Source organism: uncultured Granulicatella sp., assembly GCF_963515095.1.
Classification (GTDB): domain Bacteria; phylum Bacillota; class Bacilli; order Lactobacillales; family Aerococcaceae; genus Granulicatella.
Genome location: NZ_CAUPXD010000014.1, coordinates 1 through 40,794, shown reverse-complemented (window position 1 = coordinate 40,794; position 40,794 = coordinate 1). Strand labels below are relative to the sequence as shown.

The 40,794-nt window shown below is 32.9% G+C and carries 31 protein-coding genes; 1 reads left to right on the top strand and 30 read right to left on the bottom strand.

Annotated elements, in window-relative coordinates:
- Positions 1-89: 89 nt before the first annotated feature.
- From RWL86_RS04710 to RWL86_RS04595, 24 genes are all read right to left on the bottom strand, one after another.
- Complete coding sequence (locus RWL86_RS04710; RefSeq protein WP_314077413.1) at positions 90-2,711, bottom strand: helicase C-terminal domain-containing protein; 2,622 nt, start codon at positions 2,709-2,711, stop codon at positions 90-92.
- 111 nt (positions 2,712-2,822) lie between these two features.
- Positions 2,823-4,130 (bottom strand): HAMP domain-containing sensor histidine kinase, encoded by a 1,308-nt coding sequence (locus RWL86_RS04705; RefSeq protein ID WP_314077412.1) that lies wholly within the window; start codon positions 4,128-4,130, stop codon positions 2,823-2,825.
- Complete coding sequence (locus RWL86_RS04700; protein WP_314077411.1) at positions 4,127-4,783, bottom strand: response regulator transcription factor; 657 nt, start codon at positions 4,781-4,783, stop codon at positions 4,127-4,129. Before RWL86_RS04700 ends, RWL86_RS04705 begins: the two co-directional genes overlap by 4 nt.
- A 168-nt stretch (positions 4,784-4,951) precedes the next feature.
- Positions 4,952-6,325: an FtsX-like permease family protein gene (locus RWL86_RS04695; protein ID WP_314077410.1), complete on the bottom strand. Its 1,374-nt coding sequence runs from the start codon at positions 6,323-6,325 to the stop codon at positions 4,952-4,954.
- A 20-nt stretch (positions 6,326-6,345) separates the two neighbouring features.
- Positions 6,346-6,981 carry an ABC transporter ATP-binding protein gene (locus RWL86_RS04690; RefSeq protein ID WP_314077409.1) on the bottom strand — a complete coding sequence of 212 codons (636 nt, stop codon included), beginning with the start codon at positions 6,979-6,981 and terminating at the stop codon, positions 6,346-6,348.
- 10 nt (positions 6,982-6,991) lie between these two features.
- Positions 6,992-8,263, bottom strand: a complete 1,272-nt coding sequence (locus RWL86_RS04685; protein WP_314077408.1) for an ABC transporter permease — start codon at positions 8,261-8,263, stop codon at positions 6,992-6,994.
- A gap of 112 nt (positions 8,264-8,375) precedes the next feature.
- Positions 8,376-9,410, bottom strand: a complete 1,035-nt coding sequence (locus RWL86_RS04680; protein WP_314077407.1) for a prephenate dehydratase — start codon at positions 9,408-9,410, stop codon at positions 8,376-8,378.
- Positions 9,403-10,878, bottom strand: a complete 1,476-nt coding sequence (locus tag RWL86_RS04675) for an O-antigen polysaccharide polymerase Wzy family protein (RefSeq protein ID WP_314077406.1) — start codon at positions 10,876-10,878, stop codon at positions 9,403-9,405. Before RWL86_RS04675 ends, RWL86_RS04680 begins: the two co-directional genes overlap by 8 nt.
- Positions 10,879-10,882: 4 nt before the next feature.
- A complete protein-coding gene (locus RWL86_RS04670; RefSeq protein ID WP_314077405.1) occupies positions 10,883-12,007 on the bottom strand; it encodes a glycosyltransferase in 1,125 nt (374 codons plus the stop codon).
- Complete coding sequence (locus RWL86_RS04665; protein ID WP_314077404.1) at positions 11,997-12,830, bottom strand: phosphorylcholine transferase LicD; 834 nt, start codon at positions 12,828-12,830, stop codon at positions 11,997-11,999. The genes RWL86_RS04670 and RWL86_RS04665 overlap by 11 nt, the downstream gene beginning before the upstream one ends.
- Positions 12,831-12,845: 15 nt before the next feature.
- Positions 12,846-13,874 carry an alcohol dehydrogenase catalytic domain-containing protein gene (locus RWL86_RS04660; protein WP_314077403.1) on the bottom strand — a complete coding sequence of 343 codons (1,029 nt, stop codon included), beginning with the start codon at positions 13,872-13,874 and terminating at the stop codon, positions 12,846-12,848.
- Complete coding sequence (locus RWL86_RS04655; RefSeq protein ID WP_314077402.1) at positions 13,875-14,582, bottom strand: 2-C-methyl-D-erythritol 4-phosphate cytidylyltransferase; 708 nt, start codon at positions 14,580-14,582, stop codon at positions 13,875-13,877.
- A gap of 15 nt (positions 14,583-14,597) precedes the next feature.
- Positions 14,598-15,638: an LCP family protein gene (locus RWL86_RS04650; protein WP_314077401.1), complete on the bottom strand. Its 1,041-nt coding sequence runs from the start codon at positions 15,636-15,638 to the stop codon at positions 14,598-14,600.
- A 32-nt stretch (positions 15,639-15,670) separates the two neighbouring features.
- Positions 15,671-17,017: an LCP family protein gene (locus RWL86_RS04645; RefSeq protein ID WP_314077400.1), complete on the bottom strand. Its 1,347-nt coding sequence runs from the start codon at positions 17,015-17,017 to the stop codon at positions 15,671-15,673.
- A gap of 89 nt (positions 17,018-17,106) precedes the next feature.
- A complete protein-coding gene (locus RWL86_RS04640; protein ID WP_314077399.1) occupies positions 17,107-18,120 on the bottom strand; it encodes a glycosyltransferase family 2 protein in 1,014 nt (337 codons plus the stop codon).
- 61 nt (positions 18,121-18,181) lie between these two features.
- Entirely contained in the window at positions 18,182-19,987 is a 1,806-nt protein-coding gene (locus RWL86_RS04635; RefSeq protein WP_314077398.1) for a nucleoside-diphosphate sugar epimerase/dehydratase, read from the bottom strand.
- Between the two features lie 20 nt (positions 19,988-20,007).
- Positions 20,008-21,222, bottom strand: coding sequence for a DegT/DnrJ/EryC1/StrS family aminotransferase (locus RWL86_RS04630; RefSeq protein ID WP_314077397.1), 1,215 nt, complete (start codon positions 21,220-21,222; stop codon positions 20,008-20,010).
- A gap of 27 nt (positions 21,223-21,249) precedes the next feature.
- Complete coding sequence (locus tag RWL86_RS04625) at positions 21,250-21,942, bottom strand: sugar transferase (protein ID WP_314077396.1); 693 nt, start codon at positions 21,940-21,942, stop codon at positions 21,250-21,252.
- A gap of 226 nt (positions 21,943-22,168) precedes the next feature.
- Entirely contained in the window at positions 22,169-23,377 is a 1,209-nt protein-coding gene (gene coaBC / locus RWL86_RS04620; RefSeq protein ID WP_314077395.1) for a bifunctional phosphopantothenoylcysteine decarboxylase/phosphopantothenate--cysteine ligase CoaBC, read from the bottom strand.
- Positions 23,370-23,969 (bottom strand): ECF transporter S component, encoded by a 600-nt coding sequence (locus RWL86_RS04615; RefSeq protein WP_314077394.1) that lies wholly within the window; start codon positions 23,967-23,969, stop codon positions 23,370-23,372. Before RWL86_RS04615 ends, coaBC begins: the two co-directional genes overlap by 8 nt.
- 137 nt (positions 23,970-24,106) lie before the next feature.
- Positions 24,107-25,150 carry an LLM class flavin-dependent oxidoreductase gene (locus RWL86_RS04610; protein ID WP_314077393.1) on the bottom strand — a complete coding sequence of 348 codons (1,044 nt, stop codon included), beginning with the start codon at positions 25,148-25,150 and terminating at the stop codon, positions 24,107-24,109.
- Between the two features lie 219 nt (positions 25,151-25,369).
- Positions 25,370-32,206, bottom strand: coding sequence for a mucin-binding protein (locus tag RWL86_RS04605; protein WP_314077392.1), 6,837 nt, complete (start codon positions 32,204-32,206; stop codon positions 25,370-25,372).
- Between the two features lie 225 nt (positions 32,207-32,431).
- Positions 32,432-34,159: a phosphoenolpyruvate--protein phosphotransferase gene (ptsP, locus tag RWL86_RS04600; protein ID WP_314077391.1), complete on the bottom strand. Its 1,728-nt coding sequence runs from the start codon at positions 34,157-34,159 to the stop codon at positions 32,432-32,434.
- Between the two features lies 1 nt (position 34,160).
- The gene (locus RWL86_RS04595; RefSeq protein WP_314077390.1) at positions 34,161-34,427 is read right to left on the bottom strand and encodes a phosphocarrier protein HPr; all 267 of its coding nucleotides are present in this window, start codon (positions 34,425-34,427) and stop codon (positions 34,161-34,163) included.
- Positions 34,428-34,700: 273 nt separating this feature from the next.
- Between RWL86_RS04595 and RWL86_RS04590 the strand changes: the two genes are divergently transcribed.
- Positions 34,701-35,000, top strand: a complete 300-nt coding sequence (locus RWL86_RS04590; RefSeq protein WP_314077389.1) for a DUF1827 family protein — start codon at positions 34,701-34,703, stop codon at positions 34,998-35,000.
- 80 nt (positions 35,001-35,080) lie between these two features.
- Here RWL86_RS04590 and pyrE read toward each other — a convergent pair whose 3' ends face one another.
- From pyrE to RWL86_RS04560, 6 genes are read right to left on the bottom strand one after another with little or no spacing between them, the layout of a single operon-like run.
- A complete protein-coding gene (gene pyrE, locus RWL86_RS04585) occupies positions 35,081-35,698 on the bottom strand; it encodes an orotate phosphoribosyltransferase (RefSeq protein ID WP_314077388.1) in 618 nt (205 codons plus the stop codon).
- Positions 35,699-35,709: 11 nt separating this feature from the next.
- Positions 35,710-36,408: an orotidine-5'-phosphate decarboxylase gene (gene pyrF, locus RWL86_RS04580; protein ID WP_314077387.1), complete on the bottom strand. Its 699-nt coding sequence runs from the start codon at positions 36,406-36,408 to the stop codon at positions 35,710-35,712.
- A gap of 11 nt (positions 36,409-36,419) precedes the next feature.
- Positions 36,420-37,334: a dihydroorotate dehydrogenase gene (locus RWL86_RS04575; RefSeq protein WP_314077386.1), complete on the bottom strand. Its 915-nt coding sequence runs from the start codon at positions 37,332-37,334 to the stop codon at positions 36,420-36,422.
- A gap of 9 nt (positions 37,335-37,343) precedes the next feature.
- Positions 37,344-38,135, bottom strand: coding sequence for a dihydroorotate dehydrogenase electron transfer subunit (locus tag RWL86_RS04570; protein ID WP_314077414.1), 792 nt, complete (start codon positions 38,133-38,135; stop codon positions 37,344-37,346).
- Positions 38,136-38,165: 30 nt separating this feature from the next.
- Positions 38,166-39,449, bottom strand: a complete 1,284-nt coding sequence (locus RWL86_RS04565; RefSeq protein ID WP_314077385.1) for a dihydroorotase — start codon at positions 39,447-39,449, stop codon at positions 38,166-38,168.
- Between the two features lie 14 nt (positions 39,450-39,463).
- The gene (locus RWL86_RS04560; protein WP_314077384.1) at positions 39,464-40,345 is read right to left on the bottom strand and encodes an aspartate carbamoyltransferase catalytic subunit; all 882 of its coding nucleotides are present in this window, start codon (positions 40,343-40,345) and stop codon (positions 39,464-39,466) included.
- Positions 40,346-40,794 lie beyond the last annotated feature (449 nt).

The following is a 40,794-nucleotide window of genomic DNA, read 5'->3' as shown; positions in this document are numbered from 1 at the left end:
GTTTATTTGTCACGCACCTACGGAGCGTGACGGACTGAAAGTCACATAATAAAAACGACAGTCCTCACGACTGCCGTTTTTTGATTTTTCTATTCTTTCATTGTTTTTTGAATTAATTTTCTAAAAGTTTGAGAATAAATATTTGCTCGATTTGGAATACATTGCATCACTCGATTCGCATAAGGAGAATTGATAGAACGTGTATCTAAAATCCATATTTCTGCTTTTTCTTGATGCGGACGATTCATTCTTCCTAATCCTTGATAAAATTGTTGTAACATTTTTTCCAAAGCATAATCTTGGAAATAATGACGATTTTGTAATTTCATTTCCTCAGCAATGACTCTTTGCTGTAATTGTGTTGGATTTGGGAAAGGTAATTTTGGAATAATTAATTGATCAATGGATACCTCTCCACTATCAAAGCCCTCCCAAAAACTATACACGCCTAATAATAAGACAGATTCTTGTTGTTGAAATTTCCTCTGAACCTTTCTGCTCGACTGATTCGTTCGTTGGACTAATAACGGAATATCTGGATGTTCTAATAACACTTGCTCCAATTCCTCTAGCATTTCGATGGAATGAACCAATACTAGACATCTTCCTTGTTTTCTTTGATAAATATCTAGTAATTGTCTCGCTAATAATTCCACTCTTTCAGGTGTCACAATGATGGAAGGAGTCGGTAAATCTGTCGGTATAAATACCGAGTGTTCGAAATTTTGATACGTTTTTGGTAAAAATAATCCATCTTCTTGTTTTACGATTAAATGAAATAGTGGCGTGAAAATTGGAATAGTTGCAGAAATACCTATAAATTGATGGATATATCCATATATTTCTCTCCACATTTTTAATGCAGATTTCATACTTTCTAGTTGTAAACTATATTGCCCTTTTTTCAACACATAAGAAACGGCTACATATCCCTCTTCTTGTTTTAATAAAAGAACTATTTCTTGTACAATTTTTTGTAAACAAGCATGAGTTTTTTGAACCAGTTCATCATTGCCTTTAAAATCAAATGTTAGTTTTAATAGCTCAATACATGCTGCTTTTACCGCTGCTAATGTTTGATGATGGATACTCTTCTCCCATTCTTCTGCAGATAGCAATATCACTGAAGTAGGATAACTTTCTTTTCGAATCATTTGCATCCATTCTTCATATAAGTCACAAATCTCAAGCAATCGACGATTGATTTGTCTGGATTGATGTTCTTGTGTACTCGACATTTCTAAATAACTTTCTAAATGATATTCGTTCCACTCCATTTGTAGTTGCCATAATGCATCAAATTCCAATAATTTTTGTTCTTGGCTTTCTAAAACTTGCTCCAATTGTTGTACTTCATCCATGATCACAATTGGTTTATCAAAATGGTCTCTTTGAGGAGCCTGTTTTAAATATTGGACTAAAAATGCTTGGTTAGTAATTACCATTTTAGCCTTTCTCGCATGTCGTATCGCTCTACGATAGAAATCCATTTTAGAGAATTGTCTTTCTTTTCTAGTAATTTTCTCCCATATTTCACGATGGTAAAATAACGAATTACATTCGGATAAATCTCCTGAAGTTGTATGTGCTAGCCATTTTAATAATCCAATGACTGTTAAAGCACTTTTCTGATTTTGATATTGTTCATATTTTTCTAACACTTCAGCTAGTCCTGACAATGAAAGATAATGCTCTTGACCTTTGACAGTTGCGATTGGAAGTGAGATTCCTAATAGTTCTTCCAACGGTTTGATTTCCTGCTCTACTAATTGCTGTTGTAGTAAAATCGTCGAAGTGGCAATCCATATTGGATGATTTTGTGACTGTACTTGTAAAGAGACTAGTAAATACGCCAACGTTTTTCCAAGTCCAGGTTCCGCTTCTACCCAATTAATAGAATGACCAAAATTCAATCTTTCTAACATAAATTCAATTAATTGAACTTGTAAGGGTTGATATTCAATGACCTTTTTCTTCACTAATTGATGATAAAGTTCCAATGCATTCCATTTTTGTGTCTGTTCATTATCTTCATCTTTTTCAACAATAGGATTCAATGCAAATCCCTCTATAAAAATAAATTCTTTTTCTTTTTGAGATACTGAAGTGTTTTGATAACAGTCATGAATCACTTGACCTGTTTCAGCCATTAAACTATCCGCAAATAATGACATTTGCTGTAAAGTAGGAACGGGTAATTGTTCTAATTCCTCTAAACAGTTCAAAAATAATTGAGCAGTTGCATACGCATCGCTTCCTGCTGAATGAATTTGTTGATGTGGAATCTCTAATAATTGCGTTAAATCTTGCAGTCGATAACTCTCAATGGTTGGATAACAAATTTGCGCTAATTGAACAGTATCCACACAGGGAGCACTCCATTCAATTCCTGCTAATTCTCTAAAACTTTCTACTAAGTAGGAATAATCAAAACTAATATTATGAGCTACAAATGTTTTTCCTTCTAATAATTGAAAAATAGTTGAGGCAATTTCATCAAAATACGGTGCTTGCTTCACTTCTTTCTTATCAACTCCTGTTAATTGTTGAATCTCATAAGGAATCGTTGTCTCTGGATTTATATACAAATCTACTTGAGTAACAATTTCTCCTTGTTCAATAATCGTACAGCCAAATTGAAAAATTCTTCCACCTTCTTCAAATTTAGGACCCGTTGTTTCTAAATCCACTACTGCATAACTCATTTTCATTCTCTCACCTACTTTTCTCATAAAATTAGTTTACTAACTCTTTTAGGGAAACGCAACTATTCTCATAAAAAAGAAGTACACTCCCTGATATTTGAAAATGTACTTCTATTTCTATTTTTCATTTTGGGGGAACTCTATTGTTACCGTAACAAGTTTTGTATCCTTTTCTATATGATACGTAAACCCATAATGCTCTAATAAATTTTGAACGACTAATAAACCAATCCCTGTTTTCTTTTGATTTTCTTCTAATAGATCATTCATTTCTTCTATGGCATCATTCACTTCATTTTGAATCATGAAACAATTTTCATCCGAAACGATTCGAATGACAGAACCTTTTTTAGCATATTGATACGCATTACTAAAAATATTGGAGAGTACCATTTTAAAAGCTTCCTGTCCGATTAATAATTGCTTTGAAACAATATGACTATGAATGGTTAAATTTCTCTTCATCGCAATCCAATGATGATCCTGAGTAACTTTTTGAATTTCTTCTTCTAGTGAAATCCATTTTGCTTTTTCTCCTAGAGCTTCCTTAGATTCTCTTAATAATTCAACTACTTTAACGGTCAGTCCATCGACAATTTGAATACATTCATCGATATAATAATCACGATTTTTATATTTTCCAACATGATATTTCATATTTTCTAAAATAATTTTTAAACTTGCTAAAGGTGTTTTTAAATCATGAGAACGTCCACGGAAAAATTCGTATTTGATTTTTTCTAATTGAAGAATCATTTCATTCTTTTCTTCTACATTATCAATCACTTGTAATAAATTAATATACAATTGATTAATTTGTGATTTTAATTCACCAATCTCATCGGTCGACTGAACTTCTAACAAAGCATGACGATCCAATTCCTTCATTCTTCTCATTGTCTTTTTCATCTGTTGGACTTGTTTCGTTATAATTCTCGCATAAATCCAAGCTATCATCAGTGACATTACGAAGGATACTAACAAAGTATATGGTAAAAATTTCCAACTTAAGGAAATAGCTTCCTTTTGTAAATCAGTCGTTGTAATAAATTGTAAGTTTAAATTTTCTCCAGTTTTTGTTTGAATTTGTCGTTCTTCAATGACTAAAGAATTGGTATAACTTGAAAAATCAGCTGGTATCCCTTGACTAATTTCAAATTCATTAGCGCCTGTTTCAGCTCCTGCCATCAAGGTAATATCATTTCCTTTCGAATACAGGTTCACAAAATCCATAATTTGACTTTCTTCTTTTAAGTTTAAATTGGACGAAATTTGGTCTGCTTTTATACTTAGTTCCTGTTGTTTCGTTTCAAGATAAGTCTTAGGAAAAATAAAATAAATCGAAATATGAATGCCAATAACTAACATACTTAAAATAAAAAAAGTCGTCGCTAAAATTTTTGGAAATATTTTTAATGATTTCATAGTCTCTCCAATTTATATCCCACATTACGAATTGTAATAATACAATCCAATGCTAATTTTTTACGTAATTCCTTCATATAGACATCAATCACTCGATCAAAAGGAATTTCGTCTGTTTCTTTCCAAACTTGATCAATAATTTGTTGTCTACTTAATGCTTGCCCTTCATGATCGACTAAACATTTTAAAATTTCAATTTCTTTAGCATTCATATCTACTTTTTCACCAGAAAGAGTTGCTGTATAACTAGAGAAATTCACACTCGTATTTTGATAAGTAAACACTTCTGTGTCCGGATAATATCGTTTCATTAAAGCATCGATTCTTGCTTTTAAAACAGGTAAGGAAAATGGCTTTTCAATATAGCCATCTGCTAATTGACTAAAAGCTTTTAATTGGTATTCTTCATCGCTAAAAGCGGTTAGCATTAATGCAGGGATTGAACTTTTTCTGCGTATATACTCTAGCACTTCTAATCCATTCTTTTTCGGCAATTGAATATCTAATAGCACTAAATGCACTTCATTTAAATCAAATAATTCCATCGCTTCTTGTCCATCACTTGCAGCAATCATTTCATAATTACATTCACTTAAATAATCACAGACTCCTTCACGAATCGGTGCTTCATCTTCGACCATTAAAATTCTCACAGCTTCATCCCCTCTCATTCTTATTATAAATGATTTTCTTATTTCTGTCCTTGTCATTTCATAAAAAATGAGCAGACTTAGAATCTTGTTGTGTTCTTTGTCTGCCCACTTTATCCATCTATTTCATTTTTTCTAGAGGTTTATTATCTTCTCCCAAAATTTGACCCCTTATTCAACATCCATTAATAATTCTTTGGGATTTTTACTAAATGTTTTCACACTGGCAATCGTTAATGCAATCCCTAATACCACAATCATAAATCCAACTACATATAGTACATTTGTTGGTTGAATCACCATTTCTAACGAAGTTAATGTCTTATTAAAGCCATCTACTTCAGCTCCGCCACCTAAACCCGTTGAGGCTGCTTGTTTGCCCATTTGTTTTGCAATACTTGAAGTAACACTTGCAAGTAATTGATTTCCAACTGTTTTTCCTGTCAAAATAGCAACTCCTGTTGCACCGATAAAGGCTGGTAAACTAATGAACAATAACTCCCATACAAATTGTCCAAATATTTCCATTTTCGATAAGCCAATCGATAATAGAACCCCAATTTCTCTTTGACGAGCATTCATCCATAAGAAAAGTAATAATGCTACTGTAATTCCTGCAAATGCAATAGATCCAATAAATAATTTATTTGCGATAGCATACATCCCAGAAATTGATTGTTGTAGGGCTGGGAAGTTAGAAGAACTTTTTACTAAATTATAAGATTTCCAATTAATCGCTAATTTCCCTAAATCTTTAATGACTGTATCAAGATTTTTATTTCCTTTTACAAAGAATGTCGCATCTTGATACACTGCTGTATCTTCTGTATTTCCATATACTTTAGCAGCTGTATGAATATCGGTTACTAAAGTATTTTCATATAATTCTTGTGCTGCTGTAACTCTCGTTTTATTATGACCATCAAACAGACCTTTAATTTCTACTTCTACCGTTTCATTAGCACCTTTTTCATTATCAGCATCATAAATATTTGATTTTAATGTAATTTTATCGCCTACTTTTAAGTGATTTTTTTCAGCTAAATCTTTATGCATTAAAATTTTATGTTTATCTGATTCTACTAATGGACTTCCTTCTACCAATTGATAGGCGCCAGAAACAAATTTATTTTCCTTCGCAGAATCATTAACCCCTGTTAACATAACAGCACGTTTAAATTTCTTAATACGATCGGGTGTTAACACTCCTTGAGTTTCTTTTGTTTCAATAATATCGTAATCTGCTAAATCAGCTACACTATTAATACGTTTAACAGTTCCTTCGATATTTGAAGATTCAGAGATTTTTTTAATATCTTCTCCTTTAATGTTTCCTCCACCACGAGGTGTTCCTTGATTCACACGACGATTAATTTCCATTGAAAAACTATTTGTAATATTTTTAAATACTTCTTTTGAAGCTTGATTCGTTGCATCTTTCATGGACAATCCAATCATACTTAATGTCGCCATAGATAGTACAACGGCAAATAATACGAATGATTTAAAGATTTTTCTTGAAATATAAGCAAATGCATTTTTCATCCTATTCTATCTCCCTTTACTTATTTCACTTCGTGAAGTTTTGTTTCACGCAATTCTAATATCGTATCTGCAGCATTTGCTACTTCTTTACTATGTGTTACAACAATGACACATTTTTGTCTTTCTTTCGCTAATGCTTTAAGCACATCAATAATTTCTCCAGCTGTATGTTCATCTAAATTTCCTGTTGGTTCATCCGCTAAAATAATTGGAGCCTCTGAAACCAACGCACGAGCAATCGCAACCCTTTGTTGTTGTCCTCCTGATAATTTTAAAACATTACGATTCACATGACTTTCTTCTAATCCTAATTGTAATAAAATTTCTTTTGTAGCTGCAGGATTGACTAAGCGAATATTTTCTAAAGGCGTTAAATAATCAATTAAATTATAATTTTGGAATACTAAAGAAATATGATGTTTACGATGATAGCTATCACCTTTTTCTTGAATATCTTCTCCTTCAAATAAAATCTTTCCACTTGTTGGATTATCTAATGCTGCTAATAAGGATAATAATGTTGATTTCCCAGAACCTGATTTTCCAATAATTGCGTAAAATTTTCCTGCTTCAAATTCTTGATCAATTTGTGATAACACATTTTGACGTGCTTCCTTATATTGATAACTGACTTTATTCATTGATAATACACTCATCTTCATTCTCCTAACTCATTTTTGATAATATTTCTTTTGGTTTTTTCATTAAAAAGATTCCTAATGTTACAGCAAGTGAGAATACAATCACTAATGTTAATAATGCATAACTTTGACTAAATACGGTTATTACTCCCTGTTGTGCTCCTTTTGAAATAAAGTTTCCTAAAGGAGATTGTTCCTGTTCCATCGATATAAATCCATTCATTAATTGTTGAACCATCATAGGCCCTAATGCAAGCGAAACAAAAATAGATGGAATTGTCAATAAGAATAATTCAACAAAGAATTTTCCAATAATCCAAGCTTTATGAATTCCAATCGATAATAAAATACCAATCTCATAAATTCTTTCTCGGACACTTAACATTAGCATTAGAGATAAAACAACTGCTCCAGCAATTAATATCCCTACTGTCATCCACTGAACCATATTTTGAAGTCCAGTAATACTTTCTAAAATATCATCGAAATCTTGCTTTTGATCCTCGATTACAAACTCTTCCCAATTGAATGGTAAAGCTTCTATTGCTTGTTTCATTTTTAGTAATTCTTCACTTGATGAAGCATAGATATTTAATCCTGTCACAACTTCCCCTGATTCACTTGAGAAGAGTTGATGAATGGATTGATAATCTGTAAACACTGTATTTTCACTAAAATCAGAAGTTAATCCTGTATAAGTTTCTTGCTTTTTCCCAGAAAAAATTCCAACAATTTCATAGTCTACTTTTTTCTTCTCACCAGTTTCTTGTTGAATGACATCAAGGGTTATCGTATCTCCAAGATTTAATTGATTTTTAGAAGCTAATTCTTCATGAATCATGATTTTATAAACATCCGTTGTATCTATCATTTTTCCCTTTATTAATGAGAAAACTCCACTTGAGAATAGTTTTTCTCGATTCACTTGGCTACTAGAATTGAGCGAAACAACATTTTTCATTTCTTCATCAATATCATCTCGCTGAATTTTTTCTTCCCCAGTCACCACTGAGTGATTTTCTAACTTAGCAATGGTTTGATAATGTTTTTCTAAAGACTCATTATCTGCAACTTTCTTTATCTCTTCTACTTGTTTAAATGAAAAACTTGTTCCATCTTTTTTTCTAAATTCAAACGAAGAAGTTGTCGTTTGTTTTAATTGTTGTTGTACTATAGAAGTCGTAGATAATAACCTCATACAAGCAAATATACAAGATAAAATAACACTAAATATAGTGATTAGTATCAGACTTTTCTTTCTTTTTCTAAAAATATAAAGTGCTGCATTTTTTATCAAAGGAATAACTCCTCTCTCATTTCTTATCTGTAACTTATTATAGAGAGCGTTTATGAAATGTATATGAAATGAAAACAAAAAATCTCGCCAGAATAACTGACGAGATTTTTTATTATAGTGGAAATACTGCTACACCAAGAATTGTCTTATCAAAATTATGTAATTCTTGTAATTTCTTTTCAAAATCAACATAGCGAGTCTTACCAAATTCTTCTACAAATAAGTAAGCATCAAATTGACAAATTCTTTCGAAATTAGAAGCTTCTACATATTCAATCATTACATCTTGAATTTTATTCTCCCATTGTTTTGCAATTGCTTTACTTGAAGTCACAACTGCAAACTCTCCATGAGTTTCTTTTTTATAACGAATTAATTGACGTAACACTTCAGCATTTTCAATTTCAAATACTTGTTGAATATCGTATTTTTTGAAATCACCAGCACGATTCATTGTTGGGTTAAATAAGTACCATGCAAAATTAATAAAAATAACCAAAAATCCAGCAAATACAAAAACAACGATAATTCTTAAAACTAATTGTTTTACATTGAAGTTTGAAATAGTTGTTTCACTTCCGCCCACTTCTTGAGAGTTAACTGTTTCTAACTTGCTGATTTTTACATCTTTAAAAACATCTTTATAACTATTCATTAAAGCATCCACTTTTTTCTCAATTAACTGATTTAAAGTTGGACTTGTTGTTAATGCTTTTACAGAAACCCCTGTGTAGTCCCCTAATGAAGTGACAATAATTTTCTTTTCCCAGAAATCAACATCTGAATTTCTTAATTGAGTGGCATTACTTGCAATTTCTCCTGCAAATGTTGCAACTTCTTGATCGGTTGAATCATTAAATAAATATGCACCATTCATATTAGAACTAATTAGTTTAGAATAAAAGAAACTAAATTGATCATTCTTCGTATTTGATTCTGTTTTAAATTCTTTTTCTGGTGCATTAATTTTATAAATAATATAACTTGAATAACTTGTATTATTTTTTACGACTGATTTTGACGTAATAGCTTTATAACTCATCGGTACAGCCATTAAAATAAATAAAATGAATACTGCAATAGCATTCCACTTTTTCTTTTTCTTTAAATTAGCTAATAAATCAGCTAATGAATAATTTTCAAACATGTATATAACCATCCTTTGCTAATGTTGTATGATAAATTGGTTTCTTCATTGAATAGGACATTAAGAATATGACAATGACGACAGTCCAAAATTGCATTGTAAATAAACTAAAGAAACTTTCTGAGAAACTGCTTCTCGACATAAAAAATAGATTTCCAAGGACTAATAATGATACCGTAAATCCAAGTATATTTTTACGATAGGCTGAATGGAGTAAAGCTATTAGAATAAATCCTAAAATAGCACTTGCTATCAGTAAGCCAATAAATCCGTAGTCCGTATAAATTTCCATCATATAACTACTCCCAATACCATGTCCATCTAGATATTGTTTTTTTAATACAAGATACGAAATATTGTGAGCGTAACTATTACTTTCTAATGCTAATTCAATACTATTCGTTGTCGATTTAAAAGCTTTTGTTCCTAATAAATTCATTCCAATACTACCGCGATAAAAATAATCGATAATTGGTCCAAATGTAAAGTTTCTCATTTCTCGAATTGGTAAACTACTTTGATAGAGATAACCTCTCGCTAAAACTCCAAAACTAGTTCCTTGTTTATAAATAAAATCAACTAATAAAGCAAAAATACTATCGAATTTTAATTTTGCTCCATCACGAACATAGTTCATAGCTCCCATGGCAAGCATTAAGATAGGAGTTCCTATTCCTAGAGCAATTTTTTCTCTACGCCCAAGCCAAACTTCTTTTTTATCAGAATAGTGACGCATGAAGAAATATACAAAGGCAAATAATAAACTTAAAATAAATGGATTTCTTGTTCCAATGACTAAATGAATCGTATTTGCAGCAACATATAAACCTAACATAAATATCGATACTTTTTTAGAAGGTTTAGTCGCTAAATACACACATAATGCATAGAACATAAATGCTGATAATAAATAAGTAAAGTACGGTAACTTACTTGTAAAATTTGCATAATAACCATAATAAGTTGTCTGTAATCTAAAGATTAAACGTTCCACTAATCTTAATACATAAAATGGATATGTAAATAGGAATACCGTTAATGAAACTCTTCTAACTTGTAAAATCAAACGCGCGTACGAAGATTCATCTACTATTTTTTCCTTTTTACGACTAAAATATCTTACGCCTATCATTCCACCTAACCATAATCCTAGTAAGGATACTAGAATAATATTAAAAGTAAATACATAAGCATCTTGTTGATACGTTTCAAAACTTCCAATTCTTAAATAATCAATAAAAGGTCTTGAAAATAAAAAGACAAAAATCGTCATATAAAACAAGATATGAATTAATTGATATTTTAAATTATGAAAACAAAATAATGTATGTGCAATAAAAACCATTACAACTGTATATAATAATGTTTCTAAATGATTATTGTTTAAATAAGTCAAATAAAAAACAATCGCTAATCCATAACAGAAAGTTGTAAGTACTGCATGAAGTTTTCTTAAAGAATCCGGCATCTATCTAACTCCTTTCTTCTTTTGATGACTGAAATAACTCCTCTATTTGTTGCAGTTGTTTTTCAATTGTAAATTGTTGGATAAATTCTGAATAATGTTCAGAAATTCTTTTTTCTCCAGTAATATATTTTTTTAGGGCATCAATGGCTTCTTGATTGGTATCAATCACTTCTCCAAATTGACCATCATTCGATAATTCTAAAGCTCCACCAACATTTGTGGATACAAAAGGAATTCCTAATGTCACAGCCTCCACAACTGCTCCTGAAAATCCTTCTTGCTTTGATAAAGAACATAAAACTTTAGCTTGCTTTAAAATGGAATAAGGATTTTTCTGATATCCTAAGAAATGAACTTTATTCTGTAAACGAAGACGTTCTACTTCTCCTTTTAAGAAGCTCTCCTGTTCTCCACTGCCAATATAGTATAAGTGAACGTCATTCACTTCATTTTGTAATTTGTTAAAGACTTCCAACACACGATCTGTACCTTTTAAATCTTCCAAACGTCCAATCACGCAAATGCTATTTTTTTCTAATGTAACTGGGGGAATTTCTTCTGATTTTTCCAAAAGTGCCGTAAAATCGTAGCCATTATAAATCGTTTGAATTTTATTTTGAAACATTGGATATACTGTTTCAATCGATTCCCTTGTTTTTTTAGAAATGGCAATAATCTTATCTGCACGACTTAATTGTTCAAAGTGATTGTTACGATAATGAGCTTGTTCTTCTTTCAAAAAGGCTTCAATACTTCCATGTATCCAAGCAATTTTTTTCACTTCTTTTCTCTTAGAAAAAGGAAAAGCGGGATTCATAATAGTAAAAGAAACTTCAATATCATAATCATCTTTGACTAACCATTTTCTCACTAAATATGGAAAATAAATTCTTAAACGCCATAAAATGGAATCTATCACTCGTCCATAACTTTTCTTTTTATACGGTTTTAAAATTCGTACTCCTTCAGGAACAGCTTCATATCCTTTATCAAAATGTTCCATTTCTAAAATATCAATTTGATACTTAGATAAGTCTAAATTAGATACAATTGTTGATAAAATTTTTTCAGCTCCTCCTCCTAAGGAAAACGACCATAAAAAGAAAAGTACTTTTTTCTTATTTCCCATAATATTCACCTTTATAATGCGTATAGCTCTTTTCTAAATCAATGAGTACCGCATCATGATGAGCAACCTGTTTTTCTACAGGAGGTGGTGTCATATAATCTCCAAAAGCTGTTTTTAAATAAGCATCATACCCAACTGGAATTGGTAATTCTGTTTCTTCAAAAGGAAGCCACAATGCATCCTCAAAACTAGAAATAGGATACTTCTTCTTCATATAGTATGGACCAGAACATAGTTCAGTAATTCCATCACTTTCTTCTTTTGTATATTTCGTCATTTCAGCTTCTGCTTTTTTCCATATTTTATAACGCAATTTTTTAGATGGAACAAGTGCTAATAAAGCTTGACTTCCCCACTTCATAATTCCACCATGTTTTTCTGGAATAGTTTGCGCACAAAATAGTGAATAGACTAAAGCAGCTATCACTTGTTTTTTTCGTGATAGCCCATTAGCTGGATAATAATCCAATGGAAGTACATCTAAGGCTAATCCATGTGGAATATCCAAATCTTGTTGATAAGGTTTGATACATGTTGTTTGTGTATCTCTTATTGTAATAAATAAATTACGGTCGATATAATTTTCATTACTTTTTGAAAGTTGATAACGACTATCTGCCTTTTGTGGCCATAGTTGTGCTAATTTTTCATAATCTTTTCTTGGCATAAATAAATCTAAGTCATCATCCCAAGGAATAAATCCTTTATGTCGTAGAGTCCCAATTGCTCCTCCACCACATAAGTAGCAAAGTAAATCATTTTCCTTACAAAATTGAACGAAATACTCTGCCATCTCTAAACACTTCGCTTGAAGTGGTTCCATGATTTCACCTCATTATTAAATATCCCATTTTGCAACTGTCTTAAATGGTGTAACAGTATCTTCTTCAAAGAAATGATAAATGTCTTGGATATCTTGAATTTTATTTGATTCATGAATAATTAAATTCAATCTTGAATGTACTTGAGGGCGTTCCATCATTTCAACGGCTCCTTCAAAATCATCACGTCCTGAACGTGAACTACCCACCCAAGTTAAACCTTTTTCTAATATATCACGTGTATTTAATGGAACTTCAAACTCGCTTACTCCCATCATAATAACTGTACCTTGGGGTCTAATATGTTTAATTATATCTCGATAAGCTTCTTGTGTTCCAGTTCCTCCTACACATTCAAAAGCATGATCAAATGTAAAATCTTCTTCAATTTCACTCACATCATACACTTCATCTGCAAATGAGAATAAACGTAATTTATCATGATTTTTTCCAACTACAATAATCGTTGAGTTAGGGAATTTTTCTTTTGCTAATGTTGCAACAACATAGGCTAGACTTCCTGAGCCCCATACCACAATACGGTCTCTTCTTGAATGTGCTACTTGTTTCATTCTTGTAATACCATGAATCCCAACAGATACAAATTCTGTAATCGCAGCAACTTTTGATGGAATTGTTTCATATTTTACCACACGATTTTTAGGAATTGTGACAAATTCTCTCATAAACCCATCATGGCCACTTGAACGGAAATAACCACCTGTTACATAGTTTTCATAAAACTCTGTTCCCTCTTCAAATTCTTTTGGAGGTTGGTTTGGAATCATGACAACTTTATCTCCAGGTTTATAAGTTCCGGAAGCATCACTTACAACGATACCACAACATTCATGAATTAATGCCATTGGCAATTTCTTTTGCAAAATTTTCGGTGGTCGTGTTCCTTGGAAATAACGTTGGTCTGCATGGCATAATGCAATATAATTTGGTCTAACAACTACTGTATCTTCTTGCTCCATTTCAACGTCTTCATATTTCACAGAAAAATAATGCGGACGAATCAATTGATAAACTCGATTAATCACTTAGATCTCTCCCAACATCGCTTCAGCAATTTTTAAATCCGTTACTGTAGTAATTTTAATATTTGAATATTCCCCTTGAACTAATCCAACAGGAGTATTATTTAATACAAACACTTTACAAGCATCTGTTAAAATTTGTTTTACTTCTTCTTCCATTGATTCGTAAATATCTACAAATGCGCGAATTTTGAAAGTTTGCGGCGTTTGTCCTTGATACATATGTGTACGATTCGGAATGGAAGAAATCACTTTTCCGTTCACTGACTCCACAATGGTATCATTTGCAAGAACGACTGTATCTGCTACATCATATTCTTTCATAGCAGCAATATTTTCTTGAATCATACGATAAGATACAAATGGACGAACTGCATCATGAGTAATTAAAATGTCATCTGTCGATTCAGCAGATTTTTCTTGAATATCATGAATAATATTCATAATACTATCATTTCTATCTTTTCCACCTGAAACAACACGAATTCTTTCTTTTTGTGTTGGAACATATTTATGGAGCAAATCTTCAAAGTAAGTCATCCAATTAGGATGAACCGCTACATAAACAATATCAATTTCTGGGACAAACAAGAATTTCTCAACGGTATGCATAATAATTGGTTTTTGACCCAATGTTAAAAACTGTTTAGGCATATCTTGAATTCCCATACGAGTTCCCGTTCCACCAGCAAGTATTCCAGCGTAAATCATTTGATTTCCTTCTTTCTATGGTGTAGTTAAATAAAATAAGTTTTCTCTTTGTTGTAATAATGGATAAGTTTTAACAGGTTTTTGACCTAAATATTCACGGATTAAATTAGATTTTTCTAATAATTCTTCATCTGTAGCATAAGAATAATAAATTTGTTCTCCTATTGAATTCGTTAATAATAATGAACGTTCTTCAATAAATGCTTGTTCTAAATGGTCAAATGAAGGTCCATACGTGTTTTTCAAAGCCATAATTTTCCCAATTGGTATATCTGTTTTAACATTTTTACTTACAGCATTCATAATTTTTTCAAAATTCGTAATCGAATTAAAGGACATCATTTTTTTCACTAATTGTTCAATAACAATTCTTTGACGTTTTTGACGACCGTAATCCCCTTCAGGATCATCATAACGCATTCTAGCAAAACGTAATGCACTTTCGCCATCTAATAATTCCTTTTTGCCTTCTTCAAAAGAACGCCCTTCATATGTAAAGGTTAAAGGACTAGTTACTTCAATTCCACCAACTGCATCGACAAATTCCATTAATCCTGACATATTAATTTCCATATAAAAATCAATCGAAGTATCGAATAATTTTTCTACAGAATTAATCGCCATTTTGGCTTGTCCAAATGCGTAGGCATGGTTAATTTTGTCATAGTAATTCATTCCAACAATTTCAGTATAAGTATCACGTGGAATACTCAATAACTGTGCTTTTTTCTCACTTGGATTGGCAGTTAATAACAGCATTGTGTCACTACGTCCATCTTCAGTTGAACGTCCATATGCCCCATTATCAATTCCCAATAATAAAACATTAATAGGTTTTGCATTTTCAATAATTTCTTGTGCTTCTTCTTCTGTTCTATTCCCAACATCTTGAGTAATCGTACTAATTGTTTGGTGAAATAAATTTAATTTATCAGCAAAAACGATTGAAGTGCCTACTAACAATGCTGTTATTAAAATAAATATAAATAAAAGTTTTCCTTTTTTCTTCTTTTGTCTTCTTTTAGAGCGAAGACCAAAATCATGATGTTCTACCATTTTCTTTCCTCAAATTTCCTTTGTAATATTGGTTATTGATTATTTTTATTATTTGTTTCTGTTGCAGCCGGTTTTGGTTCAATCGTTGTATTACTTGGCACTGGTGCAAGTTCTACAGAACTAGTTTCTGGTTTCGTAGGGGCAACAGTCGTTGGTTGAATTGGTTGGGCAGGTTGAGTACCTTTTGATGTTTCAACCTTTTGATCATCATTTTTCTGAGTATTGATTACGGTTGTAGTAGTTACTGTAGTTGGGGCAACAGGTGTTGCTGGAGCTACAGGTTGATTACTTTCTACTTGAGGGACAGTTGCAGGTTCAACATATTCATCTGCAATTTCTTCTTGGTAGAATGATGAATTTGTTGGTTGATGATTTTCCACTTCTGGAACAATTTGTGTCTCATTTGTTTCAATATGTTTTAGAGAATCCACTTTTTGTAGTTCTAAGTTTTCACGTAAAAGATTAGAAATACGTAATCTTTCATCTTCTGGTACTACAAAATAATAAATACCACCAATCATTGTACCCGAACCACTAATTTTATCACTTTCAAAATTCTTTAAAGCTTTCGGATAATTATTTTTTACAGATAATAATTTATCAAGAGTAAAATTCGTACGAACTGAATTTTCTAACGTTTTTAAAATTTCTTCATAACGAGTTACTGATGTAATATTCAATAATTTTTCTACTAATTTTTGAATGACATATTGTTGACGTTTTTGACGTCCCATATCTCCTTCTGGATCATCATAACGCATTCTGGCATATCTTAACGCTGCTTCACCATCTACATGACGATCAACACCTTCTGTAAAAGATTCACCTTCATAAGTAAATGTTAATACTGGTGTAATATCCAATCCACCTACGGCATCGACTAAGCCCATTAATCCGCCCATATCCACTGTTACATAATAATCAATTGGAATATTTAACATATTTTGAACACTATTAATCGACATTTTCTCTTGTCCAAATGCATAGGCATGGTTAATTTTATCGTTTGTTCCATAACCGACAATTTCAGTGTAAGAGTCCCGTGGAATACTTACAATTGTTGTTTTACCTAACTTTTCATTTACTGTTACAACTAACATTGTATCGCTACGACCGACTTCTGTTCCACGTCCATAAGCTCCATTATCAATTCCTAATAATAGAACTGAAAAACTATCGTTATCTGTAATTTCTTTTTCACGCAAATTCACCGTTTCTACTTCTTGATGAATCGCATTTTCTACTTTTGCTAATCGAGCACGAATATAAGCTCCTGATACTGTTATTAAAGTTGCCGCTAAAACGATAAAAAATATCGTCCATTTTTTTCTTTTATTTTTTAAAATTTTCTTATGAATATGATTTTCAACTCTACTCAAACTTTTCAACCTCACTTTTATCTATAATCAATTTATTATACCATAATTTCTCTACATCATGAGGAGAGATTTACCACTTTTTAACAATTTTACTCTTCATTAATTGAATTATACGTTTTCTTCCACCAAAATCCTTCAATCCACCCACGGATTGTTCCGATTCCATAAGAAAAATGTACAGAAATCATCATAGCAGGAATCAATAATCGAGTGATATGAAATGGATGTGTTGAAATTTCGAAAATAGATAATCCAATAATCGCTAATAAATAAACACTCACTAATAAAAAGAATGGTAATGCCGAAATACCTGCAACTAAAATCGTTGCTAATAATGTACTTACAAAAATCCCAGGCACAAAATGGAATAAAGATAAACATTCACGACAAACATGGCTTGTTAACCCAATCCAATAACCATTTCCATATTTTTGTTTTAACATTTTTGAGTACGTTGGTCGAATATATTGAAATGATTCAATCGAAGTATCATACCAAATTTTAAATCCATTTTTACGAATACGATTATGAAACTCATTATCTTCTGTACGAACTAACTTTTCGTCAAAATATCCAACTTTATCTATGACATCTTTATGATACATTCCTTGGAATACAGAATCGACATAACGACTCTGATCACCTTTACGATAATTAGCGATGCTACTACCTAATGCAGATTCTTCAACGATATGTAATGTCTTCGCTAATTCATCATTAGTTTCAACAATCGTTGGTCTTCTTCCACCGCAAACTCGTTCTCCGGTTTGGATAACTGCCACATTACTTTCAATAAAATTTTCTGGAATATGTGAATGCGCATCGATTTTTAAATAACAATCTCCATCGGAATGTTTAAACCCTAAATTTAAACCTGTATTCAATGTTTTCTTAGGATTATCAAAAATCTTAATCGCATAAAATTCATGTTGATAATTTTCTTGAAACTCATTCATTAATATTCTTGTACCATCTGTTGACATCGCATTAATTAAAACAATTTCAATTTGTTTATGAGGATATGTTTGATGAACTAAACTTTCAAAGATTGCTGGTAAATAATTTTCTTCGTTATAAGCGCTAATTGATACTGAAACTAACATAATTTCTCCTTAATCTGTGTTTATGAAAAGAAGGCTGGAGCATTATCCAGCCTTCTCTATTTTATTTCTTTTTATTCGCAATATCAATCAATTCATCGTGTAATTCTTGTTCTGAATAATTTTCGAATTTTTCAATAAAGTCATATACACGGTCAATTTTTGAATTGTCTGCAATTCCAATATGAATTTTAGGGAAAATTTGTTTTGGATTAATTTCTCCCTCATTCAATAACTCTTCATACATTTTTTCACCAGGACGTAAACCAGTAAATTTAATTTCAATATCATCTTCACTGTACCCTGATAAACGGATTAGATTTTTCGCTAAATCCACAATACGAACTGGTTTACCCATATCTAACACGAAAATTTCTCCTCCACGTGCTAGAGAACCAGCTTGAATAACTAATTGTGCAGCTTCTGGAATCGTCATAAAGTAACGAACGATATCTGGGTGAGTTACTGTAATTGGACCACCTTTAGCAATTTGTTTCTTAAATAATGGAATAACAGAACCTCTTGATCCTAAAACATTTCCGAAACGAACTGCTACATATTTCGTTGAATCGCTCTTCGTTGCCATATCTTGAACAATCATTTCACATAAACGTTTGGTTGCTCCCATAATATTTGGTGGATTAACGGCTTTATCCGTTGAAATCATTACAAAAGTTTTTACTTTAGCATGATTCGCAGCTTCAGCAACATTACGAGTTCCTAAAATATTATTTTTCACCGCTTCTCTTGGATTAATTTCCATTAAAGGCACATGTTTATGTGCTGCAGCATGATACACAACATCTGGACGATATTTTTCCATCACTTCAAAAATACGTTTTCTATCTTGAACATCTGCAATTACAGGAGTAATTCTAAAATGTTCTGCATATTTTCCAAGTAATTCCATATTTAATTGATAAATACTATTTTCTCCATGTCCTAAAATAATTAATTCTTTTGGACGGAATGAAGAAACTTGGCGACAAATTTCAGAACCGATTGAGCCACCAGCTCCAGTTACTAAAATTCGTTTTCCACGTAATTGTTTTTCAATTAACGTTTGATCCAATTCAACTGGATCACGTCCCAATAAATCTTCAATTTCAACATTTCTCAATTGTTGTACATGTAGGTTTCCTGACATGACTTCATCAATATTTGGAAGGATTACACATTCTGCTCCAGTTTTACGAGCAATATCATACACTTCGTTTAATTTTTTATTTGGTAACGAAGGCATCGCAATAACAACTTTAGTTATTCCCATATGTTGAACAATTTTTTCAATATCTTTTGTTGTTCCTAAAATACGAACACCATAAATATCTTTTCTTTGTTTTTCTGGATCATCATCAACAAAGGCTACTGGCATCATTCTCATTTTTGGATGCATTAACATTTGACGTACTAATAATGTTCCTGCGGCTCCTGCCCCAACAATTAAAGTTGGTTTCGCATTTTCCATAACAACACTATCTACAAAGTATTCTCTGAAAATACGCATTGACAGACGAACGCCACCTACTGCACAGACAAGTAATAGCCATAACACTACTACAAATTGCCATGTTACTAATGTTTTAAACCAAACAATTCCTGCAATGGTTGAAACAATGACCGCAGCACTGACACATTTTACAACTGTAATAACTTCATAAACACTCGCATATTCCCAATCTCTCCAATATAAATTTAAGAAATAGGAAAATACATAATATGCTGCTAAAGATAATAATGCTGTAACAGTTAAGGCATGAATATTACGAATTAACCCTTCTGTTACTAGTCTAAAACTTAAAAATACAGAACCTAGTACGATGATCGAGTCTAATACAAATAGTAATAATATTTTTAATCGATTATTCATCTACACTTCTCCTTACTCTATCAAGCATTTAATACTTCATGAACGACTTCTTTATAATTTTGAACAATATATTGAATATCTTCGTCCGTTAGTAAAGTGTGTAATGGTAAGGTCACTTCATTTTCAAAATAACGATAAGCTTGAGGATAATCTTTAATATCGAATCCTAAATTTTTATAGGCTGTTAATAATGGTAATGGTTTATAGTGCACATTACATGAAATACCACGCTCTGCCATTTTTTCAATAATCAAACCTCTTTGTTCGTAAGAAGCTCCATTTACTCTTGTAATATATAAATGTCTTGAAGATTCATAATAATCTGTTTGATGAGGTAACACTTGGATAAGTTCAGATTTTAACCCAGCATCTAATTGGTTTACGATTTCTTTTCTACGATTTAAAATTCCTTCATAACGCTCTAATTGAGCTAAACCAATAGCAGCCATAATATCTGCCATGTTGCACTTATAACCTGGAATTTCAATATCATATTCCCATGAACCTGGTTTTGTCTTCGCTAAGGCATCTTTTGTTTGTCCATGTAAGGAATAAATTTGGAAAGCACGATAAATTTCTTCATCATCTAGTCCGTTCTTAGGATTCCAAGTAATACAACCACCTTCAGCAGTTGTTAAATTTTTAACTGCATGGAATGAATAAGAAGCAAAGTCAGCCACTTGAGCAACTGATAAGCCATTAATCGTTGTTCCCATCGCATGAGCTGAATCTGAAACTACAATGATTCGATTAAAGTGAGCTTGCAAGGCATTATTTGCTGAAAATAAATCTTTTTTCTTTTCTACTACTTCAAAAATACGAGTATAATCGCAAGGAACTCCACCTAATTCAACTGGAATAATGACTTTAGTTGCTGGCGTTATCGCTTGTTCTAATAAATCATAATTCATTTCATAGTGGTTTTCTTGAATATCTACTAATACTGGAGTTGCTCCAACATGTTCGATTACACTACATGAAGCTGTATAAGTATATGCAGGAACGATGACTTCGTCTCCTTCACCAATTCCTAATACTCGTAAAGCTAATTCCAATGCAGCTGTTGCTGAATTTAAACAAACTGTTTTATCCGTTCCTAAATATGCTGCTAATTGTCTTTCAAACTCTTTTGTTTTTGGTCCAGTTGTAAGCCAACCTGATTTAAGCACTTCTGTTACTAATTCAATTTCTCTATTGCTAATATCTGGTGGTGAAAATGGTATATTTCTAATCATGTCTTTTAACCTCCGAATGTTTATTTACTATCTTAAAACAGCAAATACAGTTTGAAGCATTACTTTTATATCTTGAGCAACACTTACTTCATCAATATAATCGATATTATATTGCATTTTTTCTGGAAGGATTTTTTGGATATAAGCTTCATCAGCTGTTAATCCCTTCTCCATCCATTTAGAAATTTTATCTGCTTCATTTCTAAACTCAATACTTGATTTTGAAGTAATTCCTGCTGGTAACAATAATGTAACCAACATTTCTTCAGAATAGGCATCTACGTATTTTTGTACTTCAGGACGAGTTCCTACAAAACTCATATCTCCAATTAACACATTAATCAATTGTGGTACTTCATCTAAACGGAAACTTCTAATCTTTTTCCCGATTTTTGTAATTCTTGAATCATTATCTTGAGTTACTAATGGTCCCATTTTATCAGCATCCATTACCATAGTACGGAATTTAAAAATTTTAAATACTCTTCCAAATGTTGTAATTCTTTGCTGTCGATAAAAGATAGGTCCACCATCTTCTAGCTTAATACAAATTGCCAAAACTAAAAATACTGGTGATAATAGTACTAAAAGAATTAATGACAAACAGATGTCAAAAAGACGTTTGAAAAACAACGTCGCTTTTTTCTTTTGTAATACTTCCATAGCTTTTAACGTATAATGATTTTTCATAAACTCTGGCATTTGATGTTCTGTTTTCATATCTACTCCTCTCATGCCTAATAAACCTTCATCATTATAGCACAAATTCGACCACTGGAATAGCTTTCCCACAGTTTTTTAATAAAACAAGGGAAGTTTTCTGAGATTTTCTTTATATTTTTTGGCAATCTTCCTTCATTTTTCTTTGAAGAAACAAAAAAAGGCTTTTCAGAGTAGTTCTAACAACATCGTTCACTACTTTTGAAAAGTCTAATCTAGTTCGTATTTATAAATTTGGAACTAAATGATTCCAAATTTCTTTTGCTAATAACTGTTTAGAAACTTTCGGTAATAAAATTTCTTCCCCTGTTTTTGATAGAATAGTTACTTGGTGCATATCAGCTCCAAAACCAATTGATTGATCTGAAACATCATTCGCAATAATAAAGTCTGCATTTTTCTTTACTAATTTTTGTTTTGCAAATTCTATTACTTGATGCGTTTCTGCTGCAAATCCGATAACCGTTTGCCCCTCTTTTTTCAAACTTCCTAATTGTTTTAAAATATCTGGATTTTTGACTAGAGTTAAAGTAATTTCATCTTCATCATCTGTTTTTTTCATTTTTTGAGTAGCAGGTTCTTTTACTCGATAATCCGATACTGCAGCTACCATAATGGCAATGTCTACTGATGAAAAATGATTCAACACTTTTTCTTGCATTTCTCTTGCAGATTCCACATACTCAATTTTCACTCCATTAGGAACAGGTAAGGTAGTTGTCGCAGAAATTAAAACGACTTCTGCTCCTTTTTTGATGGCATCATCTGCCAAAGCATACCCCATTTTCCCAGAAGAATCATTCGAAATATAGCGAACCGGATCAATTCTTTCTTTTGTTCCACCGGCTGTGATTAATACTTTTTTTCCTAACAATGGCTGTTCTTCTTGATCAAACAAATTTAATTCTTTGATTTGTTGAAGAACTTCCTCAGGTTCGGGTAATCTTCCTTTCCCTGAATATCCTTCTGCTAAAAATCCCTCTGATGGTTCTATCATAATAACACCATCTTTTTGTAATTGAACACAATTTCTTAGAGTAGCCGGATTTTCCCACATATGTTCATTCATAGCAGGAACAAGCACTTTAGGAGCTGTTGTTGCAAGTAATGCACTTGTCACAAAATTATCAGCAATTCCATTTGCCATCTTTGCAATTGTATTAGCTGTAGCTGGAATGACAATTGCCAATTCCGTCCAGTCTGCAAAATGAATATGTTGAACAACAGATGGATCATTTTCGTCAAATGTATCCACCATAACTTTTTCTTTTGTTAAAACTTGAAATGTCAAAGGTGAAACAAATTGACAAGCTGATTGAGTCATTGCTACTTTTACTTGTGCACCTTCTTTTATTAATAATCTTACAAATAAAAGAGCTTTATATGCTGCAATTCCTCCTGTAACATACACAGCTACTTTCTTTTGATTAAGCATTCTTCATTCTCCGTTTTTCCATTAATTTTAAAAGAACTCCACCAACAACAGGTACAATAATAGCAGAAGCAATAGCTTCCGGAACACCATTTGTCCCAACAATGGTCATTAATAAGACTGGTAATTGACCAAGAGTTGTTTGTAATTTTTCTGCATATTGATTTCCAACTAATAAATAAATCAACGATAATACTAAAGTTGTGTTTAATAAGCTTCCGAAAGCTCCTACAATACTCATTCTCAAATGACTAGATGAAATAACTTTTTGTAAGGCTACGAAAAGTAGTCCTGATAGTAATCCAACTAGTGCACGAGGCACAATTGAAATTAATGGATTCGTAAAGACTAATAAACTAATAGCACTGCCTGAAGTAAATGCTCGAATAAATGAACATACACCCCAAACTGTCCCTAATAATAGTCCCATTTGCCATCCCATTATACAAGCGCCAATAATTACTGTAATATGAATAATCGTAATATCAATGACTAATAATGGTAAATTCCCTAAAAATGGAATAAAACTTTGTAAAATAATAATTGAAATTAAAATTGCTGTAAACACTAATTGAAAGATTTTATCTTTCTTCATATGAACACCCCTATTAACACATTTCCTTCATTATACTCTTTGGAAAACAGTCATGCAATGACAAAATCATTTATCTAAAGATATTCGCTAAACATCCTTATCTCTTAAATGATCTTAATAAATACTTCCTATATGATTTATTTGTTTTCAAAATACGCTCGTACTTTTGGTGCTACCTCACGTCCAAATAATTCAATCGCTTTTAAAACATCTTCATGTTGCATAGACCCTAATGGTAAATGTAACATAAAACGGTCTAGTTTCAACACTTCAATCATTTTAATTAATTTTTTAGCTACTGTATCAGGACTACCAACTAGCATTGCTCCTTCTGGACTAACACTTGATAAATATTGTTCAAAAGTTAATGGTTGCCAAAATGGACGATCTTTTGAAATCGCATCAACGACTTGTTTCGTAGGATGAAAATATTTTTGAATTGCTTCTTCATCCGTTTCAGCAACAAATCCCCAAGAATGAGATGCAACTTTTAATTGTTTTTTCGAATGTCCAGACGAAATTCCTATTTTTCTATAATACTCAATTAATCCCTTAAAATTTTTATATTTCCCACCAATAATGGCATATGCAATCGGCAATCCTTTTTGTGCAATTTTAACGGTAGATTCAGCATTTCCACCAGTTGCTACCCATATTGGAAAATCTTCTTGGACAGCACGTGGATACACTCCTTTATGATTAACTGTTTGAGTCAACTTCCCTTGCCAATCTAATATTTCTTCTTCCTTAATTTTTTCAAGCATCTCCAATTTTTCATCAAATAATTCTTCATAGTTGGATAAACTATAACCAAACAATGGGAATGATTCTGTAAAAGAACCACGTCCTACCATTATTTCACTTCGTCCATTTGAAATGGCATCAATCGTAGCATATTGTTGATAGACTCGTATTGGATCAGCAGATGACAATACAGTTACCGCAGAACTTAGTCGAATATTTTTAGTAACTGCTGCTCCTGCCGCTAATATAATTTCTGATGCAGAAACTGCAAAATCTTTTCGATGATGCTCACCAATTGCATAAATATCCAAACCTACTTCATCAGCTAATTTCATTTCCTCTACTAATTCACGAATTCGTTCATCATGTGTTGGAGTAATACCTTTCCCTTCAATTTCTGTTGTTTCTCCAAATGTACTAATTCCTAATTCAATCATGATACTCCTTATATTTTCTATTATTTTTTATTTCTTATTCACTTTAACAATTAAAAAGGAATTAAGCAACCTAATGCTGCTTAATTTCTTCACTAAAATTGTTTCATCAGCTCTATTTGACAAAGAACCTATCTTTCACAACAAAAAAGCAGCTCTCTCCTCATTAGGAAAGAGCTGCTGGCATCCGCTTGCTACTATACTAAGAAGTCATTTAAATAATTATTCTTCCTCTTCCTTTTTCTTACCTGGAACGACTAATCCTAATCCTGCAAGAATTGCACTTGCTGCCGCACCAAAGATTGCAAACTCATTGCCTGTACCAGTATTTGGTAATTCACGCATTGGAGTGTGATCACCATTATTTGATGGTGTTCCATTATTGTTTCCGTTGTTATCTCCATTATCTGCAGGTGTTACAGGTTTTGGAGTTTCTGGATTTGGTTTTGGCTCTGGTTTAGGTTCCGGTTGTGGCGCTGGAGCTGGGTTTGGAACCGGAGTAGGATTTGGACCTGGGTAAGGTTTTGGATTCGGTTGAGGTTGAGGAGGTTTTGGTTTAAACTCATCATCCTTCGGATTATTCGGTACGTACTCAATTGGTGTATCCTTCGTTGGATCATTTGGTACTGGAGGTACTTCATATCCTTTAGTTGGATCTTTTGGATCGATCGGTTTCAACGGTACAAGTGGGTTAGTGTTTGGATCTACTGGTTTAGTTGGATCTTTCGGCACTTGTGGTGTTGTTCCTGGGATATGAGGAATCACTGGTACTTTTGGACTATTTGGATCTTGTGGATCTGTTGGTTTCGTTGGACTTGGTGGTACAACTTTACCTGGTTCACCTGGTACATTATCATACGGTGTTGGAGTTGGTGGTGTTACACCTTCTGGTACTTTCGGTACAAGTTTTCCAACTGGCACGTAAACCACTTTGATGTTTTCATCTTTAGAGTTTTCAGTTAAGTTTTCAGTAGCTGCTACTTCTTTTTGAGATGCATCTTTCAGAACATAACCTGGAACTACTGGCGATGTTACTTTATCAAATGTAGTATCGTTGTTCACTGAAGTCCAGTTTCCATATTCGATACTACCTATTACAACATTAATCTTAGCTGTACGAGTGAACGTTACTTTGTCAGTTGCTTTATCTGCTACTTCTTTATCTGTACCATCTTCTACATAAGTGATTGTACGAGTAACATGTTTAGTCGTATTTAGCTTATCGATTAATTCTTTCGTCCATTTTGGTCCGTCAGGATTCTTAGGATCAATTGGCTCACCTGGTTTTGGTGTGTTTGGATCGTTCGGGTTAGTTGGGTCAAATGGTGGAACGTCCTGGATATGTTGTGTTAACACTACAGTGTATTCTTGATCTTTTCCAGAATCTTTATCGAAGTTTCCGTTGTTATCTTTACCGTAGTTGTTGCTTACTAGATCATATCCTTTAGCTATTAACTTAGCAATTTCTGTAGTTACTTCTGTTGCTTTCGTTAATGGATCACCTGAATTACCAGTTTCTACGATGTTGTTAACACCAGGAATTAGGTTTCCACTTGGATCTACAAATTTCGTTACTGCTTTTTGAGTATCTTTTTCGTAATTGATTTCAGTGTTTTCCGTTGGTGTCTTAGGTGTTGGTGGTACATATCCTTTTGTTGGATCCGTTGGATCTACTGGTTTCAGTGGGTTTCCATTTGGATCTTTTGGTGTTGTACCTGGGATATGTGGAATCACTGGTACTTTTGGACTATTTGGATCTTGTGGATCTGTTGGTTTCGTTGGACTTGGTGGTACAACTTTACCTGGTTCACCTGGTACATTTTCGTATGGTGTTGGTGTTACCGGAGTTGGTGGTGTTACACCTTCAGGTACTTTCGGTACAAGTTTTCCTACTGGTACGTATCTAACTTTTAGATCTTGGTTAGCTGAGTCTACAGTTAAGTCTGTTGTAGATGCTTTAACTTTAGATCCATCAGCTTCTACTAAGTCACCTTGTGTATCTTGGTTAGGTTTTACAACATATCCTTTAACAACTGGTGATTTAACTTCTGCAAATTTAGCTGTACCTGCAGCTGTCCATCCGCTTGTAATGTCTGTTGCTGGTACATCTGCAATACCGTCACCTGTTGTATCATATCCTACTACTGAACCATCTTTTGGATTTACAACTACTGTACGTGTGAAGCTTACTTTATTCGTTACTTTTGGAGCTTCAGTTGTAGATACTTCTTCATCTGTACCGTCTTTAACGTAAGTAATTGTACGAGTTACTGACTTGATGTTGTTTAGTTTATCAAGAGCATCTTTCGTCCATTTTGGTCCATCAGGATTCTTAGGATCAATTGGGTCTCCTGGGTTAGGGTTCTTAGGATCTTCGTTAGGGTTTTGTGGAGTTGTTGGTGTTACTGGAACTGTCTTAGCTACGGTTACCAAGAAGTCTTGATCAACTCTTGGATCATTATCGAAATTCTTATCTGTCGCTGTTACAAATCCGTCAGTAACTAATTCATATCCAAGTTTTTTCAATTCTGCGAGTTTAGCTTCTGTTGTATATTGGATTGGTTCTCCAGATTTACCTTCTAACTCATCTTTGTGAAGAACAGTGTTTGTTCCGTCAACAACATACTTAACTGTTGCTTTTTGGTTTACTTTCACTAACACGATTCTTGTGTCTTCTCCTGGTTTTGATGGAGTAACTACTTTTCCTTCTGGGTTGAATCCTGGTACGTCTTGTTTTGGTTTGATTTCATATCCGTCTGGAATTTCTGGAATTGGTGTTTCTCCTCCAACTGTTGGATCATTTGGATTGTTTTTATAAGTAGGTTTTGGTGTGTTTGGAATTTCATTTCCACCTTCGTCCACTAAGATTACTTTTCCTAATGGTTTATACACTACTTTATCACTTGCTTCTGGTTCTGTTGGAGTTACCTTTTTTCCTCCTGCTTGTGCTTTATCCGCATAGTATCCTTCTACTTTTGGTGTTGTTACGACTCCATAAGTATGTGTCTCTTCATTCCATGTTGTTACATTTGTAACTTTGTTTGTTTTTCCAGTGAATGTGTAATCTGTTTGTTCGTTAGGCGCTGGTGTGTTTTCTCCTGCTCCTTCGTACGTTACCGTTTGTTTTGTTGCTACTGTTTTTGTATCCGCAGCTTGTGGATACTTCACGACTACTTCTGTATCTTCCATTGTTGGTTTTACTGGCACTGACTCTACACTTGGTTTATCTGGTGTTCCATATTTTTCTACTGTTGGTGAAGCTTGCTCTTTCCAACTTCCTTGTGTCCATGTTCCTTCTTCAAGTGTATTTGTTACTTTGTTTCGTTTATTTGTTCTTGTTAGTGTAACAGTTTGTACTACTTTTGGTGATACTTCTTTAGTTTCGTTACTTGCATCTACATACTTAATTGTACGTGTGATTGTTTTTGTTTCTTTTTCGTCTTCTTTTGCCTGTGGATACTTCACGACTACTTCTGTATCTTCCATTGTTGGTGTCACTGCCACTGACTCTACACTTGTTTTATCTGGTGTTCCATAGTTTGTTACAGTTGGTGATGCTTGTTCTGCCCAATTTCCTGGGTCCCCTACAATCCATGTTCCTTCTTCAAGTGTATTTGTTACTTTGTTTCGTTTGTTTGTTCTTGTTAGTGTAACAGTTTGTACTACTTTTGGTGATACTTCTTTAGTTTCGTTACTTGCATCTACATACTTAATTGTACGTGTGATTGTTTTTGTTTCTGGAACATTTTCATACAAAGTATCATAAACATAAGTTACATTGATTTCTTCACTGTTAACAACACCTTCAACCGGAGCCGAAGTTTCTTTGACTCTCATATATCTATAGGCTATGTCATTATATGTAAATTCATCAGGACGATATTCTTCTGTATCTACATTATAATCTTTTGTATAAGCTCTTTTTTCAATAGCTGTTATTGTTGGTTTAATCGTATTTCCTTGCATATCTTCATATGCAATTTTAACAGCTCCAGTTTTTATATTTTCTATTTTAATAGTAACAGAAGCTACATTCGCCTCATTATATATTTCTTCTGCATTTGTTTTTGCTGCTGCTGAAATATAAGCTACCTGTTTATCTTTTGCATCTTTAGAAATTCTTGCTGGTACTAAAAATTCATTTGATAATCCCGGATTTAATGTAGTTCCTTGATTAGAAACAAACTTAACTGCTGTAACCTTGCTCCAATCAGTCACTTGATCAGCTGTTAAAGTTGTTGCTGTAGCAACTTCATTTGCATTTCCATTAATTGGAGAAGTTGAGTAGTATGCTGTCCATCCTGCAGGAGCTATTGCTTCTCCTGTAGCTTCCACATCAAATGCAGAATTACGTGCTATACTTGTATCAACAATATTCTTGTCCCCTTGTTTAGGTAATGTCACAAGCACTTCATTATTCGATAATTTTGAATTATCTGTATTTGATAATGTAAAACGATATGTCACATCTGTTTTTGGAGCTAAATTCTGTAACGATGTTGTGTAACCTTCTCGTTGATCATTTTTATCGGTTACATCTACGTGTAATCGTGTCGCTGATGTATTACTTATAGGAATTTCATAAGTGAAAGTTGATGTATTGATAATTGTCTTATCTCCATCAAACTCATTATTAGGATTTAATCCATGTAGGAATCTATTTTCATCCCAAACTAATGTGTATTTCAAACGATAACTACCCGTTTGAACCCACTGTGCTACATTAAACTCTAAATTTGGAGTTACATTCTCACGAGTATTTGAATCCTTTGGATCAATAATCAATACCCGTTTACCAGTATTTTGATAATTATCATCTTTAGTTACAAGTGGGCTATCTCCTGCATAACTAAAGCCATCCGGCAATTCCACAATAATTTTAGGATTCTTCGCTCCAAGATAATCTAATTTTTTATCAGTAGTAGCAAGGTGTGATGTCAATGTACTATATACACGATTCCCTAAACCTGAAGGTGAGTAATCATAAGCTTCTATTCCAGAACTTAATGATTGTGTTTTATTCCCTGCTAGAACCGTTTCTATTTTCCCAGTTCTCGATGTCAGTTTTAAAGCTGTTCTAGTATCTGCTAAAATCGTTTTAGAAATACTTGTATTGACCACATCTGTATCTTGAGTTGAAACTTTTGCAGTAACGATACTCTTAGCTTCTTTTCCTTCTAAAACCATTTGTTTAGCTTTTTCTAAGCCTTTTAAGTTTTGATGTAAATAAATACCCGCCTGGCTTAGCGTGTCATTTGTAAAGGTCATCTCACCTTTTGGTTTTAATAAAACTCGGGTTGTACCTTCAGGTAAATCTATTGATGTACCTCCATTCTTTTTAAAGGCAATTTCCCCTAACTTCGTTTCCGTTTTACCATTTACAGTATATACTTCAAAAGTATTGCTTGTTCCTAGATTATCTGGCGCATACCAAGCTGCATATGCTCCATTCTTATTCCAAGTCCCATAAAATTCAATTGATCTCTTTTGATCAAAATCACTATCAATCGTTAATTCAACTTCCTTAACTTTTGTTGGAGTATCTACACTTCTCCAGAAAACAATAATTCTCTTATCATCTGTTTCCGTATTAATTCCAGGAATTGCTATATTCACTCTATTTTCATGATTTTGTTCATTAGTATAGTTATTAATTACTAATGGAGGTTGTGCTCCTGCTACATTTGGCGTTGCTCCATCTCCGTTATCTTTATATGGATTCACAGCCTTCACAACTAACGAAGTTGTTCCTTGACTTGTATTTGTTTCTCCTGATTTATCTGTATAAGTTACATTGTCTGTAAATGTAAATTCTTTTCCTTTTAAAAACTCTTCTAAGGTTCCTGTTTGACGCATGTTTAAGCGAAGTGTATCATCACTAGTATTATTTCCTTGATCAAATACAGGTTTCGCATCTGGTATTATTCTTGTATAACGAGCAATATTTCCTTCCTGTGTCCATCCTGCATTCTTAGATGTTTCTGATACTATAGCTCCTGTCGGTAAAGTAATAGCATGTTGTATTTTATTGACAGCAGCAACTTCTTTATTTAATGTCGTTAATTTTAAAACTAATTCTTTATTCTTAGTTTCATCAATAGAGTCGCCGGGTGCATTTGTGTTAAATAAAGCTAAATCTCTAGCACCACTTTCACTGTCCACATGAATACTAGCATATCCACTCTTATTTGTATTTGCTACCACTGACTTAGTAGTCTTTTCAGGTGAAATTGGATTCCCATTTTTATCCATCACTTGAGAAGTGATAGAAGTTTGAGAATTACGGCCAGTTCTATATTTATCAAATTTATAACTAATATTGAAATTACCATAAGAACCACTTGGAACTTCTCCAGTATAAATCTTATACTGTGTATCCGTTACTTTTTCCACTCTTAAAGCTGTACCAAATTGTACATCAGTAATAGGTTCATTCTCAGGTAAATTCACTAAAATATAAGAACCTTCTTCTAATTTTGAAGGAGCTGATACATCTAATCTAAATGTTGAGATGATCTGTTCTCCTACATTATATTCTGTTTGATTTCCTACTATATGACCTTGTAAACTAACTTTATTTTCAGTTGTTGGTTGTGTTTGATTAGAAGTCGCTAATGTACTATTTGAAGTACCAGCTTCTCTTGTATTAGTTACAGATTCTGTTGTTGAACTCGGTTGGTTGGTTGCAGCAACTGGTACATATGTAATTTTATATTTATTATTTCCAATAGATTGTAGGCTTGTTGCAGTAAATCCTGGATAATCTTTCTTTAATTGATCAAGATTTTCTGAAAATTTTGATTTTAAAATAGCAACATCTTCTACTACTCCACCTGGTTTCTCATGAGTCACCATTACAAATTCTTGCGTATCTACTACTTCTGAATTACCTGTTCCAGTTCTGTTAAATCCGCCTTCTTCCGCATAGACAGCAGTTATTGGAGTCAAACTCAATCCAATAGCCATTGTAGAAATTGCCACACTTGCCACTCCTACTTTAAACTTTCTTATACTAAACCTTTGTTGAAATTGAAAAAATCGTTTTGATTCTTGATTCATTACGCTCTCCTAATATCATCTTTATTTATATCTTTAATTATATTTTTCTCAATAAAATGCTAGTAATTAATCATAATTTTATTAAACAATAGCCTTTTATTGTAAATTAAATACAAAAAAATTACAAACATTTTCCATATTTGGTAAATATTTGTAAAGTATCTGTAAATTATTTTGAAATAACAAAAAAAGAGTGAGATTTCTCTCACTCCAAATCATTTCAAATTATAGTTTTGAAACTGCTTCTTCAACTAAAGCTTCAACTTCTTGTACTGTTGCACATTCATTGATGGCTTTATCTGCTAATGCTTTCATATCTTCTAATGTTAATTTAGAAATTAAGCTACGTGTTTTTAATACGCTTGATGCAGACATTGAGAACTCATCTAAGCCTAAACCAACAAGTAATGGTACAGCTGTTTGATCTCCAGCCATTTCTCCACACATTCCAGCCCATTTACCTTCTTTATGAGCTGAATCAATAACATGTTTAATTAATGTTAAGATTGATGGATTATATGGTTGGTATAAGTATGAAACGCGTTCGTTCATACGGTCAGCAGCCATTGTATATTGGATTAAGTCATTTGTTCCAATACTGAAGAAATCAACTTCTTTTGCAAATTGATGTGCTAATACTGCTGCTGCAGGAATTTCAATCATAATCCCTACTTGAATGTCATCGCTAACTGCAACACCTTCTGCAACTAATTTAGCTTTTTCTTCTAATAATAATGCTTTTGCTCCACGGAAATCGTTTAATGTCGCAATCATTGGGAACATGATACGTAATTTTCCATAAACTGATGCACGTAATAATGCACGTAATTGTGTACGGAACATTTCAGGTTCATTTAATGAAATACGAATCGCACGGTATCCTAAGAATGGATTCATTTCGTGTGGTAATGGTAAGTATGGTAATTCTTTATCCCCACCAATGTCCATTGTACGAACAACAACAGGTTTACCATTCATGCCTTCTAATACTGCTTTATAAGCCTCAAATTGATCTTCTTCAGTTGGCATATCATGAGAATCCATGTATAAGAATTCTGTACGGTATAAACCAACACCTTCAGCACCATTATGGATTACTCCTTCTAAATCTTTTGGAGTCCCAATATTTGCTGCTAATTCAACTTGATGACCATCTTTTGTAAATGTATCAGCATCTTTTAATTTTTCCCATTCAGCTTGTTGCGCTGCAAATGCTTCTGCTTTAGCACGGTATTCAGCAACTACATCTTCAGAAGGATTTAAGAATACATCTCCTGATAAACCATCAATAATGATTAAATCACCATCTTTAGCTAATGATGTAATTTCTTTTGTACCTACAATAGCAGGAATTTCTAATGAACGAGCCATAATCGCTGAGTGAGAAGTACGTCCACCGATATCTGTTACGAACGCCTTAACATATTGACGATTTAATTGAGCTGTATCACTTGGAGTTAAGTCACCAGCGACAACTACTACTTCATCTTTGATTGTAGCAGGACTAGGAATTTTAACACCTAATAAATTCGCTAAAATACGTTTTGAAACGTCACGAATATCTGCTGCACGTTCTTGCATGTATGGATTATCTTCCATTCCAGCAAAAATGCTAATAAACATATCTGAAACTTCTTTTAAAGCATGTTCAGCATTAACTTTTTGAGAAGTAATCGCATCTTTTACTTGACCTACTAATTCAGGGTCACTTAAAACCATTAAGTGAGCTTCAAATACTTGAGCTTCTTCTTCTCCAAGATTTTTTAATGCTGTTTCTTTGATTAATTCAATCTCTTTTGTTGAAACTACTAAAGCTTCTTCTAAACGTGAGATTTCATTATCTGTGTCTTCTACACTAATTTTTGTAAAGCTTAAATCTGGCTCAGTTAATGTATAAACTTTTGCGATTGCAATACCATCACTGGCTGCAATACCTTGTAAAGTTGGTTTCATATTACTCAGCTAATCCTTCTTTTTTCATTGTTTCTTCGATTCCAGCAAGAGCTTCTGCTGCATCTTCACCATCAGCTGTAATCACTACGTCAGCACCTTGACCAACACCTAATGACATAACGCCCATGATTGATTTTAAGTTAACAGATTTACCTTTGTATTCTAATTGAATATCTGAAGCAAATTTGCTAGCTGTTTGAACTAATAATGTCGCTGGACGAGCGTGAATTCCTGTTTCTGCAATTACGTGATATTCTTTCTTTTCCATGAAAAAAAACTCCTTTAAATATAAATTTTTTATTAAGGATTGTACCCTTACTAGTAGACCTAGCAAACGTATACACTCCTCTCATTTAATTAGGTTACCATGTTTTTATGAATTTAACAACTATTTCTATCCATATTTTAATAAATTTTTTATCATCATTTACTATTTCATCTTCTAGATTATGTTTTTTCATTTTTTTGAACTTTAATAATGAATTTTTCAGAAAAAAAGAGTATAATAATAGAAAGAGATTACAGTAAAGGGTGTATGAAAATGAAGTTAATTGATATTACTAATAGTCACTTAAAACTTGTTAAAGAACAATTAGCCAATACGGATGCATTTTTTGTAAAAGTGTATTCATTAGGACAAACTACCGTTATTTATGAGGACGCTGCTACTCATAAAGATATCGTTATTCTCAACCGTAAGCGTCGTGTAAAAGACAATGAAATTGAATTTGTTGTTCATCGTTTACTTCATACCACTTGCGAAGGTTTAGATATTATTTACGCAGATAACTTTGTTGAAATTAGTATTCCAGTAGAGAAACCAAAAATAAACTTTTCTTAAAATGTTTTAAAGAACACCTGTACTGTTACCATTACGAATAAAAAAAACGAGATTGAGCTTTCCAATCTCGTTTTTTTATTTTAATTTAATTCATTCCGCCACTCTAATAATTTTTCCACATCATCTTGGTGAATATAATCTATCGCAACAGCTTCCTCTACCAAAACAGGATAATTAGTTAGGGTAATATACTCTACCCCTGCCTCTTCAAAAGCAGCTTGCGCTTTCTTTAATTCATAACTAAAGATGGCTACCACGCCTAACACTTCAGCACCAGCTTCTCTTAGAGCTTTTGCGACTTTTAAAGAGGATAAACCTGTAGAAATTAAATCTTCAATAATAACTACTTTTTGTCCTTCTAATACTCTTCCTTCAATTTGATTGGTTTTTCCATGTTTTTTTGCAGAATCTCGAACATAAATCATCGGTAAATCTAACAATTCACTGACCCAAGCAGCATGAGGAATACCTGCTGTTGCCGTTCCAGCTATAACTTCTACTGCTGGATATTTTTCTTTTATGACTTCTACCATTCCTACAGCAATTTCTCTACGAATACTTGGATAAGACATTGTAATTCGATTATCACAATAAATTGGTGATTTAATACCTGATGTCCATGTAAAATAATCATTTGGTCTTAATGCTACTGCTTCAATGGCTAATAATTCTTTAGCAAGTTTACGTTCTAATGTCATACTCTTCTCCTTTATTTTGTAAATTGTTCTTTAATAAAATGATACACTTCTACTGGATTTTCTGCTTTTGTAATAGAACGACCTACAACGATATGCGTACTTCCTTCAAGACTTGCAACTTTAGGAGTTGCTACACGTTTTTGATCGCCCACTTCATCTGTTTCAAGTCGAATCCCTGGAGTCACTTTTAAAAAGTCTTCTCCACAATTTTCAGTAATTTTCCCTGCTTCCCAAACAGATGAAACAACTCCATCTAATCCTGCTTGTTTTGCTAACTTCGCATAATGAATGACACTTTCCTCTAATGAAAGAGGGATACATTGATACTCTCTCATATCTTGTTCTGAAGTAGAAGTTAATTGAGTTATGGCAATAACATTTGTGTCAAAGCTTCCACCATCGACCATCCCTTGTTTAGCTGCTTTCAACATTTCATAGCCACCTGCAGCATGTACCGTTAAAATATCCACATGAAACTGAGCCAATCCTTTTGCAGCCCCATAAACCGTATTAGGAATATCATGTAATTTTAAGTCCAAAAAGATTTTATGTCCTAATTTTTTTATTTGCTCAACAACTACTTGTCCATTTTGTAAATATAATTCTAAGCCAATTTTTACAAATAATTTCTCGCCTCCAAATTTTTCTAAAAAAGCTAATGATTCCTCCACTGTTGGAAAATCTAATGCAACAATGACTTCTTTTTTCATCCCACCACTCCTTATTTATAAGCTCTTCCACGTAATTCTAGTAAATGATGCACTCCTAGTTCATCAAGAACACCTTCTAATCGGTCAATAATTTTTGGACAAACATACGGATCTGTAAAGTTTGCTGTTCCAACTGCCACCGCACTTGCTCCTGCTGAAATAAAATCAATCACATCCCATTCATCCATAATACCACCCATTCCAATAATAGGGATATTGACTGCTTGCGACACTAAATAGACCATTCGAATGGCTACAGGTTTGATTGCTGGTCCAGATAATCCACCCGTTACGTTCGCAATAATGGGCTTCCCTGTTTTTCTATCTAAACGAATCCCTACTAATGTATTGATCATCGTGATTCCGTCTGCTCCGCCTTCTTCAACGGCTTTTGCCATTGATACAATATCCGTTACATTAGGGGATAGTTTTACATAGACAGGTACGCTAGAAGCCGCTTTTACTTTTTCTGTTAATGTTCTGGCAATACATGGATCTGTTCCAAATTGAATTCCCCCATGTTTTACATTTGGACAGGAAATATTTAATTCTAATGCATGAACATTGGGAGCTTTACTAATATGTTCTGCAACATAAACATAGTCTTCAATTTCACTTCCAGCAACATTCGCAATAATTGGTACATCATATTTTTCTAAAGCTTTTAATTTAGTCTCCATTATTTCATGCACCCCTGGATTTTGTAACCCAATCGCATTCAACATTCCGCTAGAAGTTTCTGCTACACGAGGAGTTGGATTTCCAAATCTTGGTTCTTTTGTGGCAGCTTTAATCATAATGGCGCCTAATTTACTTAAATCATAAAAATGAGCATATTCTAAGCCAAATGCAAAGCAACCAGAGGCTGGCATAATGGGATTCTTCAAATCTAAACCTGGTAATTTCACTCGTAATCTCTCGCTCATCATTTCCTCCTATAAGGCTAACTCTCTTGTGTCATATACAGGTCCATCATAACAAACTCTTGAAATGGTGCCGTCCTTTTTCTCGCAAACACAGGCATAACAAGCTCCTACTCCACAAGCCATTCGCTCTTCTAACGATACATATCCCATTTTTTCCTCATCCATTTGAGTTAAGGCTTTTAACATGGCAAATGGTCCGCAACTAAAATATTTATGGTAGTCTACTGCATATTTTTTTATAACATCTGTTACAAAACCTTTTTCACCATAACTACCATCAGCAGTTGCGATATACGTTGTTCCAAGTTGTGCAAATTCATCTTCATAAAAAACATCTTTTCTATTATTAAAACCTAATATATGAATGGTTTGGATTCCTTTTTTCTGAAATTGTTTTGCTAATTCATATAATGGAGGAACTCCAATTCCACCACCAACTATTAGAGCTGTTTGTCCTTCTTCTAAAACATCTAAATCATAACCTTTGCCCAGTGGACCTAATATATCTACTAAATCGCCTTCTTTTAGTTCAGATATAATCTTCGTTCCAGCTCCATCTGCTCGATAGACGATGACAAATGATTTTTTTTCATGATTAATTTCGCAAATGGAAATCGGTCTTCTTAATAGAAATTCATAACTATTATTCACTTTAATATTGACAAATTGTCCAGGTGTCGTCATTTCTTGAACGATATCCCCTTGTAATTCCATTCGAAATATTTTATCCGCAATTTTTTCATTACTGATAACCCTTGTCATATAAGTATCCATACAAATACTCCTTTGCCATTTTTTCATTTGCTTATTAACTGTCAAAATCATTCATAACTATAATTCTGAGAAAACTTCCTTATCTTGATACGCAATTCTTCCTTCACATAAAGTTAACACTGGAATCCCATATATTTTCTCACCAATATACGGAGTATTACGTCCTTTTGATAAAAATTGATTTGGATCAATCTCCATTGATTTTTCTAAATCAATAACGACTAAATCTGCGAATCCATTTTCTTTTAGTCGACCATATGGCAATCCAAAGGTATCTGCTACATTTTCACTCATCTTCTTCACTAGAAAATCTAATGAAAAAACTCCTGATTTAACAAATTTTGTATAAAGTTGACTAAAAGCTGTTTCACTTCCAACAATTCCAAATGCTGCTTTTGTCATTGTTAATTCCTTTTCGTGTGGAGCATGAGGTGCATGGTCTGTAGCAATTACATCAATCGTCCCATCTAGTAATCCCGAAATTAAAGCATTGCGATCTTCAGCTGATCTTAATGGTGGATTCATTTTCCACATTCCATTATCTTCTGGGATATCCATTTCATTACTTAATAAATGATGAGGACAGACCTCACACGTTACTTTAATCCCAGCAGCTTTTGCGTCTCTAACCACTCTGACAGATTCTTTTGTAGAAACATGGCATACATGATAATGACAACCTGTCGCTTCTGCTAATAAAACATCTCGAGCAATTTGAACACTTTCGCAAACCGATGGAATACCTGGTAATTGCAATTCTCTACTTCTTCTTCCACAGTGCATACAACCACCACGAATAAGGGAATTATCTTCACAATGAGCAACAATCGCCTTATCAAGACTTGCAGCAACTTTCATTGATTCAAACATCATATTCGCATCTTGAACTCCACGACCATCATCACTAAAAGCAAATACGTAATTTGCTAGTTCTTTAAAATCAGCGTATTCCTTTCCTTGCTCTCCTTTTGTAATTGCTCCAAAAGGAATGGCACGAATCACTGAATCACATTCAATAATATCTAATTGCAATTTTAAATTTTCATAACAATCTGGAACAGGATTTAAATTTGGCATTGGCATCGCAGTCGTAAATCCACCACGTGCTGCAGCTCTTGATGCATGATAAATCGTTTCCTTATATTCAAAGCCCGGTTCTCTCCAGTGAACATGAACATCGATAAATCCAGGAGAAATAAATTTTCCTTTTAAATCTAGAACTTTTGCTTCAGTATTTTCAATTGAATCAGAAATTTGAATGATTTTTTTCCCATCAATTAAAAAATCTTTTTGAACTAAAATACCTTGTTCTAATATTTGACCATTTTTTAAAAGTAACATTTGCTTCTCCTCTTTTACAATTGATTGTCTTTAATAACTTTTTCAATCATTGCTTGTCTCATAAACATTCCATTTTTCATTTGTTCAAAAATTACTGATTTTGGAGCTTCTACTAATTCAGATGCAATTTCTACATCACGATTGACAGGAGCTGGGTGCATTACAATAGCTGTTTCTTTTAATTTTTCATATCTTTGTGGTGTTAATCCATATTGTTCATGATATTCTTCTTTTGTTAACCCCATTTTTCCAGCATGTCTTTCATGTTGTACTCGTAGTAACATACATACATCCACTTTACCGATCACTTCATCAAAATCCACTACTTCTCCAAGCGTTTCATCTTTATAAATGTCTGGACATACAAATCGAACTTTTGCTCCTAATCTTGTTAACATATGATAATTACTTTTAGCTACTCGAGAATTTTTGATATCCCCAGCAATAATAATATTTAAGTTTTCAAAAGTTCCAAATTTTTCATACATCGTCATTAAATCTAATAAGCATTGGCTAGGATGTTCTCCACTACCATCTCCACCATTTAAAATTGGAATGTTTAAATTTTTCAACTCTTCATAATAAGCATTTTGACTGTGACGAATGACTAATAGATTACAACCTAACATCTCTAAAGTTTTACAAGTGTCATATAATGTTTCACCTTTGTTTACAGAAGAAGTTGCTACTTCAAAATTAATTACTTTTAATTTATGTTTATGCTCAGCAATTTCAAAACTATGTTTTGTACGAGTAGAATTTTCAAAAAATAAATTGGCTACATATAGGTCATCTCTACTTTCAACGTGTTTTCCATTTTTTAATTCTAATCCTCGATGAATTAATTGGAACACTTCCTCATTTGTTAAATCTGCCATTTTTACAATATTTTTCATAAAATTTCCTCCTCCTGTTTATAAAAAAATACCTTGTAATCCAAAGACTACAAGGTATCCTGATTTTATTTTTAAATTTAAGTTATTATTTGAATGGTGAGGCAAAAAATCTATACTCAAATAAGCTTGTAACGTTAAATTCAATCCCTTGTTAGCCTCTCTGGACTATTTTAAAAAGATAGTGCTTATTACATTTTGTTACGAACTACTATTGCTTAGCGAAATCTTTTTGCGACATCAATTCCTTTCGTTTGAAAATGATTTGCTCATCAAAAAAATTATAAACTCTTTGCTGACCTCTCTGGATCACATTAAAGATGAGTTATTCAAATTGTCAACAGTATAAAGGAAATATTTTTCTTTGTCAATTAGGAAAAACGATTTTTTTTCAACAATGTCAAACACAAGTGATAATGTCTCAATTAAACACAAGTAAAAATGTCCCAAGT

Excerpts from the sequence above, each read along its gene's own strand:
- RWL86_RS04630 (WP_314077397.1), bottom strand. The coding sequence starts at position 21,222 with ATGATTAGAAATATACCATTTTCACCACCAGATATTAGCAATAGAGAA.
- RWL86_RS04710 (WP_314077413.1), bottom strand. The coding sequence starts at position 2,711 with ATGAAAATGAGTTATGCAGTAGTGGATTTAGAAACAACGGGTCCTAAA.
- RWL86_RS04690 (WP_314077409.1), bottom strand. The coding sequence starts at position 6,981 with ATGAGTGTATTATCAATGAATAAAGTCAGTTATCAATATAAGGAAGCA.
- RWL86_RS04560 (WP_314077384.1), bottom strand. The coding sequence starts at position 40,345 with ATGAAAAATATTGTAAAAATGGCAGATTTAACAAATGAGGAAGTGTTC.
- RWL86_RS04655 (WP_314077402.1), bottom strand. The coding sequence starts at position 14,582 with ATGATTTACGCTGGAATACTTGCTGGTGGAACGGGAACTCGTATGGGA.
- RWL86_RS04670 (WP_314077405.1), bottom strand. The coding sequence starts at position 12,007 with ATGGGAAATAAGAAAAAAGTACTTTTCTTTTTATGGTCGTTTTCCTTA.
- RWL86_RS04695 (WP_314077410.1), bottom strand. The coding sequence starts at position 6,325 with ATGAAAAATGCATTTGCTTATATTTCAAGAAAAATCTTTAAATCATTC.
- pyrF (WP_314077387.1), bottom strand. The coding sequence starts at position 36,408 with ATGAAAAAAGAAGTCATTGTTGCATTAGATTTTCCAACAGTGGAGGAA.
- RWL86_RS04590 (WP_314077389.1), top strand. The coding sequence starts at position 34,701 with ATGAAGTTAATTGATATTACTAATAGTCACTTAAAACTTGTTAAAGAA.
- RWL86_RS04610 (WP_314077393.1), bottom strand. The coding sequence starts at position 25,150 with ATGATTGAATTAGGAATTAGTACATTTGGAGAAACAACAGAAATTGAA.
- pyrE (WP_314077388.1), bottom strand. The coding sequence starts at position 35,698 with ATGACATTAGAACGTAAACTTGCTAAAGAATTATTAGCCATTGAAGCA.
- RWL86_RS04650 (WP_314077401.1), bottom strand. The coding sequence starts at position 15,638 with ATGGTAGAACATCATGATTTTGGTCTTCGCTCTAAAAGAAGACAAAAG.
- RWL86_RS04665 (WP_314077404.1), bottom strand. The coding sequence starts at position 12,830 with ATGGAACCACTTCAAGCGAAGTGTTTAGAGATGGCAGAGTATTTCGTT.
- ptsP (WP_314077391.1), bottom strand. The coding sequence starts at position 34,159 with ATGAAACCAACTTTACAAGGTATTGCAGCCAGTGATGGTATTGCAATC.
- RWL86_RS04640 (WP_314077399.1), bottom strand. The coding sequence starts at position 18,120 with ATGTTAGTTTCAGTATCAATTAGCGCTTATAACGAAGAAAATTATTTA.
- RWL86_RS04625 (WP_314077396.1), bottom strand. The coding sequence starts at position 21,942 with ATGAAAACAGAACATCAAATGCCAGAGTTTATGAAAAATCATTATACG.
- RWL86_RS04635 (WP_314077398.1), bottom strand. The coding sequence starts at position 19,987 with ATGAATAATCGATTAAAAATATTATTACTATTTGTATTAGACTCGATC.
- RWL86_RS04595 (WP_314077390.1), bottom strand. The coding sequence starts at position 34,427 with ATGGAAAAGAAAGAATATCACGTAATTGCAGAAACAGGAATTCACGCT.
- RWL86_RS04705 (WP_314077412.1), bottom strand. The coding sequence starts at position 4,130 with ATGAAATCATTAAAAATATTTCCAAAAATTTTAGCGACGACTTTTTTT.
- RWL86_RS04570 (WP_314077414.1), bottom strand. The coding sequence starts at position 38,135 with ATGAAAAAATGGCAAAGGAGTATTTGTATGGATACTTATATGACAAGG.
- RWL86_RS04565 (WP_314077385.1), bottom strand. The coding sequence starts at position 39,449 with ATGTTACTTTTAAAAAATGGTCAAATATTAGAACAAGGTATTTTAGTT.
- RWL86_RS04675 (WP_314077406.1), bottom strand. The coding sequence starts at position 10,878 with ATGCCGGATTCTTTAAGAAAACTTCATGCAGTACTTACAACTTTCTGT.
- RWL86_RS04605 (WP_314077392.1), bottom strand. The coding sequence starts at position 32,206 with ATGAATCAAGAATCAAAACGATTTTTTCAATTTCAACAAAGGTTTAGT.
- RWL86_RS04615 (WP_314077394.1), bottom strand. The coding sequence starts at position 23,969 with ATGAAGAAAGATAAAATCTTTCAATTAGTGTTTACAGCAATTTTAATT.
- RWL86_RS04575 (WP_314077386.1), bottom strand. The coding sequence starts at position 37,334 with ATGAGCGAGAGATTACGAGTGAAATTACCAGGTTTAGATTTGAAGAAT.
- coaBC (WP_314077395.1), bottom strand. The coding sequence starts at position 23,377 with ATGCTTAATCAAAAGAAAGTAGCTGTGTATGTTACAGGAGGAATTGCA.
- RWL86_RS04680 (WP_314077407.1), bottom strand. The coding sequence starts at position 9,410 with ATGTTTGAAAATTATTCATTAGCTGATTTATTAGCTAATTTAAAGAAA.